Genomic DNA, 56,600 nt, shown 5'->3' with positions numbered 1-56,600 from the left:
GGCGGCGGACATCTTCCAGGCGGCGCCACATGTCCATATCCTCGCGACCAGCCGCGAGGCCCTGCGCGTCGAGGGCGAGCAGGTCTATCGATTGGCGCCGCTTGCCGTTCCGCCCGACGGCTCCGGACTGACGGTCGCCGCAGCGCAGACCTATCCGGCGCTGCAACTGTTCCTCGAACGTGCCACGGCCAGCGGCGCGCAGATCAGTCTCGACGACGCCAATGCCGCGATCATCGCGAGGATCTGCCGCAAGCTCGACGGCATGGCGCTGGCGATCGAACTCGCCGCCGGCCGGGTCGAAGCCTACGGCCTGGAGCAGACGGCCGCACTGCTCGACGAGCGCCTCAATCTGCTCTGGCAGGGCCAGCGAACGGCGCCGCCCCGGCAGAAGACATTGCAGGCCACGCTCGACTGGAGCTACGGACTGCTGTCGGATCTCGAACGCCTCGTGCTGCGCAGGCTTGCGGTCTTCGCCGGGCATTTCACCATCGACGCGGCGCTCGAGGTCGTGCCGGACGAGCGCGTCGACCAGGCCCGCCTGTTCGACGCCGTCGACAGTCTCGTGGCCAAATCGATGGTCGCGCCGCGCCCCATCGGCGCCATGATGCGCTACCGCCTGCTCGACACGACGCGCGCCTATCTGCTCGAGATCGAGCCCGACGGCGCGGCTCTCGCCGCGCGCCACGCGACTTACTACCGGCGATGGCTGGAACAGGCCGGCATGACATGGGCCGCCGTGCCGAGCGCGGACGAACGAGCTGCTCACTTCTCCGCACTTCACAATGTGCGCGCCGCGCTCGACTGGTGCTTCGGGGCGGGCGGTGATCTCGGCATCGGCATTGCGCTCACCGCCGCCGCGGCGCCGATCTTCCTGGCGATGTCCCTGTTGATCGAATGCCGGCGCTGGTCGGAACGGGCGCTGCTGGCGATGGACCCCTCCTCGCGCGGCAGCGCCGAGGAAATGCACATCCAGGCCGCCCTCGGACTGACCCTGATGTTCACCCGCGGCGGCAGCGAAGCGGCGCGCAGCGCCCTGAGCCGGAGCCTTGCGATCGCGCAGGCGCGCGGCGACGACATCAACCAGCTCCAGCTGCTCGGCCGGATGCATATCTTTCACGAGCGGATGGGAGAGTTCGACGCCGCGCTCGGCTATGCGCAGCAGAGCCTCGCGGTCGCGAGGTCGCTGGGCGATCCCGCCTCGATCGCCCTCGCCCATTCCCTCCTCGGCGTCTCCTTGCATCTGGCAGGCGAGCATCGCGACGCGCGCGAGATGCTGGAGGTCGCCTGGCGGGGACCGGGCACGGAGCGAATCAGCACCGTCCACGGCTTCGATCATCGCAACCGGGCCGGCATCACGCTGGCTCGCGAGCTCTGGTTGCAGGGCCGGCCCGCGGATGCGCTGCAGCTGGCGCGGCAGACGGTCACCGAGGCCGCGCAGATGGATCACCCGATCACGCTCTGCATTGCGCTGATCTGGACGGTCGCGATTGATCTGTGGAGCGGAGACCTCGACGGTGCGGACGCGAATATCGACCGCTTCATCGCGCATGCGACGTCGCGCTCGATGGGGCCTTATCTCGCCGTCGGCCGCGGCGTCAAAGGCGAGCTGGCGATCCGGCGCGGCGATGCGGCCGATGGCGTCGAGACGATCAGGACTTGCCTGCGCGAGCTCCACGATGCCGGCTACGAGCTGCTGACCACGACGTTCAACATCGCGCTGGTTCAGGGATTGTTGGCGCTCGGCCAGATCGAGCAGAGCGCACAGCTGATCGACGACGCCATCCGCCTCGTCGCGCAGAGTGGCGATCACCTCTACATGCCCGAGCTGTTGCGCATGAAAGGCAAGGTCCTATCGTACCTGCCGGAACCGCAGGTCGAGGGCGCGGAGGCCTGCCTGGTGCAGTCGCTGGAGCTCAGCCGCGGCAAGGGCGCGAAAGCCTGGGAGCTGCGGGCCGCGATCGACCTCGCCCGGCTAATTGCCGAACGCGGCCGGCGTGACGAAGCAAAACGGTTGCTTCAATCGGTTCTGAAGGGCTTTGCTGAAGGTGCCGAAACGGAGGACATCAGGATCGGCAACGAACTGCTGCGGAGGTTATCAACCCCGCCATCCTGATGAGGTGCGAGGCATGGGACGCAACGCGCTCCATGGGGCGCCTCGGGATGACGGGTTTGATAGCTTGGCGCTCACCCCGTCGGCGTGCCCTGCTTCCACTGGCCGCCGGCGATCTTGGCGGCCGCGATCACCGCCTGGGTGCGGCTCTCGACGCCGAGCTTTTGCAGGATCGCCGAGACATGTGCCTTGATGGTGGCCTCGGAGACCCCGAGCTCATAGGCGATCTGCTTGTTGAGCAGGCCCTCCGACAGCATCATCAGGACCCGGACCTGCTGCGGCGTCAGGGTCACCAGGCGGTCGCGCAGGCGCGTCATGTCGGGATCCGCCGCAGCCGACAAATCGGTATCGGCGGGAACCCAGACGTCGCCCTCCATCACCTTGAGGATGGCGTCGCGCAGGGTCTCGACGCCGAATCGCTTGGGAATGAAGCCGGAGGCGCCGAAATCGAGCGAACGGCGGATCGTGGCGCTGTCGTCGGACGCCGAGACGATCACCACCGGGATCGCCGGATATTGCGCGCGCAGATAGATCAGGCCGGAAAAGCCTGAGATCCCGGGCATCGAGAGGTCGAGCAGGATCAGGTCGACATCCGAGGTCTGTTCCAGGAGCTTGGTCAGATCCTCGAACGATCCGGCCTCGTCGATCCTGGCCGAGGTCAGGACGCCGGCCACCGCCTGTCGCAGCGCGTCGCGGAAAAGAGGATGGTCATCGGCGATGACGAGATGGGTCGAGGGAGCGTTCATCGTTCTCTTGCTGTCGTTCGCGGGCCGGCGGACCAATCCCGGGTATGTCAATTCTTCCCCGAGCGGCCGTGGCATGCAAGTGCACATTATCCCTTTGCTGCAAAGGGGTTAATCCGGAAGCCTACGTGGCGGCGCGCCGGTGCCCGATACCGGCCGTCAGCTACGCGTCAGTGCGCAAGGCCGAAAGTCGTATTGGGGCGGGTTTCACGCCGATGTTACCTTGCGGGCAAGACCTGGGTTGATCCGGCATGTCCGGACGTCTGGGGCGCGAGGAAACGCAATTCGGGGAGCGACTCAACATGTCGACAATGGCCGTATCTCAAGCAGGCGCGGGAGGGATGACGAAGGACGAACGGTTCGTCATTCTCGCCTCCTCGCTCGGTACCGTCTTCGAGTGGTACGATTTCTACCTCTACGGTTCGCTGGCCGGCATCATCGGCGCGCAGTTCTTCTCGGCCTATCCGCCGGCAACCCGCGACATCTTCGCGCTGCTGGCGTTCGCAGCCGGCTTCCTGGTGCGTCCGTTCGGCGCGATCGTGTTCGGCCGCATCGGCGACATCGTCGGCCGCAAATACACCTTCCTCGTCACCATCCTGATCATGGGTCTGTCGACCTTCATCGTCGGCCTGCTGCCGAACGCGGCCACCATCGGCATCGCGGCTCCGATCATCCTGATCGCGCTGCGCCTCGCCCAGGGCCTGGCGCTCGGCGGTGAGTATGGCGGCGCGGCGACCTACGTCGCGGAACATGCTCCGAACGGCAAGCGCGGCTACTACACCTCCTTCATTCAAACCACCGCGACGCTCGGCCTGTTCCTGTCGCTGCTGGTGATCCTGTTCACCCGTAGCGCCCTCGGCGAGACCGACTTCGCGGCGTGGGGCTGGCGCATCCCGTTCCTGGTCTCGGTGCTGCTGCTCGGCATCTCGGTCTGGATCCGGCTTCGCCTCAATGAATCCCCGATCTTCCAGAAGATGAAGGACGAGGGCAAGAGCTCGAAGGCGCCGCTGACCGAAGCCTTCGGCAACTGGCAGAACGGCAAGCTCGTGCTGCTCGCGCTGCTCGGCGGCGTGATGGGCCAGGGCGTCGTCTGGTACACCGGCCAGTTCTACGCGCTGTTCTTCCTGCAATCGATCCTGAAGGTCGACGGTTACACCGCCAACCTGCTGATCGCCTGGTCGCTGCTGCTCGGCACCGGCTTCTTCATCGTGTTCGGCATGCTGTCCGACAAGATCGGCCGCAAGCCGATCATCCTCGGCGGCTGCCTGATCGCGGCGCTGACCTTCTTCCCGATCTTCAAGATGATCACCACCAATGCCAACCCGGCACTGGAAAAGGCGATCGAATCGGTCAAGGTCGACGTGGTGGCGGATCCCGCGGGTTGCGGCGACCTGTTCAACCCGGTCGGCACCCGTGTCTTCACCGCACCTTGCGACACCGCACGCGCTTATCTGTCGCAGTCGTCGGTCAGGTACACGACCACGCCGGGCGCAGCCGGCTCGGGCGTGAAGGTGGTGGTCAACGGCAAGGACATCGCCTACGCCAACGCCAAGGACGGCAACCCGGCGGTGCTCGCCGCGGTGCAGGCGGCCGGTTATCCGAAGGGCGGCGACGCCGGAATCGTGAAGATGGCGCATCCGTTCGACATCTTCCGTCCGCAGGTGGCGGCGATCATCGGCCTGCTGTTCGTGCTCGTGGTCTACGTCACCATGGTGTACGGCCCGATCGCGGCGATGCTGGTCGAACTGTTCCCGACCCGCATCCGCTACACCTCGATGTCGCTGCCCTACCACATCGGCAACGGCTGGTTCGGCGGCCTGCTGCCGGCGACCGCCTTTGCCATCGTGGCCTCGACGGGCGACATCTATGCCGGCCTCTGGTATCCGATCATCTTCGCCTCGATTACCGTCGTGATCGGCTTCTTCTTCCTGCCCGAGACCAAGGACGTCGACATCAAGGCGACCTGATCGAAAGCAGCGATAAGCACAACGAACCGGCCGCGGAGCGATCCGCGGCCGGTTTTGTTTTGAGCGCTAAAATTGCTTTACTGATTGCTGCCGACGAATTGCAGCACCACCTCGCGCCGGTGCGGGCGCTTGCGGTGCTCGATCAAGTAGATCGCCTGCCAGGTGCCGAGGGCAAGCCGGCCGTTCAGGACCGGAACCTGAAGCGAGGCCCCGGTCAGCATCGTCTTGATATGTGCCGGCATGTCGTCGGGTCCTTCGGTGTCGTGGGTCCACCCGGCATTCTCCGGCGCGAGCCGGGATAATGCCGTGGTGAGATCGACGAGCACGGACGGATCGGCATTCTCCTGGATCGTCAGCGAGGCCGAGGTATGGCGGATGAACAGCGTCAGCGCGCCGTCGCGCGCGTGAACCTCGGCGATGAATTTTGCAGCCTCGCTGGTCAGATCGGTGAAGCCGTGGCCCGATGTCTGCACGGTCAGCAATGACGATGCGATGGTGGTGGCTTGCACCGACGATGGCGCCGAGCGCGTGATGGATCTGGCTGATGTCATCAAATATCTCGATTGATCGAACACTGCCGTAGGGTGGGCAAAGGCGCGAAGCGACGTGCCCACGTCCTTTCTCAGCATCGTGGAAACATGATGGGCACGGCGTAAGAACGCCTTTGCCCACCTACGGCACCTCAACGCATGGATGGCGCGAAGGGGTCCTCAAATCTTCCCCGACACGTCCTTCTGGACGCGGTTGGCCATGTCGATCAGCCGCCGCCAGGCCCTTTCCAGAAACGACATCACGCGGTCGACGTCCTGATCGCTCGGCAGCGGGATCTCGATCTTGCGCTCGCCCTCGGCGCCCTTGGGCTCCGCTTTCTTCAGCGGGTCGGATTTCGGCAGCGCCTCGTCGATCTTGCCGGACACCGTCGGCCCGGCCGCGAGCTGTCCCTTCAGCCTCTCGACCTCGGCCTGGAGTCGGCCGATCTCGGCGTCGAGCGCGGTCCGTTCGTCGGGCACCGCGTAGCAGGCCCAGCCGATGCCGTTCTTGGTGCAGGTCGATACCGTGCCGGTGCGCGTGTCGAGCCGCAACACGCCCTCGGGGATCGGCGCCATGCTGTAGCGGCCGTTCTCGCTGTCGGGCGTGGATTGCGCGGCCTCGAGGTCGCCGCCGATCGCCATCGCGGCGGCGAACGCCGCCAGCGCAAGCCATGATGTTGTGGATGACGTCACTGGTCTCATCGCGCTCTCCGCCACGACGTGCAGGTGGCCCTCTCGCAAATTCTACACCCCGGTGAGGCGATCCGCCGCCCAAAACACGCACCCGCATCAACGATCGCGGCGGCGTCTTCGATCCCGGCAGCGTGGCGTAAGGGCGGCCGCATCCGCCGATCCTGAGGCCTGCTGCTGCGGTGCGGCGTCACGCTGTGTGCAGCGCTGCCGTGCGCGCCAATATCATCAAACAAATCAGCTACATAACCGAAAGCGACGCAATCGTGACTTGGCTTGACTTGATTATGGGCCATCAGTATGGTCCGCGCGGCTTTTGAGGGTGGCGGGCGCAATTTCCATTCAGCCGCGGCGTTTCGGGTCTTCGTTGCATGACACAGGGCACGGGACACGGCGAGAATGGGGATCGCGATAGATCGTCCGAGGAAGCTGCGCTTTCCGAACGGCTCGGAAAACTTGATCAGCGGTTGTCCGAACTCCGGGACCAACGAATCAAGACCGAGCAACCCGCAGGTGACGGTGAAGACAGAGCGGCCAGAGCTTCGGCGATGGCGCTTGGTTTCCGGTTATCCTCCGAGTTGGTCGCCGGGGTCGTCGTCGGAGCGGGGATTGGCTGGGGTTTCGACCGCTTGCTGTCGACGTCGCCTTTCGGATTTATCGTGTTCCTGTTGCTGGGCTTCGTCGCCGGCGTGGTGAATGTGGTGAGAACGGCGGGTGCGGGTCAAGACAGGCGCGGTGGGTCTTAGCCGATCCGCACCAGAGGAATGATCGTGCCGGCCTTGCCGGTACGGGCCGGCCCGGCCGGCAGACCGAGACCCGCCGGCATTGCCCGGCAGACCAAGAGATGCCGCGCTGATGAAAATCGACCCGATCCACCAGTTCAACATCGAGCCTCTCTTCACCCTGGGCCATATCGGCAATCACACGATCGCCTTCACCAATTCGTCGCTCTACATGCTGGTGGCGGTGGCGGTGATCTCGATCCTGATGCTCGCCAGCGGCACGCAGCTGGTTCCCGGGCGCCTGCAGTCGGTTGCCGAAATCTCCTACGAATTCGTCGCCTCGACCATCCGTTCGACGGCCGGCGCGGAAGGCATGAAGTTCTTCCCGCTGATCTTCTCGCTGTTCATGTTCATCTGCGTCTCGAACCTGGTCGGCATCATCCCCTACACCTTCACGGTGTCGAGCCATCTGATCGTCACCGCGGCGCTGGCGCTTCTGGTCTTCTTCACCGTGCTGATCTACGGCGTCGCCAAGAACGGCCTGAAATTCTTCTCTATCTTCGTGCCCCACGGCGTCCCCGGCTACATCCTGCCGCTGGTGATGTTCATCGAGGTCCTGTCGTTCTTCCTGCGGCCGGTCTCCCACAGCGTCCGTCTGTTCGCCAACATGCTGGCCGGCCACATCGCGCTGAAGGTGTTCGCGGGCTTCGTCGCCATGCTCGGCTTCTCGCTCGGGGCGCTGGGCTGGGTCGGCGGCGTGCTGCCGCTGGCTCTCACGGTCGCGCTCTACGCGCTCGAGATTCTGGTCGCGTTCCTGCAAGCCTATGTGTTTGCGATCCTGACCTGCATCTACCTCAACGACGCCATTCATCCGGGACACTGAGCGGTCCGGGGAATTTCCACCCACAACCCAATCTTTCTTCCAAGGAGTCTAAAATGGATCCGGCAGCAGCAAAACTTATCGGCGCGGGCATCGCATGCATCGGCATGGGCGGCGCAGGCGTCGGCGTCGGCGTGATCTTCGGCAACTACCTCGCCGCAGCCGTTCGCAACCCGTCGGCCGCTCAGGGCCAGTTCGGCAACCTGATCTTCGGCTTCGCCGTGACCGAAGCGCTCGGCATTTTCTCGCTGCTGATCGCGCTGCTGCTGCTGTTCGTTCCGCTCTGAGGACGACGTTTTTCGCGCCGTTCCATCCCATTGGGACGGCGCGTGTGACAGCAACAGGAGAACTCCGTGGCTGAAAGTCATGGCGGCGCAAAAGGTCCGGCGGCGGGCGCTCACACCGGGGCTGACGGTGGTCACCACGGTGGCGGTTTTCCGCCGTTCGAGAGCAGCAACTACGCTTCACAGCTGGTGTCGCTCGCGATCTTCTTCGTCCTGCTTTACGTGATCGTGTCCAAGCTTGCTCTGCCGCGTGTCGGCGGTGCGATCGAGGCCCGTCAGAACAAGATCGAGGGCGACCTCGCCGAAGCGCAGAAGCTGAAGGACCAGTCCGACGCGGCGCTGAAGGCCTATGAGAACGAGCTTGCTTCGGCACGCTCGCGCGCGCAGGCGATCGGCAACGAATCCCGCGACAAGGCGAATGCGCAGGCGGACGCCGAGCGCAAGACGCTGGAAGAGCAATTGGCGGCCAAGCTCGCCGGGGCGGAGAAGACCATCGCCTCGACCCGCGCAACCGCCATGAGCAACGTTCGCGGCATCGCCGCCGATGCGGCAGGCCAGATCGTGCAGCAGCTCACCGGCGTGGTTCCGGACGCGGCGTCGGTCAATGCCGCCGTTGATGCGTCCTTGAAGGGTTAGTCGATATGTTCTTCGATCCTGAAACGTGGGTCGCCATCGCTTTCGTGATCCTGATGGTCCTGTTCGGCTATCTCGGGGTCTTCAAGAAAGCGATGGTTGCGCTCGACCATCGCGCCGACCGCATCAAGGCCGAGCTCGACGACGCGACGCGTCTCAAGCAGGAAGCCGCCAAGGTGCTCGCCGACTACAAGGCGCGCACCGCCTCGGCCGAACGCGAGGCCGCCGACATCATCGCCAACGCCAGGAGCGAAGCCGAGCGCATCGCGACTGAGGCCAAGGCGAAGATGGAAGACTTCGTCGCCCGCCGGACCAAGACCGCGGAGAGCAAGATCGCGCTCGCCGAAGCCCAGGCGCTCGCCGATGTCCGTGCCGCAGCGGCGGAAGCCGCCGTCCAGGCCGCCTCGACGATCCTGTCGCAGTCGGTCAAGGGCTCGGTTGCCGACGATCTGATCGCCAAGGGCATCACCGAGGTCCGGCAAAAGCTGAACTGAGGGTTCTGCCTTCACCAATCAAAAAGCCGGCGCAATGAGCGCCGGCTTTTTTTGTCGAAAGACTCTCGTGTCCCGGACGCGGCGCGGCATGAAATGACGCGACGCAGAGCCGGGACCCAGTGTGCCGGCGGCATGGGCCCCGGCTCTGCAGCGCACCGCTGAAGAAGCGCTGCGCTGCGTCCGGGGCACGAGCCCCCTACTTCTTCTTCCGTCCCTTCGGCTCGGGGGACAGCGCCTGCGGGTCGAAGCCGACATAGAAGACATAGGAATCGGCGGTCGAGGCGGAGGGCGTCGGATAAGCCAGATCCTCGACGATGAAGGTGAAGGGCACGCTGCCCCCTTCCGACATCTCGACCGTGGTCCGGTAAGCCTTCGAGGCGATCACTTTCTCGCCGACGCCGCCCTGCACCACCGCGACACGCAAGGGGACCTCGACGGTGGCGGGCGCACCGGCGGGACCGGCGATCACGCGGCCCTGGATTCCGATCCGGGCCGTGATGCCGGCACTGCTGCGGGCACATTCGCGCGCCATCTTGGTGATCGAGGCCTGGAAGCGGATCTCGTTGCCGACGGCCGGCTTTCCGGCCGCCCCCACCGCGTAGGTCGATGCACCCGCACGCACCGTCACCTGCGGGCAATCGAGGTCGTCTTCCGCCGGCTGGCCAGGCGCAGGCGCGGGCTTGGGCGGGGCCGGCTCATCCGACTTGCCGCCGAACAGGCTCTTGAAGCGGTCGGTCAAGGACTGGGCGGCCACCGGCGAAACCGTCGCGAACGACATCGACAATGCCAGCGCGATCGCCGGCATCCGCCGCAGCACATTCCGCGATGACCGAAGCTGCTTCACCATCAAAGCCCGTACTCCAATGACAATTATCCGGCCGATCGCCGGCCGGGGCATGCGGGTTATATCGCCAAAATCGGCGAACCCAAGGCAGCAAAAAGGGGGACTGGGCCAGGGACTTGGCAGGGGACTTGACCAGGGGACTTGGCCAGAGGACTTGGCCAGGGGACTTGGCCCAATGAAGCGAGCCGCTCAGCCGCGGAAATCCTCATGCAGCAGGCCGAACAGCAAATGGTCCTGCCAGACCCCGTTGATGCAGAGATAGCGGCGCGCCAGGCCTTCACGGGAGAAACCGCACTTCTCCAGCACCCGGATCGACGGCGCATTGGTGGGGATGCAGGCGGCCTCGACCCGGTGCAGATTGAGCTCGCCGAACAGCGTCGGCAGCAGCACCCGCAGTGCAGCCGTCATGTAGCCGCGATGGGCATGGGGTTGGCCGACCCAATAGCCGATGGTGCCGGCCTGCACGATGCCGCGCCGGACATTGGCCAGCGTGATGCCGCCGACCATGGCGCCGTCGAGCTCCCGGAAGATCAGAAAGGGATAGGAACGGTCCGCGGCAATGTCCTCGGAATAGCGGCGCAGGCGGCGGCGGAAGCCGGAGCGGGTGAGATCGTCAGACGGCCAGATCGGCTCCCAGGGCGTCAGGTAATCGCGGCTGGTCTCGCGCAAATGCGCCCATTGCAGGAAGTCCGACATCTGCGGCGCGCGCAGCAACAGCCCGTTACCGCGCGGCGCGAGGGCGGCGGGTCCACTGGACGGCAGGCGAAAGAGGGCCATGGTGATGCTTCCCGGGGCAGCTCAGCCCGCGCGCGGCTCCTAATGCAGCCGCGCCTTGGCACGTGCCCGCGTCAATCCTTCCGCAAAAGACACCGCCGTGTCCAGACCCCTGCCACTGCCTAATGCGACAACGGCAGGCCGGCTCCGCGACAGCAGCGCACGCGCGGCATCCCGGGTCGATTCGACGCTGACGGCGTCGATCCGGCCCACCAGCTCCTCGACCGTCTGCGGCCGGCCATAGGCCAGCACGTGGCGCGCCAGCTGCTCGGCGCGGGAAGAGCAGCTCTCCAGCGCCATCAGGAGGCCCGCCTTCATCTGCGCCTTGGCCCGTGCGATCTCGGCCTCGGTCAGGGTCTCGACCGAATCGTTCATGATGTCGACCACGACCTCCATCATCTCCGGCGCGTCGGCCGGATCGGTGCCGGTGTAGAGGCCGAAGAAGCCGGTGTCGGTATAGGGCGCGTGGAACGAGTAGATCGAGTAGCAGAGGCCGCGCTTCTCGCGCACCTCCTGGAACAGGCGCGACGACATTCCGCCGCCGAGGATGTTGGTGAAGACCTGGAGCGAGAACAGCGACAGATCGCTCTGCGGCACGCCTTCCAGCGCCAGCGTCAGATGCGCCTGCTCCAGCTCGCGATGCACCACCTTGGCGCCGCCCTTGCCGAACATGGCCGCCTGCGGTTTGGGACCCGGCGTCGCCTCAAAACTTGCGAAGCGCTTCTCGACCTCAGCGACCACTTGCTTGTGATCGACCGCACCGGCCGCGGCCACCACCATGTCGGGCCCGCGATAATGCGTCGAGAGATAGTCGCGCAGCGAATCGCGATTGAAGGCGCGCAGCGTCTTGGCCGTGCCGAGCAGCGAGCGGCCCATCGGCTGGTCGGGGTAGCAGAGCTCGTTGAGATGCTCGAACACGACGTCATCGGGCGTATCCTGCGCGGCACCGATCTCCTGCACGATGACGTTCTTCTCGCGCTCCAGCTCGTCCGGCTCGAAGGCGGGATTGGCGAGGATGTCGGCGAGCACGTCGAGCGCGAGCGGCACGTCGGCCTTGAGCACCCGCGCATAATAGGACGTGGTCTCGGTCGAGGTGCCGGCATTGAGGTCGCCGCCGACCGCCTCGATCTCCTCGACGATCTCGCGCGAGGAGCGTTTCGTCGTGCCCTTGAACGCCATGTGCTCGAGCAGATGCGAGATGCCGTGCTCGTTCGGCTTCTCGTCGCGTCCGCCGACGCCGGCCCACACGCCGAGCGCCGCGGTCTCGAGATGGGGCATCTTGTCGGTAACGACGGTCAGGCCGGAGGCAAGCTTGGAAATCTCGACGCTCATCCGGCAACTCCCTGCTTTGCGGCGCGGCTGACCGACAGCACGAACCGCTCGACCTCGGCCTGATCGTTCTTCATCACCTTCATGTGTTCGGATTTGGTCATCAATCCGTCGAGCCAGGCCGGCAGTTGCGGCCGCTGGCCGCAGGCCGCTTCGACAGCGTCGGGGAATTTGGCCGGATGCGCGGTGGAGAGCACGATGCTCGGCACCCCAGTGTCGGTGGTATCGCGGTCGGCGACGGCGAGCGCCACCGCCGTATGGGGATCGACCAGCTCGCCGGCCTCGCGCCAGCCGGCGCGAATCGCAGCCGCGGTCTCGGTCTCGTCGGCGCGCCCTGCGTCGAACTCCTCGCGGATCGCGGCCAGCGTCGCATCTGGCAGCACGAAACGTCCTGACTGCTTCAGCGAATCCATCAGACGGCGCACGCCGGCGGCATCGCGCCGGCCGGCTTCGAACAGCAGCCGTTCGAAATTGGACGAGATCTGGATGTCCATCGACGGCGACGCCGTCGCGTGCACCTCGCGCACCTCGTAGATCCCGGTCTTCAGCGTGCGCGCCAGGATGTCGTTGACGTTGGCGGCGATGCGCAGGGTCCGCACCGGCAGGCCCATCCGCTTGGCGACGTAGCCGGCGAAGATGTCGCCGAAATTGCCGGTCGGCACGACGAAATCCACCGCGCGCGCCGGCGCGCCGACTGCAACGGCGGAGGTGAAATAGTAGACGACCTGGGCGACGATGCGCGCCCAGTTGATGGAATTGACGCCGGAGAGCGAGGTCGCATCGCGGAAGCGATGGTTGTTGAACATCCCCTTCACCAGCGCCTGGCAGTCGTCGAAATTGCCCTCGATGGCGAGGGCATGGACATTGGCCGCGCCCGTCGACGTCATCATCCGCCGCTGCACCTCGGAGATGCGGCCGTGCGGGAACAGCACGATGAGATCCACGTTCTCGAGGCCGGCGAAGGCTTCGACCGCAGCGCCGCCGGTGTCGCCTGAGGTGGCGACCACGATGGTCGTGCGCTGGCCGCGTTTGGCGAGCACGTGGTCCATCAGCCGCGAGATCAGCTGCATCGCCACGTCCTTGAAGGCGAGCGTCGGACCGTGGAACAGCTCCAGCACGAACTGGTGCGGCGACATCTGGCGCAGCGGCACCACCGCCGGATGGCGGAAGGTCGCGTAGGCCTCGTTCGCCATGCGGCCAAGCTCGGCGTCCGAAATCTCGCCGCCGGCGAAGGGACGGATCACGTCGACCGCGACCTCCCAATAGGGGCGGCCGAAGAAGCCGGCGATGGTCTCGGCAGAGAGCTGCGGCCAGATCGTCGGCACATACAGGCCGCCGTCGCGCGCAAGCCCGGTCAGCATCACGTCGCAGAAGCCGAGTTCGGGGGCCTCGCCCCGGGTCGAGATATAACGAGTCAAACTGCCCTCCAAAGGCCGACCGGGCCTGCGCCCGCTCGTTAAGCCTTTGATTTTACGAAATTACTTGTTAACAGCCAGAGGCTTTGGGCCACCATAAAGTGTTTTGCGGCATCAGGAAACCGCTTCCCGCCTTCACCCCTGCCCAGCAAAAAGGGCTGCGGCGGTGCCGCAGCCCTCTCTTGGAAGGTCTGTCGTTGATATGTGCAGACCGGTTTGTCTCTGGGGTCGCCGCCCCCGCGGAAACTTGTCCGGCAACCTTTCGCCGTCAGTCACGAAATCGTCAAGGGCGAAAACGACGAGCGCGGGAAGATGTTCCTATTTTTCCCGACATTGGCCAAGCTTTGGCGAGCGCGTTCCAGCGAACCGGCGCCAAGGATTGCCGTTTTATCCCGACAATTGCGGGGGTCCGGAACGAATGCCACCTCGACCCATTGTGTCCGCGGATGGGTGTCGGCGGTGTCCATGCATTGCCCGGCTGCACGCCGACACCAATCCGTCTCGCCGAACCGGCTGCATCCTGGAGCAGCCGGTTCGGTGCCGTCGGTGCCGGGCCGCCAGTGCCCGGGCCGCCAGTGCCCGGGCCGTCAGTGCCCGGGCCGTCAGTGCCCCGGGCCGTCAATTCAGCCCGATTTCAACCGCGATCCTGATCAGGTCGGAATGGTTCTTGGCTCCCAGCTTCTGCTTGAGCAGGGACGTGGTGTTGGCGACGGTCTTGTAGGAGATGCCGAGCGCCTCGGCGACTTCCACGATCTTGTCGCCGCGTCCGAGCAGGCGGAGAATTTCGAGCTCCCGCGGCGTCATCTGCGAGGCCGGGTTGGCCTTGATCGCCGCGCCGGAAAACGTCACGGCTTCCGCGAGTTGCGGTGAGATGTAATTGTCGCCCGCGACCACCTTGCGCACCGCTTTCAGCAGGATCCTGGGATCATCGCCCTTGGAGACATAGCCCTGCGCCCCAAGTTCGACCGCCCGCACCACGAAGGCCGGATCGTCGTTCATGCTGAACATGATGATCTTGGCGTCGGGGTCGTCCTTGCGGATGCGTCGCATCAGCTCGAAGCCGGAGACATCGGGCAGGCTGATGTCGATCACGGTCACGTCGGGCCGCTTGCTGACATAGGCGCGATGGCCGGATTTGGCGTCGGTCGCCTCGTCGATACGGATCGAATGGTCCGAAGCGAACAGGGTGCGGCAACCGGACAGCACCACGGGGTGGTCATCGACAATCAGGACCCTGGTCGCCGGCTTGGCGGTATCTTGCATCGCGCACTCTCTTGTTGTTCGACTCATAGACCGGCGGGAACAAATGGAAAGAGTAAATCCCGCCGATGCGCGTTAGAATTGACCTAATGTGGCAACGGCTCTCGTTCAGAACGCAACTGTTTCTTCCACTTGGCGCGAGCTTTCTCGCAACGCTGATCCTGGGCGGCGTTCTGCTCCAGATCTTCGCGGCCGGCCAGCTCGCCGACGAGAACGAGCCCGCTCGACGTTCGACCCGGACGATCGCGACCGCACTCAACAACACTCTGCGCGCGTCGGACGACCCGCGGAAGACGCTCGACGCCTTTGTCCAATCCTTGACTACCTCCTCGGACATCCAGTTCCGTTCCGCGGAAGGCCCTGCCGCGGAGCCGAGAAAGGACGGCCGGCACAACCTGCAAGGGGTTCCGCAGTGGTTTGTCAACCTGCTCATGGTACCGGACATGGACGCTGCGACCCCGGTGCTGATCGATGGCAAGCGTGTCGGCGATATCGTGTTCCTGCCGGACCTGTCGGCCGACCTGTTCGAGAAGTGGATCGGCTTCCTGGCGCTGACCGGCCTCGTCGCCATGCTGACCGTGCTCACCGGAATCATCGCTTACGTCTTCGCGGGATCGGCACTGCGTCCCCTGCAGCATCTCGGTGAAGGCCTCACACGGATGCGGCGCGGCGACTACGCAAAGCCGATCCCGATCGGAGGGCCGCCGGAGATCCGGCAGAGCTGTGCGGAAGCAAACGCGCTGGCCGCGACGCTGGCGCAATTGAGCCAGGACAATCGCGATCTGATGCACCGCCTGGTGTCGCTCCAGGACGACGAGCGGCGCGATCTCGCCCGCGAATTGCACGACGAGCTCGGACCGCTGCTGTTCAGCATCCGCGCCGGCACGATCGCGCTGGTCGACGCCTCGCCGCAGGCGGGAAATCTCGGCAAGTCGGCCCAGGATGTGCTGCAATCGGTCGAGGCGCTCCAGCAGACCAACCGCCGTATCCTCGATCGGTTGCGGCCGCTCTACATTCAGGAGCTTGGCCTTTCGACCAGCGTGCAGACGCTGCTCCAGAACTTTCGCAAGCAGGCGCCGCACATCGTCCTGACGGACACGATCGATCCGGGTCTCGACGGCATCGCCGGGCCGCTGGCCCAGACCGTCTATCGCGTGATCCAGGAGGCGCTGACCAACGTGCTGCGCCACGCCAAGGCCAGCAACGCCCATGTCCAGGCAACCGTCACCGATAAGGCGCTCGTCGTCGAGATCTCCGACGACGGCGGCGGCTTTCCCGACGGCAACGTTTTCGGCCGCGGCCTGACCGGCATGCATGAGCGCGTGCGCGCGCTCAGCGGATCGCTGTCACTGTTGCGCGTGGATGGGCGAACCCATGTACGCTGCCGCCTTCCGGCCGAGCCGGCACGCGAGGCGCCGGTCCAGCCAATTGGTTGAGCTGACCTTGTCGGAAAACCGCCGCACACTTTACGCCCACGCGGCCCTTCGGGATCATGCCCTAACAGGCGCAGCCATGATGCGCGTTCTGTTGCGCCGGCTCGCACAGCGTGCTGCGGATCTTGCCTTCGGGGCTGAAGCGAAACGAGGCGTGAATCCGTAGCGCGCCGGCGACGGAATATTCGAGATCGACGCCATGGGGCGCGGGATGGATCTCCTCCAGCCCGAAGCCGGCCAAGGAGAAGGCACTGAGTCGCGGCTGCCAATAGGCCTCGAGCTCGCTGCGGCCGCGATAGCGCTGCGCACCGTTGCACGTGCATTCGACCTGGGCGTCGTCCGCATAGAGGTCGAGCAACGACGTGAGGTCGCCCTTCCGGCAGGCGTCCACCCAATCGACGACAATTCCCATCTGGTCGAAATCGCTCACGCCGCAATCCTGTCTGCCGCGGAAACTCACCGGCGGCTTAGAACCACACTCGTGAATGTGCGCTGAATAATAAACCCCGGGCGATACCGGGTTCCCACGGGGTATCTACGGTCGAGCCCAGCTCTGCCGCCGGCCTCTTGCCCACACGGCGAAGGCGATCAGCACGGCGCCTGCCAGCATGAACCAGGTGACGGCGTATTGCAGGTGGTCGTCCTTCAAATGCACGTCGAGCGGCCCCGGGCGCGGGATGCCGTTCTCGGGCACCGGTTGCTCGAGGTCGACATAGAACGGCGCAACCGCGCCCCAGCCGAGCGCGCTTGCGATGGCCGGATGATCGCGCACGAACCAGAGCCGCTTGTCGCGGTTCTCCGCTGGCGTCAGCCAGCCGGACGGCTCGGGAAAGCGCAGATAACCGGTGAGCGCGACCGGCTGCCCGGTAACGAGCTTCTTCACCGCGCGATCCTCGACGCTGCGATCCTGCATGGTGTTCTCGACGAAGCCCGCATCGATCACGACCGTCTCGCCGCTGGGAAGTCGCGCCGGCAGGAACGCCCAGGTGCCGGGGCCGGAGGCGTCCTTGCGCACCGCCGAGCCCGAGGAATAGACCATCGCATCCGGCAGGGCTGCGTAGGTCGCGGTGAAGCTGACGCGGCGGAATTCGTCGCGCGCGGGATTGAGTGCAGCCCATTGCGAAGATGGCGGCAGCGCGATGGGCGCCTCTGCAAGGCGCTCGGTGAGCGCCGCGACCAGCGCGTGCTTGGCGGTCCGGCGCTGCAATTGCCAGACACCGAGCGCGACGAAGACGGCCGTCAGGAACAGCGTGAACAGCGCGAAGCCGGCCACGCGGGGCTTGCGCGCAGGCTGGTTCATTTCGCGCGGTCGACCAACCGGCCCGGCGCCGCCTTGTGGTGGAATTGCAGCGCGATCAGCAGCGACTTCATCGCGCGCAGCGGCAGCAGCGTGGTGGCCAGGATCAGCGGCAACCACAGCGCCGCATGGAGCCAGTAAGGCGGCTGGTACTTGACCTCGACGATGAGCGCAGCCGCTACCACGATCCCACCGGCCAGCATGATGATGAAGATCGCCGGCCCGTCGCCGGTATCGATGAAGGCATAGTCGAGACCGCAGCGGTCGCAGGCGGGTGCGAGGTTGAGGAAGCCCGCATAGAGCTTGCCCTGGCCGCAGCGCGGGCATCGGCAGGCAAGCCCGCGCAGCGCGCTTTGCAGGACGGTGGTTTCAGGCTCGGGCTTGCCGGCGGTGTCGTTCATGATGGCAGACTCTATCACAGTTTTCGCGGGAGCTTCCGGCGGCCCAAAAGCGAAAGGGCGGCCCAGCGGCCGCCCTTTCTGATCTCGTTGTCGCGGCTCAGTGCGCGCCGTGGGCCATGGTCTCGGCGCCGTGTCCCCAGACGTAGATGCAGAGGAACAGGAACAGCCAGACCACGTCGACGAAGTGCCAGTACCAGGCGGCGAACTCGAAGCCGAGATGCTGCTTCGGCGTGAAGTGGCCGGCATAGGCGCGGAACAGGCACACCAGCAGGAAGATGGTGCCGACCAGCACGTGGAAGCCGTGGAAGCCGGTCGCCATGAAGAAGGTCGCGCCATAGACGTTGCCGCCGAACGAGAACGCCGCATGGCTGTACTCGTAGGCCTGCACGCAGGTGAAGAGCGCACCGAGCACGACGGTCAGGATCAGGCCGTATTTCAGGCCCTGGCGGTCGTTCTCCAGCAGCGCATGGTGCGCCCAGGTCACGGTGGTGCCCGACGTGAGCAGGATCAGCGTGTTGAGGAGCGGCAGATGCCAGGGATCGAAGGTCTCGATGCCCTTCGGCGGCCAGGTGCCGGGGACGGCGCAGGCGCCGGCCTGGGTGCCGAGGCCGCAGCCGAATACGGCATCGCGGGTGGCGTGAACGGCGTCGGCCGGAAACAGCGCGGCGTTGAAATAGGCCCAGAACCAGGCGACGAAGAACATCACCTCGGAGGCGATGAACAGGATCATGCCATAGCGGTGATGCAGCTGCACGACGCGGGTGTGGTCGCCCTTGTACTGGGCTTCCTTGATCACGTCGCCCCACCAGCTCGCCATGGTGTAGAGCACGCCCACGGTGCCGACGCCGAACACGATCGGCGCGGCCGAGAACATGTGATGCATCCAGGTGATCGCGCCGACCGCCATGATGAAGGCCGAGAGCGAACCGACGGCCGGCCAGGGCGAGGGGTCGACCAGGTGATAGTCGTGATGCTTGGTGTGCGCCGTAGCCATTTCGGTCTCTCTCCTCAATCCCGTGCCTGTCAGGCACTTATCCCCTTGTTTCCGACCTTCCGAGCGCGAGCCCCGGCGGTCAGAGATTTCCCTTGCGCTTGTCGCCTTCGCCCGATGCCAGCGGCTTCACCACCGGATCCTTCACCGGATAGAAGGTGTAGGACAGCGTGATCGTGTTCAGCCCGTCGTTCTCGTGATCGTCGGCGATCGACGGATCGACGTAGAACACGACCGGCATCTCGCGCTTCTCGCCGGGCGCCATGGTCTGCTCGGTGAAGCAGAAGCAGTTGATCTTCTGGAAATAGGAGCCGACCGTCAGCGGCGCGACATTGTAGGCGGCCTGCGCGGCAGTGGTGCGCGCGGCCTGGTTTGTCACGGTGTAGAAGACGGTCACGACCTGGCCGATATTGACCTCGATCTCGCTCTGCTCCGGCTCGAACTTCCAGGGCAGGCCGGGCGCGACGTTGGAATCGAAGCGCACCGAGATTTTCCGCGCGATCGGGCCGGTGGCCGGCGCGGAGGTCGCAACCTGGGTCGTGCCGTTGAAGCCGGTGGCGCGGCAGAACCAGTTGTAGAACGGCACCGCCGCGTAGGAGGCACCCACCATCAGCGCGACCACGCCGCCGCAGATGGAAGCAACCACCACATCGCGGCCCAGCCCGCGGCCCTTGGTCGGCTCACGCTTGGCCGGCTTGGCGCTGACATCCTGCGATATGGTCGGCTCGTGATCCATGTTTCCTACATCGGCCGCACGAGGACTGCCGGCCCCTTGACCATGGTGACGGCGAAGAACAGCACCACGAGCACGCCGAGCGCGAGCGCGATCGCAATCGAACGCTGACGACGGCTCTTCTTCTGCGCCTCGGTGAGGACGATTCCATCTGGCTCGGGTTTGTCGACCATCCCTGCGATCATGCGCCCCCTACCAGCGGAGCAAGTGCCCGGAACACGACCTCGGCCAGCAGGGTCGCGAACAGCACGAACAGATAGAGGATCGAAAAGGCGAATAGCTTGCGGGTCGCACGCAGCGACGCAGCTCGCTCGCGGCGCAGATAGACGTTGATCGCGAGCACCAGCATGCCGGCGCCGAGGATCAGCGAGACGATGCCGTAAACGGCGTCGAAATAGCCGAGCGCCCAGGGCGCCGCGGCGACCGCGATCAGCACGATGGTGTAGAGCAGGATCTGGAGCCGCGTCGCGTCGGGACCGGCGACGTTGGGCAGCATCGGAATGCCGGCGCGCGCGTAATCGTCGGAGCGGAACAGCGCCAGCGCCCAGAAGTGCGGCGGGGTCCAGAAGAAGATGATGGCGAACAGCAGCAGCGGCTCGACGTCGACAGTGCCTGTGACCGCGGCCCAGGCCACCACCGGCGGCAGCGCACCGGCGGCACCGCCGATCACAATGTTCTGCGCGGTCCAGCGCTTCAGCCACATGGTGTAGATCACGACGTAGAAGAAGATGGTGAAGGCGAGCAGCGCGCCCGCGATCCAGTTGACGAGGATACCGAGCGTCATCACCGAGAAGAAGGACAGCGTCAGGCCGAACGCCATGGCTTCAGGGCGTGTGATGCGGCCGCGCGGAATCGGCCGGTTCGCCGTGCGCGACATCTTGGAGTCGATATCGCCTTCCAGCGCCATGTTGAGCGCGCCCGAGGCGCCCGCGCCGACGGCGATGCAGAGCAGCGAGGTGATCGCCAGCACCCAGTGGAAATGCCCGGGCGCCATCGCCATCCCGACCAGCGCGGTGAAGATCACCAGCGACATCACCCGCGGCTTCAAGAGCGCGATGTAGTCGCCGACCTCCGCTTCGGAGATGCGGGGATTGATGTCGATGGCGTTGTGGTCGAGGACGGACACTTAATTCAACTCGCTTCGTTATAGAGCCGCGGCGCCCGTCACGGGCGCCGCGGGAGATCGATCACTGCACGCGGGGCAGCACTTCGAACTGATGGAAGGGCGGCGGCGAGGGCAAGGTCCACTCCAGCGTGGTCGCACCTGCACCCCACGGATTGTCGCCGGCCGGCACCTTCTTCATGAAGGCGTCGAGCACGCAGTAGAGGAAGATCAGCACGCCGAAGCCGGAGATGTAGGAGCCGACCGACGAGACCAGGTTCCAGCCCGCGAACGCGTCGGGATAGTCGACGTAACGGCGCGGCATGCCCGACAGGCCGAGGAAGTGCTGCGGGAAGAACACCAGATTGACGCCGATGAAGGTGACCCAGAAGTGCGCCTTCGCGAGCGTCTCGTTGTACATGTAGCCCGACATCTTCGGGAACCAGTAGTACCAGCCGGCGAAGATCGCGAACACCGCACCGAGCGACAGCACGTAGTGGAAGTGTGCGACGACGTAGTAGGTCTCCTGCAGCACGCGGTCGACGCCGGCGTTCGCCAGCACGACGCCGGTGACGCCGCCGACCGTGAACAGGAAGATGAAGCCCACGGCCCAGATCATCGGGGCCCGGAATTCGATCGAGCCGCCCCACATCGTGGCGATCCACGAGAAGATCTTCACGCCGGTCGGAACCGCGATCACCATCGTCGCAGCGACGAAATAGGCCTGCGTCGCCGACGACATGCCGACCGTGTACATGTGGTGCGCCCACACCACGAAGCCGATGCCGCCGATCGCGACCATGGCGTAGGCCATGCCGAGATAGCCGAACACGGGCTTGCGCGAGAAGGTGGAGATGATCTGGCTGACCATGCCGAAGCCGGGCAGGATCAGGATGTACACCTCGGGGTGACCAAAGAACCAGAACAGATGCTGGAACAGCACGGGGTCGCCGCCGCCGTCAGGCGCGAAGAACGTCGTGTGGAAGTTGCGGTCGGTGAGCAGCATCGTGATCGCACCGGCGAGCACCGGCAGCGACAGCAGCAGCAGGAACACCGTCACCAGGATCGACCACACGAACAGCGGCATCTTGTGCAGGGTCATGCCCGGCGCGCGCATGTTGAAGATCGTGGTGATGAAGTTGATGGCGCCGAGGATCGACGAGGCGCCCGCCAGATGCAGCGACAGGATCGCGAAGTCGACGGCCGGGCCCGGATGGCCCGAGCTCGACAGCGGCACGTACATGGTCCAGCCGGCGCCGACGCCGTTGGCACCCGGCTCGCCCTCGACGAAGGTCGACATCAGCAGCAGGGCGAAGGAGGCCGGCAGCAGCCAGAACGAGATGTTGTTCATGCGCGGGAACGCCATGTCGGGCGCGCCGATCATCAGCGGCACGAACCAGTTGCCGAAGCCGCCGATCATCGCGGGCATGACCATGAAGAAGATCATGATCAGGCCGTGAGAGGTCACGAACACGTTATAGGTGTGCGTCTCGTGGAAGATCTGCACGCCCGGATACATCAGCTCGGCACGGATCGCGATCGACATCGCGGCGCCGATGACGCCGGCGATGACCGCGAAGATCAGGTACATCGTGCCGATGTCCTTGTGGTTGGTCGAATAGACGTAGCGGCGCCATCCGGTCGGATGGGCATGCTCGTCATGTCCGTGGGCGTGATCGCCGTGTGCCGCTGCGCTCGTTGCCATTTTCAAATCCTGCCTTGCGTCCCAATCGGACCTCTGGAGGTCCCGCCCTTATGTCGCTTTCAGTCCCTCAAGCCGTCACCCGACGCCTACTGCGTCGGGCCGGCCGCGGAGGCGTAGGTGCTGGTGCCGCCGCTCGCAAATTTCTTCTTTGCCGTCTCGACCCAGGAGGCGAACTCCTGGTCATTCACGACGCGAATCGCGATCGGCATGAAGGCGTGGTCCTTGCCGCAGAGCTCCGAGCACTGGCCGTAGAACATGCCGGTCTTGGTCGCCTTGAACCAGGTCTCGTTCAGCCGGCCCGGAATGGCGTCGATCTTGACGCCGAAAGCCGGCAGCGCGAAGGCGTGGATGACGTCGGCGCCGGTGACCTGGACACGAATCACCTTGTTGACGGGCACCACCATCTCGTTGTCGACGCCGAGCAGGCGGGGCTGCTTGTCCTGCGCCATCAGCGAATCGAACTCGAACTTGCCGTTATCGGGATAGGCATAGGACCAGTACCACTGCTTGCCGGTCGCCTTGATGGTGATATCCGCCTTCGGCACGTCGAGTTCAAGGAACAGAAGCCGGAACGACGGCACCGAGATGCCGACCAGGATCAGCACCGGAACCAGCGTCCAAGCCACCTCGATCAGCGTGTTGTGGGTGGTCCGCGACGGCACCGGATTGGCCCGTGCGTTGAACTTGATGACCACGACCACGAGCAGCGCCAGGACGAACAGCGTGATCAGCGTGATCAGCACGAACAGGAAGTTGTGGAACCAGATGATGTTGTCCATCACCGGGGAGCCGGACTCCTGAAGCGTCCATTCCCAGGGCTTCGGCTGCCCGAGCTCGGCAAATGCCGCACCGCCCGTCGCCAGCGTCAGACCCGCCACGGCCAATCCCAGCAAGTGCCGGCCCACCGGGCCCATCGACATCCTCATGCCGTTCGCGCTCCCCTTACGAAATCACCCCAAGTGCGCTCCCCCTGTTTGCGGGAAACGCTTATTCGATCCGCCCGCCTGACAAACCGCCGCGCAAGAATACCTCTAAGAGGAATTGGGGCCAGATCGCTAGAACGCCGAAATCAAGCCTCTCAAACCATAATTTTTGATCTATCGCAATGCAGTCTTGAGCCCCGTCTGCCAGCGATCACCCGCAAGATATTTCCTAGTAAGATCAGACAAAAATACCGTTTGCCGGGATGCTGCCGCTTGACAGCGGAATTGCCCGCGGTAGGCACTGACAGATGGCCGCGCAGGAACCTGATTCGTGCGGGCGGCGGCGGCGCGAGGCGGCGTGAAATTTGCTTGGGAATCGCCTTCAAGACGCCGTCATTCCCGTATCAGTCCGCCAGATTAGTCCGCCAAGCGCGAGCGACCCAGGCGAGCAGAGGGACCGACCCGATGGGGCTTTCGAAATCGATGGCAAGGCTGGCGAGAAGGCAGATGACCCGCCTCCCGGCGCTGGCCAGCCTGCTGGCTGCGCTCGTCGTTCTGGCACTCCCCGGCCTCGCCCATGCGCAGGGCGCAGTCCGCTCCGTGCATGGCGACTGGCAGATTCGCTGCGACACGCCGCCTGGCGCCCAAACCGAGCAATGCGCCCTGATCCAGAGCGTGGTCGCCGAAGACCGCTCCAATGCCGGCCTGACCGTCATCGTGCTGAAGACCGCCGACCAGAAGAGCCGCCTGATGCGCGTGGTCGCGCCGCTCGGGGTCCTGCTGCCCTCCGGTCTCGGGTTGAAGCTCGACAACCAGGACGTCGGCCGCGCCGGCTTCGTCCGCTGCCTGCCCAATGGCTGCGTCGCCGAGGTCGTCATGGACGACAAGCTGCTCGGCCAGCTCCGCACCGCCAAGACCGCCACCTTCATCATCTTCGAGACCCCGGAAGAAGGCATCGGCTTCCCGCTCAGCCTGAACGGGCTCGGCGAAGGCTATGACAAGCTGCCTTAGGGGCGGCAATCCGATCGCACGTTCTTAATCCCGTTCATCCTTCGAGGGCCGCTGAAGAAGCGACCGCCTCCAGCGACAACGGCTTCGCCGTTGCGCGGGGGTGACGGTGATGGATTGATGCTCGCGGCCAACATTTTCGACAACACCGTCGGCAATCCTATCGTTTCCGTAATGTGACGCCCCGCCCCCTCGCGGAACCGGTCCGAAACCATTATCTTGCCCCACATCTTCCGATAATGGACGGACGCATGACAAACCCTGCCACGACCTCCCTGCTCGACCGCGCCAATCTCGATCGCGACCAGGTTCGCCACGAGGTCGCACGCGGGCTTTCCGGCGCCGACGACGGTGAGCTGTTCCTGGAGTACAGCCAGACCGAAGCGCTGATGTTCGACAATGGGCGGCTGAAGCAGGCGACCTACGACACCTCGCAAGGTTTTGGCTTACGCGCGGTCAAGGATGATGCCGTGGGCTACGCCCACTCCTCCGACGTCTCGCTGCCGGCGCTGATTCGCGCCGCCGATGCAGTCGCAGCCGTACGCGGCGGCTATTCCGGCAGCTTCGCCGCGCCGCCCGCGCACACCAATGTGCGCCTTTACGGCGATGACAACCCGCTGGATGCCCCGGGCTTCGAGACAAAAGTAAAACTGCTCGCCGAGATCGACGCTTACCTGCGCGACAAGGATCCGCGGGTGCGACAGGTCAGCGTCAGCCTGGGTGCGACCTGGCAGGTCGTCGAGATCCTGCGGCCCGACGGCGAGAGCTATCGCGACATCCGTCCGCTGGTGCGCGTGAACATTTCCGTGGTTGCCGGCCAGGGCGACCGCCAGGAGAGCGGCAGCAAGGGTTATGGCGGCCGCGCCGGCTATGCCGAATTCATCGAGAGCAAGAACTGGCGCGATGCCGCCGACGGCGCATTGCGCGAGGCCCTGGTCAATCTGGAATCGATCCCCGCCCCCGCCGGCGAAATGGACGTCGTGTTAGGGGCCGGTTGGCCCGGCGTGATGCTGCATGAAGCGGTCGGCCACGGCCTCGAAGGCGACTTCAACCGCAAGAAGACGTCGGCATTTGCCGGCCTGATGGGCCAGCAGGTCGCGGCCAAGGGCGTCACCGTGGTGGACGACGGCACCATGGCCTCGCGCCGCGGCTCGCTGTCGATCGACGACGAGGGCACGCCGACCAATCGCACCGTGCTGATCGAGGACGGCGTCCTGGTCGGCTACATGCAGGACCGCCAGAACGCGCGGCTGATGAACATGAAGCCGACCGGCAACGGCCGCCGCCAGGGCTATGCCCATGTGCCGATGCCGCGCATGACCAACACCTACATGCTCGCGGGCGACCGCGATCCGGCCGAGATCCTCGCTTCGGTGAAGAACGGCGTCTTCGCTGCGAATTTCGGCGGCGGCCAGGTGGACATCACCTCAGGCAAGTACGTGTTCCAGTGCACCGAGGCCTACAAGATCGAGAACGGCAAGCTGGGCGCGCCGCTGAAGGGCGCCATGCTGATCGGCAACGGGCCGACCGACCTGCATCGCATCCGCATGATCGGCAACGACCTTGCGCTCGATACCGGCATCGGCACCTGCGGCAAGAATGGACAGGGCGTGCCTGTCGGCGTCGGCCAGCCGTCGCTGCTGATGGAGCGCATCACCGTGGGTGGAACGGGCGCATGAGCGTGGAAGAAAAGGTCACCGTCACCCCCAAGCGGAAGAGCAGCGGCTGGGGCGGGCAGATCGTTCAACTCGCCGGCATCGTCGCCGCCGTCTTCATCGCCAAGGGCGCGCTTGCCGAGCCGTTCTACGTGCCGTCGGGCTCGATGGAACCGACGCTGCTGATCGGCGATGCGCTGCTCGCCTCGAAATTCCCCTACGGCTACGGCACCTCGTCGCTGCCGATCCAGATCAGCCTGCCCGAGAGCGGCCGCGTCTTCGCGGAGACGCCGAAGCAGGGTGACGTCGTCGTGTTCCGCTGGCCCGGCGATCGCTCGCAGGCCTGGGTCAAGCGCGTCGTGGGATTGCCGGGCGATCGCATCCAGATGCGGCAAGGCCAGCTCTTCATCAACGACCGCCCCGCCGAGCTCAAGCCCGACGGCGTTGGCGCCGCCGAGGACGACAATGGCGGCAGCGAGCCCGCCTATCGCTATGTCGAGACGCTGCCGAACGGCGTCTCGCATTTGATCTTCAAGATGCGCGACAACGGTCCGCTCGACAACTCGCCGGAAGTGACGGTGCCGGCCGGCCACCTCTTCGTGCTCGGCGACAACCGCGACAATTCCGCCGACAGCCGCGTGCCGCTGCGGTCCGGCGGCGTCGGCCTGTTGCCGATCGACAATCTGATCGGCCGTGCCGATGCGGTGCTCGGCTCCTGGGATCTCGGCATACGCGGCCAGCCGGTTTACACCTGGCTCTCCGGCTTCCGGCTCGGCCGGTTCTTCACCGCCGTGCATTGAGCCGCCTCATCGCACGATGAACCGTGACGAATTCCTCGCGCTCGCGCTGAGAAATCCCGTCAACGTCACGATCATCGACGTGCTGGCGCAGCTCGATCTGCCGGATGCATGGCTGGTCTCGGGATGCCTGGTGCAGACCGTATGGAACGTGCTCACCGGCCGCCCCGTCGATCACGGCATCGCCGACTACGATGCGTTCTATTTCGATCCCGATACATCGTGGGAGGCGGAGGATTCGGTGATCCGCGCCCTGCATGAGCGGCTCGCGCATCTCGGCGCCAAGGTCGAGATCCGCAACCAGGCGCGTGTGCATCTGTGGTACCCGGCCAAGCACGGCCTGCCCTATCCGCCGCTGAGAAGCTCGAGGGAAGGCATCGACCGCTTCCTCACGCAGAACACGCAGGTCGGGGTCAGGCGCACAGGCGGTGGCTACGAGGTCTACGCGCCGCACGGGTTTGACGATGTCGCAGGGCTGATCGCGCGGCCGAATCCGGGCCCGAATTTTTCCGCGACGAATTACGAAGCGAAGGCCGCACGCTGGAAGGCGCTATGGCCCGAGCTCACGGTGATCGCGGCGGAGTGAGGTCTCGTAGGCTGGGCAAAGCGGAGCGTGCCCACGCGTCTGTCGCCGCATCTCAGAGATCGTGGGCACGGCGCAAGGGCGCCTTTGCTCACCCTACGGCACCTGCGTCCGGGGCACGAGCACCAACGCTACCGCACCACGCCCGACGTGAAGCCCGCCTTCCTTCGCGGCGGCTTGATTTCCTTTTTCAGGAAGCAACGCGCTTCGCGCCCGGTGTAGCCGGGGCGGGCATAGGTGAAGGCGCGGCATTTGTTGTCGGCGGTGCAGGCGGCCTTGCAGGCCTCTTCGCCCTCGCCGTCCTTGAGCTCGAAATTGCGCAGATCGCCGCCGGGGCGGTCGATCGACGTCTCCACGCCCTCGACCCGCGGTTCGATCACGCCGGCGCCGCGCACACCCGAGATGCAGCAACTTCCCGGCACCCGCGCCGGCACCGTGTTCTTCAGCCAGCACACCGCCGCGCCGCCTTCGACGTCGGGATAGCTGAAGCTCCACGAGCGGCAACGGCGGTCGCGCTCGCACAGCAGCGCGCAATCCTCAGGATCGCCTGAAGCGACCGGCGTGCTGAAATAGTCGCCGCCGGGCCGGTCGAACGCAGTCTGGGCGCGCGCCGGCACACTCGCGCATGCGAGCGAAAGCAGCGCGGCGCATGCCACGACTTTTGCCAAGACCTTTGCCATGACGGCGCCGGACAGGCGGCCCTTCCCCATCGGAACAGCTTTCGAGTTATTGACGACGCTCGGGTTTTTTCAGCCGGTCATTTGATCGCCGCAAACCTGTATGGGCGATGAACGGCTGAATCCCCGACCGGGGGCCGACCGGCTTAAAGCGCGATGCGATGAGGATGAATCGTCATCGCGCTTTAGGTTGTTGTTTAAGCATGATCTTTTCGGAAAACCGCTGCGCGCTTTTCCGGATCAGGCTTTAGAACGCGTATTCCGCGTAGGCCGGTTCCACCGAGCCCTTCCAGGGACCGTTGAACTTGTCCAACATTTCCTCGGCCGGCGTCCGGCCGGAATCGATGATGCGGTCGAGCGGCTCCAGATGCCGCGTTTCGTCGCGGCCGAGCTGGTCGATGCGGCCGCGCCGGCGCAGGCCGGCATGGGCCAGAACGAGGCATTCCTTCGCGATCTCGAACAGATAACGGTTCTTGATCCGCGCCTTGAAGCCGAAGCGCGTCACGTCGTCGCGCAGGGCCTGACGCTCGGGCGCGCTCCAGTGCTTGACGATCTCCCAGGCCGCATCGAGCGCGACGTCGTCATAGAGCAGCCCGACCCAGAACGCCGGCAGCGCCGGCAACCGGCCCCACGGGCCGCCGTCGGAGCCGCGCATCTCGAGATAGCGCTTGAGCCGCACCTCCGGGAAGATCGTCGAGAGATGGTTGGCCCAGTCCGACAGCGTCGGACGCTCGCCGGGAAGGTTGTTGTTGCGACCGTCGAAGAACGCGCGGAACGAGGAGCCCGACACGTCGATGTATTCCTCGCCGCGCTTGACGAAATACATGGGCACGTCGAGCGCGTAGTCGACATAGCGCTCGAACCCCATGCCGTCCTCGAATGCCCACGGCATCATGCCCGACCGCGCATTGTCGGTGTCGCGCCAGATCTCGGAGCGGAAGGACAGGAAGCCGTTCGGCTTGCCTTCGGTGAACGGCGAATTGGCGAACAAGGCGGTTGCGACCGGCTGCAGCGCGAGCGAAACGCGCAGCTTCTTGACCATGTCGGCTTCGGAGGAGAAGTCGAGATTGGTCTGCACCGTGCAGGTCCGGTACATCATGTCGAGGCCGTATTGGCCGACCTTCGGCATGTAGTTGGTCATGATCTTGTAGCGGCCCTTGGGCATCACCGGGATATCGGCGCGCGACCAGGACGGCGTCATGCCGAGACCGAGGAAGCCGATGCCGAGCGGCGTTGCGATCTCGCGCACCTGTGCAAGATGCGCCATCAGCTCGCTCTGGGTCTGGTGCACGTTCTCGACCGGCGCGCCGGAGAGCTCGAACTGTCCACCGGGCTCGAGCGAGATCGCTCCGCCCCCGGTGACGTCGTAGAGGCCGATGATGTTGCCCTTCTCCATGATCGGCTCCCAGCCGAGCAGGAGCTTCATGCCTTCGAGCAACGCACCGATGCCGCGCGCACCCTCGTAAGGTACCGGACGGTGGCCCTCGAGCGTGAACGGCGTCTTCTCGTGCTCGGTGCCCATGCGGAATTCGGACGGGTCCTTGCAGCCTTCCTCGAACCACGAAACGAGCTCGTCGCGCGATTGCAGCGGCGTCATATCGATCTGGTCTCGCGCCATATCAAACTCTAATCAAAAGGGCGCTTCGATCGAACGCGCGCGGGTGGCGGGGATGGTCCGCGAACCCACCGGGCGCACGGACGAGATGGTGTGCCGCGCGATCATCGCGACGGCGAGGTTTCGTTGACGTTGGCGACGGGCGGCAGTTTCATCTCGCCGCACGAGCAGCCCAGGCGGTCGAGCAGGCCGCTGAGCTTGACGGCATCGGCATCGGACAGTTTCGAACCGACATATTTCTCGATCGCAGCCGAATAGGCGCTCCACATCCGCTTCTGCAGCTCGCGGCCGGCTTCCGTGATCTCGACGAACTGGCCGCGCTTGTCGATCTTGCATTCGCGCCGCGAGGCGAGGCCCTCGTCGACCAGGCGGTCGATCAGGCGCGAGGTGGAATATTGCGGGATCAGCATCTGCCGTTCGAGTTCCACCGGCCTTAGCTCGCCCGAGGGAGCCCGCGACAATTCGAGCAGCGCGTCATACCATGCCAGCGGCGGGAAGCCTGCCTTCTTGAGATCCTGCTCGACGCAATCGAGCACGCGGCTCTGTACCCGCATCAGGCGGATCCAGGCGGAAGTCGCCTCGGTCGATGGTTTGCGTTTCATGGTCCCGCTCAAGCTCGTCGTCCGTCTCTTACCCCATTTGATGCAGCTGCATCAATCTTGACTATTTCAAGCAGTTGCATGTAGTCGTTCTTTCGGCCGAACCAAGCGTCAAGAGGAGGAAATTCCATGAAACTGTACTATTCGCCCGGTGCCTGCTCGCTGTCCCCCCACATCGCGCTCCTCGAAGCCGGCCTGCCCTATGAGCTGGTCAAGGTCGATATCCGGGCCAAGAAGCTCGAAAATGGTGAGGACTATCTGAAGCTGAACCCAAAGGGCCAGGTCCCTGCGCTGGGCCTCGACAGCGGTGAGATCGTGACCGAAGGCCCGGTGATTGTCCAGATGATCGCCGATCAGGCATCAAGCAAGGCACTGGCGCCCGCCCATGGCAGTTCCGAGCGCTACAAGCTGCTGGAGTGGCTGAATTTCCTCACCTCGGAGGTGCACAAGAGCTTCGGTCCGATGTTCGCGCCGGCCCTGAACGACGAAGCCAAGGCTTTCTTCAGGGACCGCGTCATGGGCAAGCTGAAATATATCGACAGCCAGCTCGCCGGCCGCGACTACCTCATGGGCAAGCAGTTCACGGTCGCCGACGGCTATCTGTTCACGATGCTGACCTGGGGCGAGCGGATGAAGTTCGACCTCTCAGGCATGCCGAACCTTGCCGCCTACAAGGCCCGCGTCGAGGCGCGGCCGCAAGTGCAGGAAGCGCTGAAGAAGGAAGGCCTCGCGCAGGCGAAGTAAGACCAGCGCACGACGTTCGAGACGACGAAGAGCCGGATCGGCGATCCGGCTCTTTTGCTTGAACCAGTTGCGGAAGCCCGGACGTTCGCGAGGTCCTGGGCATCAATTTTACGAGCATTGTCGGAGTTAACCAATAACTCCGCCTTGTGTGTGCGGCAGAGATCACCATCGTTGTGAGAGCAATCCAGTTGGCTCAACTTCAGCCATGTACCGCGATGCGGCCTGAACTGGGAAGCTCTCGTGACAACCGTACTCCTCCTCTTGCTCGCGAGCACGATCACCGGCGTGGCGGCGGGACTCTTCTTCCGAGTCTGGAGTCTGTTGCTGGTCTCGCCGGCGACCGCGATCCTCGTCGCAACGGTCCTTCAGACCTCGGGATTCGGATTTTGGACGGGCATTCCCATCGTTGTCGGCTGCCTGATTGCCGGCCAGGTCGCCTATTTGGCGGCGACGCGCTTTGTGCACAGAGGCGAGCTCTCAATGCAGGACGACGTCGACGGCGACCCAGGCAAGCACGGCCATCGCCATGTCGATGAAGAGAACGAGTAGCGCCAGGCCGACCCAGGAGGGGATTTTTCTGCGCCGCCGGAGGAGCCTGCGGCGCGGCCACGGCTGCCCCAGCCGCAAGAAGGGGGCGTATCTCGCGGCAACGCCGGCTGCGCTGTCTTGAAACACCGTGGGGATCATTGCGGGACACCTTCAATGCTAACGAGCCATCCGATGCATCGTCAGCAAGAGCGGTGCCAGGGCGGAGCGAGCGCGGCCGGGCGGGATTTGGAGCGGCGTTTTCTCGCCATTCGGCGACAGCAAACAGAAAGGCCGGATCGATGATCCGGCCTTTTGTTTCTGCGTGGCCCGGCCCCCGTCAGGCCGCCGCCTTCTTCGGCGCGAAGCGGCCGTAGAAGGTCTCGCCCTTCGCCGCCATCTCCTCCAGCAGCTTCGGCGGCGTGAAGCGCGAGCCGTACTTCGCTTCCAGCTTGTGGCAGAGCTCGACGAACTTCTTGGTGCCCATGAAGTCGATATAGGACAGCGTGCCGCCGGTGAACGGCGCGAAGCCGAAGCCGAGGATGGAGCCGACATCGGCCTCGCGCGGATCGGTGATGACGTGGTCCTCGACCGTGCGCGCGGCTTCCACCGCCTGCACCACCAGGAAGCGCTGCTTCAGCTCCTCGATATCGAGCGTATCAGGGTCGAGCTGCTTCGGCTGCAAGGCCGAGAGGCCCGGCCACAGGCTCTTCTGGCCCTTGCCCTTCTCGGGATAGTCGTAAAAGCCCTTGCTGTTCTTGCGGCCCAGGCGGCCCTGCTTCTCGACCATCTCCACCATCAGCTTCTTCTGATCTGGATTGATGGCGTTGGGGCCGAGATCGGCTTCCGTTGCCTTCATGATCTTGAGGCCGAGATCGAGCGCGACTTCGTCGGAGAGCGAGAGCGGGCCGACCGGCATGCCGGCCATCTTGGCGCAGTTCTCGATCATCGCGGGCGGCACGCCCTCGAGGAACATCTCGTTGCCTTCGGCGACGTAGCGGCCGACGCAGCGATTGGCGAAGAACCCTCTGGAGTCGTTGACGACGATCGGCGTCTTGCCGATCTGCCGGACGTAGTCGAGCGCGGTCGCTAGCGCGAGGTCGCCGGTGTTCTTGCCCTTGATGATCTCGACCAGCATCATCTTCTCGACCGGCGAGAAGAAGTGGATGCCGACGAACTTGCCTTGGTCCTTGAAGCTCTCGGCCAGGGAGGTGATCGGCAGCGTCGAGGTGTTCGACGCGAAGATCACGTCCGGCTTCATGTGCTCCTGCGCCTTGGCGAAGGTATCAGCCTTGACCTTGCGGTCCTCGAACACGGCCTCGATGACGAGGTCGACGTCCTTCAGCGCCGCATAGTCCGCGGTGGGCGTGATGCGCGCGAGCAGCGCTTCGGCATCCGCGGGCTTGGCCCGGCCCTTCTTGATCTGATCCTCGATCACCTTCTGCGCATGGGCCTTGCCCTTGTCGGCGCTCTCCTGGTCGCGGTCGATCAGGACGACGTCGAGGCCGGCGCGGGCCGAGACGTAGCCGACGCTCGCGCCCATGAAGCCGGCGCCGATCACGGCGACCTTCTTCACCTTGGTCGCAGGCACGTCCTTCGGGCGGCGCGCGCCCTTGTTGAGCTCCTGCATCGACAGGAACAGGCTGCGGATCATCGCGGCCGCTTCCTTCGAGCGCAGCACCGAGGTGAAGTAGCGCGACTCCACCCGCAGCGCGGCGTCGATCGGCAACTGCAGGCCCTCATAGACGCAGCTCATGATGGCGCGCGCGGCCGGATAATTGTCGTAGGTCTCGCGGCGATAGATCGCGTTGCCGGCCGGGAACATCATCATGCCGGCCTTGGAGAACACCGGGCCGCCGGGCAGCTTGAAGCCCTTCTCGTCCCAGGGCGCGACCGCCTTGCCGCCGCCCTTGATCCAGTCCTTCGCGGCCTTGACGAGGTCGGCGGCGGGAACGATGGCGTGGATCAGGTTCAGCGCCTTCGCCTTCTCGATCGTGACCGGATCGCCCTTGAGCAGGATCGTCATCGCGTCCTGTGGCGGCACCAGGCGCGGCACGCGCTGCGTACCGCCGGCACCGGGGAACAGGCCGACCTTGACCTCGGGCAGGCCGAGGCGGGTCTTGGGATTCTCCGCGGCGACGCGATAGTGGCAGCACAGCGTGATTTCGAAGCCACCGCCGAGCGCGAGCCCGTTGATCGCGGCCGCCCACGGCTTGCCTGACGTCTCGATCGAGCGCAGCACCAGCGAGAAGCGGCGGCTCTGGTCGAACAGCATCTGGTTCGCGGCGGTCTCGCCCTGCTCCTTGAAGGCCTTGGCGTAAGCCTGGTTCATGCCTTCGAGCATCGACAGGTCGGCGCCGGCGCAGAATGCCTCCTTGGCGGAGGTAATGACGACGCCCTTCACCGCGGCATCCGCGGTGGTCGCCTTGACGATCGCGTCGAGCTCGTTGGTCGAGGTCTCGTCGAGCACGTTCATCGAACGGCCCGGGATGTCCCAGGTAACGAGCGCGATGCCGTCGGAATCGGTCTCAACCTTGAAATTCTTGTAAGCCATGTTGGTTGCTCCCTACCCTTACACCCGCTCGATGATGGTCGCGGTGCCCATGCCGCCGCCGATGCACAGCGTGACGAGGGCGGTGGACTTGTTGGTGCGCTCGAGCTCGTCGAGCACGGTGCCGAGGATCATCGCACCGGTCGCGCCGAGCGGATGGCCGAGCGCGATGGCGCCGCCATTGACGTTGATCTTGGCGTTGTCGATGTCGAAGGCCTGGATGTAGCGCAGCACGACCGAGGCGAAGGCCTCGTTGAGCTCGAACAGATCGATGTCCGACTTCTTCATGCCGGAGCGCGCGAACAGCTTTTCGGTGACGTCGACCGGGCCGGTCAGCATCATCGCGGGCTCGGAGCCAATGTTGGCGAACGCACGGATTTTTGCACGCGGCTTCAGGCCGTATTTCGCTCCCGCCTCCTTGCTGCCGAGCAGCACGGCGCCGGCGCCGTCGACGATGCCCGACGAGTTGCCGGCGTGGTGCACGTAATTGACGCGCTCGATCTCGGGGTGCGACTGCAGCGCGACACCGTCGAAGCCGCCCATCTGCGCCATCATCGTGAACGACGGCTGCAGCTGCGCCAGCGACTGCATCGTCGTCGAGGGACGCATATGCTCGTCCTTGGCCAGGATGGTGAGGCCGTTGATGTCCTTCACCGGAACGATCGATTTGTCGAAGCGGCCTTCCTCCCAGGACTTCGCGGCACGCTGCTGGCTCTGCACTGCATAGGCATCGACGTCGTCGCGCGAGAAGCCGTACTTGGTCGCGATCAGATCGGCCGAGACGCCCTGCGGCATGAAATAGGCCGGCACTGCCATCGAGGGATCCATCGGCCACGCACCGCCGGAGGCGCCGATGCCGACGCGGCTCATCGATTCCGCGCCGCCGCCGATCACCAGCTCATGCTGGCCACTCATCACCTGGGCTGCGGCAAAGTTCACGGCGTCGAGACCGGAAGCGCAGAAGCGGCTGATCTGCACGCCGGGCACGGCTTCGCCGAGACCTGCCTTCAGCGCGGCAAAGCGCGCGATGTCGGAGCCGGCTTCGCCGACCGGATCGACCACGCCGAGGATGACGTCGTCGACGGAATCCTCAGGCAGATTGTTGCGGTCCTTCAGCGCCTTCAGCGGCACGGTGGCGAGCGCGAGCGCGGTCACTTCGTGCAACGAACCGTCAGCCTTGCCGCGGCCGCGGGGGGTGCGGACGTGATCGTAGATATAGGCATCTGCCATGGGAGCCTCCTGATTGCAGTTATGTTGGTGGCGACCGCGGCGCGGTCGCAATCATTGGTGAAGCGGGAAGCCTCAGAACGCTTCCGCCGGCAATTCCATGATGGTGGCGCAGCCGGCCTGGATGCGCGCGAGATTGGCGGCGGTCTCCGGCAGCATCCGCTCCATGAAGAAACGACCGGTGACGAGCTTGGTGGAGAGATAGGGCGTGGCCCCGCTCTCGGCAATCTTGGCATTCGTCACCTTGGCCATCTTCGCCCACATGTAGCCGAGCGCGACGAACCCGAACAGATGCAGGTAATCGGTTGCGGCGGCGCCGGCATTATCCGGCTTCGCCATCGCGTTCTGCATCAGCCAGGTCGTCGCCTGCTGGAGATGGCCGAGCGAGGCCGAGAGCGGCGCGATGAAGGGCTTGAGCGCCTCGTCGCCGCCGTTCTCCTTGGCGAAGGCCATGACCTCGCCGAAGAAGGCCATGATGGCGCGGCCACCGTCGCGCGGCAGCTTGCGGCCGACGAGGTCGAGCGCCTGGATACCGTTGGCACCTTCATAGATCATGGCGATGCGGGCATCGCGCACGAACTGCTCCATGCCCTGCTCGGCGATGTAGCCGTGGCCGCCATACATCTGCTGCGCCTGCACCGCGTTGGCAAAACCGTAATCGGTGAGGAAGCCCTTCAGCACCGGCGTCATCAGGCCCATGTGGTCGTCGGCGGCCTGGCGGTCCTTCGGGTCTTCGGAGCGATGGGCGACGTCACTCTTCAGCGCGGTCCACATCACGAAGGCCCGCGCGGCTTCATTGAAGGCGCGGATCGAGAGCAGCGTGCGTCGCACGTCGGGATGCACGATGATCGGGTCGGCTTGCTTGTCCGGCGCCTTCACGCCGGTGAGCGAGCGACCCTGGATGCGCTCGCGGGCATAGGCGACCGCGTTCTGATAGGCGACCTCGGACTGCGCGAGGCCCTGCACGGCGACGCCGAGCCTCGCCTCGTTCATCATCACGAACATGCCCTGCATGCCCTTGTTCTCTTCGCCGATCAGCCAGCCGGTGGCGCTGTCGTAGTTCATCACGCAGGTCGAATTGCCGTGGATGCCCATCTTGTGCTCGATCGAGCCGCAGACGACGCCGTTGCGGGCACCGACTGAGCCATCCGGATTCACAAGGAACTTGGGCACCACGAACAGCGACACGCCCTTGATGCCGGCGGGTGCGCCCTCGATGCGGGCGAGCACGAGGTGGATGATGTTGGAGGCAAGATCATGCTCACCGGCCGAGATGAAGATCTTGGTGCCGGTGATCTTGAAGCTGCCGTCGGCCTGGCGCACCGCCTTGGTGCGGAGCATGCCGAGATCGGTGCCGCAATGCGGCTCGGTCAGGTTCATGGTGCCGGTCCATTCGCCGGCGACCATCTTCGGCACGTAGGTCTTCTTCTGCTCGGGCGAACCATGAACGATCAGTGCCGCGGTCGCGCCCATGGTGAGGCCGCCATACATCGAGAACGCCATGTTGGCAGAGATCTGGAATTCGTTGACGGCCTGGCTCAGCGTCACCGGCAGGCCCTGCCCGCCGAACTCGGTCGGCGCCGACAGACCGAGCCAGCCGCCTTCGGCGACCTGCCTGAACGCATCCTTGAAGCCCTTCGGCGTGGTGACGTTGCCGTCATCAGTGCGCTTGCAGCCTTCGAGATCGCCGACGCGATTGAGCGGCTGCAGCACCTCTTCGGCGAGCTTGGCGGCTTCACCCAAAATGGCTTCGCGCACATCGCTCGACGCATCGGAGAAGCCGGCGAGATTGTCGTAGCGGTCGATCTGGAAGACGTCGTTGAGCAGGAAGTTCACGTCTTCGACGGGGGCTTTGTAGATCGGCATTGCGGTCTCCCGGCATGGGCTTGAAGTGGTGGAATTCTCTGAACGGTCCTGCGGCGCAGCTTTGCCCGCGAGCTTAGCGGGTTCTGCAACCTCAGGGCAGGGTCATGATTGGGCGGCCAACTGCTCCGCCATCAGACGGTGCAGCATGTTGATCGCCTTGAGCGGACGCACCATCACCTTGAAATGCGTGATGCGTCCCTCGGCATCGAAGCTGATGATGTCGACGCCGTTGATCTCGATGCCGTCGATCATGGTCTTGAATTCGAGCACGGCGCCGCGCTCGCGCGTCCACTCACCGACATAGGTGAAGCCGGGGCCGCCGAGCACCTTCTCGGCGCTGGAAAGGTATTTGAATGTGATGTCGCGCCCGCGCTGCGGCGAATGCACGACGGGACTTTCGAAGACGGCGTCGGGATGAAGCAAGTCCCAAAGCGCGGTGCGGTCGTGGGACTTCATGTAGCCGTACCAGGAGTCGAGGCCGGTCATTCTCGGGTGCCTCCCTAAAGGCCTTGGCAAAAATCGCGAAAACAACCCCATGCACAGTAGCGTGCTGATTGATTCCGCTGGGTTTTTCGGGTCGGATCTACAGCCCGTCCCTGATCGCCTCATATGCACATTGACGCATATGCGCCAATGCGCATAAAGTCAAGCCGATTGGTTCGGGTCGAAGAGAAGAAGGAGGCCGGTCATGGCACTGGGCGACGCAATCCTCGCATGCCTGACGGAACGCCCCATGACGGGCTACGAGCTCGCCAAGACATTCGACTCCTCGATCGGCTTCTTCTGGAAAGCCGACCACCAGCAGATCTACCGCGAGCTCTCCAAGCTGCGCGACCGCGGCCACATCCAGGGCCGCGAGGTCGTGCAATCGGGCAAGCCCAACAAGCTGGTTTATACGCTCACTCCGGAGGGGCGAACAGCGCTGCGGCACTGGGCCGCGCGGCCGAGCACGCCAGCCTCGACCAAGGACGATCTCCTGGTCCGCCTCCATGCGCTCGACAGCATCGACATCGAGCCGCTGCGCACCGACCTGATGGCCCGCCTGGAGCACCACCGCGACCGCCACGCCAATTACGAACGCATCCTGAAGAAGCGCTTTCCGGAGGGAACGGCGGAAGGCCGGCTCGATCTTGGCAACCTGCTCCTGCTCCGGCTCGGCGCCCGTCACGAACAGATGGTCGCCGACTTCTGCGAAGAGGCGCTCGATGCGCTGTCGGCGATGACCGGCAAGGCCACGGTGGTGCCGCTGGACGAGGGCAAGCGCGAGAAGGGCGGAGGCTAGTAGCCGCCTCCTCACCGTCATGGCCGGGCTTGTCCCGGCCATCCACGACCTATCGCGCGACACCGAAGAACGTGGATGCCCGGGACAAGCCCGGGCATGACGAGCATCGTTGGTTCCCCCCGCCCAACTTTAAGACACCGGCGACGCGTTCCTTAACCCGTTATTTACCGTAACAGGAAAAAGTCGGTTTTCGAGGCAGACGACCCGCGCCAAATCCGATTGTCTTTGCAACCGGCACGCGAGGGAAGGCTGGAGGCGCCGGGTGGGGCGCCGGAGTCGGAACCGGACAGAGTCATGAATTCGCGCGTATCGTGGAGTGTTGACGGCATCGATCCATCCGTCAGGGAGCGGGCCGAAGCTGCTGCGCGTCGCGCCGGCATGTCACTCAACGATTGGCTGAACTCCACCCTCGGCGAGACTGCTCCCCCGAACTTTCGCGAATCCTACGACCAGCGTCCGCAAGCCCCGCACGTTCAAACCCGGGGACCGAGCCAGGAAAGCCGCGAAGTCGCCGACATCCACCAGCGGCTCGACGCGATCACCCAGCAGATTGAACGGATCTCCAAGCCCGCGCAGCGCCAAGACTCTTCACGACAGGATTCGTCCCGACAGGATTCGTCGCGACAGGACCCTTCGCGGCCAGACGCCTCGCGCGAGCAAGGCGTCGCGCGCCAGCTCAACGATGCGATCTCGCGGCTCGATGCGCGGCTGTCGCAAATCTCCCGGCCGCAGCAGCCTCAACCGCAGCAGCCCCCGGCTCAGCGCCCGGCGCCGGCCGACACGCGCCAGCGCCAGGCCGATGCGGTCGAGCGCGCGGCGGCGCAGGTCTATCGCAACTCCCCGCCCCTGAGCCCCGCTTCATTCGACGTCGCCGTCGCCGAGATCACCGCGCGGCAGAGCGAGCTCGACGGCTTCACGCCGCGGCAAATGCCGCCGCGCGCCGCGCCCTCGATCGCGCCCAATGCTGCGCCCTGGGCCGCTCCTGTCGCACCTCCGATGGCGCCACCCGCGCCTGCCTATGCTCCGCCGCCACCGCAGCCGGGGCCGGATTTTTCCGCGCTCGAGCGCCATCTGCTCAAGATCACGAGCCAGATCGAGTCGCTGCAGCGCCCCGACAATACCGAGCAGGCGATCAACGCCTTCCGCAGCGAGCTTGCCGAGATCCGCGCCGCCATCACCGAGGCGATGCCGCGGCGCGCGATCGAATCGATCGAGAACGAGATCCGCTCGCTGCACCGCCGGATCGACGAGACGCGTTCCAACGGCACCGACGGCCAGGTCCTGTCGGGCATCGAGCACGCGCTGTCCGACATCAAGCAGGTGCTGCGCACGCTGACGCCGGCCGAGCAGCTCACCGGCTATGACGAGGCGATCCGCAATCTCGGCGCCAAGCTCGACCTGATCCTGCGCGCCAATGACGATCCCTCGACGGTGCGCCAGCTCGAAGGCGCGATCACCGCGCTGCGCGGCATCGTCTCCAACGTCGCCTCCAACGAAGCGCTGGCACGCCTGTCCGAAGACGTGCAGCTGCTGTCGTCCAAGGTCGACCAGGTCACCCGCGCCTCCGCCCAGGGCGACAGCTTCGCGGTGCTGGAGCAGCGCATTGCGGCGCTCACCGCGGCACTGGAAACGCGCGAGCGGCCGCAAGCCACCGAGAGCACCGAGCACCTGGAATCCGCGATCCGCGCGCTGTCGGACCGCTTCGACCGCATGCAGGTCGGCAACGATTCGGCCTCGACCTTTGCGCATCTCGAACAGCGCGTCTCGTATCTGCTGGAGCGGATCGAAGCCGCCGCCGATCCGCGCAATGGCAATTTGAGCCGCGTCGAGGACGGGCTGCACGACATCCTGCGCCACCTCGAGCGGCAGCAGGCGACCTATTCCGCGCTGGCCGAGAGCCGCAGCTCCGTTGCCCCGGCCGATTCCGGAATGGTCGATCTGGTCAAGCGCGAACTGTCCGACATCCGCTTCAGCCAGGCCGAGACCAACCGCAGCACGCAGGACTCGCTCGACGCCGTCCATAGCGCGCTCGGCCATGTCGTCGACCGCCTCTCCATGATCGAGGGCGATCTGCGCGCGGTGCGCACCGCGCCGCCGGCCCCTGCCCCCCCGCAGCCGATGCCCATGCCGATGGCCGCTCCCATGGAGCCCGCGCCGCCGATGGCGCGTGAGCCGCGGCCGCAAGCCCAGCAGCAGCCGAAATACGATCCGAAGCCGGAGCTGCCGAACCCCGCCGCGCAGCAGCAGGCCCACGCGCCGCAACAGGCCCAACGCGCCTTCGCCCAAGCCGCTTTCTCCGCCGCGCCGCGTGAATTCCATGCCGCTGCCCCTGCCGCGCCGCCGCCGGTGCCATCGGCACCACCGGTGCCGCCGCGCGCGATCAGCGAGATCCTGGAGCCGCACACGGCGCCCGCGCGCTCCGCGCTCGCGCCGGAATTGCCGCCGGATCATCCGCTCGAGCCGGGCACACGGCCGGGTGGACGCCTCGCCACGCCGTCGGAGCGCATCGCCGCCTCCGAGAGCGCGATCAGCGACATTCCCGCTGCTGCGAAAGAGCCGGTGTCGTCGTCGAGCTTCATCGCGGCCGCGCGCCGCGCCGCGCAGGCCGCCGCCGCGCAGCCGGAAAAGCCGGCCCGCGGTGCCAAGGGTAGTGCGAAGGCCGGCGCCGATCGCGGCAAGGACAAGGGCAAGGACGGCAGCTCGACCATCACCTCGAAGATCCGCTCGCTGCTGGTCGGCGCGAGCGTGGTCGTGATCGTGCTCGGCACCTTCAAGATGGCGATGAACCTGCTCGAGGGCAGCCCGCCGCCGGCGCCGCAGGCCATGGACAATACGTTGAGCCAGCCCGCGCCGCAGGCCCCGCCCCCGCCGGTGATCGAGAACAAGCCCGCCACGCCCGAGCAGGTCACGCCATCGATGACCTCGCCGACGCCGATCGGACGGCAATCCCAGAACAACCCCGCGCCGGCTGCGCCCGGCCCGGCCAGCTCGGCCTCGGTTGAGATTCCGCCGGCGCCCGCCGCATCCGTGCCGCCGCCTGCCGCGAGCAGCGACGTCACCGGCGCGCTGTCGGGCACGAGCCGCGCCAAGTTCGGCATGATCCAGGTGCCGCCGAGCGAAAAGCTGCCTGACGGCATCGGCGGCCCGGTGCTGCGCACCGCCGCGATGAAGGGCGATGCGACCGCGGCCTACGAGATCGGCTTGCGCTTTGCCGAAGGCAAGGGAGTTGCCACGAATTACGACGAAGCGGCCAAATGGTACGACCGCGCGGCGCAGGCCGGCGTGGTGCCCGCGACCTTCCGCCTCGGCACACTCTACGAAAAGGGCCTCGGCGTGAAGAAGGACGCCGACATCGCCCGCCGCTACTACACCCAGGCCGCCGAGCGCGGCAACGCCAAGGCGATGCACAATCTCGCGGTGCTCGACGCCGACGGCGGCGGACGCGGCGCCAACTACAAGAGCGCGGCGCAATGGTTCCGCAAGGCCGCCGATCGCGGCGTTGCCGACAGCCAGTTCAACCTCGGCATCCTCTATGCCCGCGGCATCGGCGTCGAACAGAACCTCGCCGAATCCTACAAATGGTTCAGCCTCGCAGCTGCCCAGGGTGATGCGGACGCCTCCGGCAAGCGCGACGACGTCGCCAAGCGTCTCGACCCGCAATCGCTCGCCGCCGCCAAGCTCGCGATCCAGACCTTCAGCGCCGAGCCGCAGCCCGACGACGCCGTCAACGTTCCGGCCCCGAATGGCGGCTGGGACAGCGCGCCGCAGGCGAATGCAAAGCCGGCGCCGAAGCAAGTCGCGACCAAGCGCTCGGCCTCGGCAGCACATTAAGGGCGGTTTAGTACGCTTTCTCTGTCGTCGCTCGGCTTGACCGGGCGACCCGGTATTCCAGAGACGTCGGTTGGATACGGAGAAGCTGCGGCGTACTGGTGCCCCGGTCAAGCCGGGGCATGACAGCGGCGAATGTGGCGGAATCCTCGCCTCACAGCGAAGCAGTGATCTGATCCCTCTTAGCCCATTCACCAAGCCCGAAATTCCCGGTCCCTCCCAACCGCAAATTCCGCTATTGAGGGGCGCGGCAACCGTTCCGACCTTCCCGCGAGCATTCCGCGACAATCGATCCGTCTCGCCGGCGTATGGTTCTTCGATGCAGCTCTATCTTCCGATCGCCGATCTTCCCGTCAACGTCTTCCTGGTGCTCGCCATGGGCGCCGCGGTCGGCTTCGTCTCGGGGATGTTCGGAATCGGCGGCGGCTTCCTGATGACGCCGCTGCTGATCTTCATCGGCATCACGCCGGCGGTTGCGGTCGCCTCGGTCACGAGCCACATTGCAGCCTCCTCCTTTTCCGGCGCGCTGTCTTACTGGCGACGGCGCGCGATCGATCCGGCGCTGGCGAGCGTCCTGCTCTGCGGCGGCGTGACCGGCACGGCGCTCGGTGTGTGGACCTTCACGCAGCTTCGCGCGCTCGGCCAGCTCGATCTGATGATCGCGCTCTCCTACGTGGTGCTGCTCAGCACCGTCGGCAGCCTGATGTTCTCGGAAGGGCTGCGCGCGCTGATGCGAACCCGGCGCGGCGCGCTGCCGCCACGCCGCACCCACAACTGGATCCACGGCCTGCCGCTGAAGATGCGCTTCAAGCGCTCAAAGATCTATCTCTCCGTCATCCCCGTGGTGATCGTCGGCATCATGATCGGCTTCATCGGCGCCATCATGGGCATCGGCGGCGGCTTCATCCTGGTGCCGATCATGATCTATCTGCTGAGGGTGCCGACGTCGACGGTGATCGGGACCTCGATGGTCCTGACGCTCGTCACGATGCTGTTCGCGACCATGCTGCATGCGGTGACCAATCACCTCGTCGACGCCGTGCTGGCGCTGATCCTGATGGTCGGCGGCGTCACCGGCGCGCAATTCGGCGTCCGCGCCGGGCAGAAGATCCGCGGCGAGCAGCTGCGGCTGCTGCTCGGCCTCTTGATCCTCTCGGTCGGAATCCGCTTCGCGATCGAGTTGGTGATCCGGCCGGAGGATCTCTTCACCATCCGCGAGCTGGGGGTGAGCGGATGATGCGCGCAGCTCTCGCATTCCTGCTCGTCCTGCTGCTCGGATCAGCCGCGCGCGCCGAGCGGCTGATCGTGTCGGTGTCCAACCACCGCGTCACGGTGACACCGAACTATTCCGGCGAGGAGCTGGTGCTGTTCGGCTCGGTCGAGAAGGACGCGACGACGCCCGCCGATCGCACCGCCTATGATCTCGTCGTCACCGTGATGGGCCCGCGCGCCGACATGATGACGCGGCGCAAGGAGCGCACCTTCGGCATCTGGATCAACACCGACTACCGGCAGTTCCTGCAGGTGCCGAGCTATCTGGCGCTGTTCGCCAACCGTCCCTTTGAGGCGATCACCTCGCCCGAGATCGCGCGGCGGCAGCAGATCGGGCTGAACAATGTGCTGCTGACGCAGCGGGTCGGCGGCGATTATGCCGACGTGGTGCCGAACGACGCATTCCGCTCGGCCTTCATCCGCCTGCGCACCCAGCGCGGGCTCTATCGCGAGGATCCGAGCGCGGTGACGTTCCTGACGCCGACCCTGTTTCGCACCGGCATTCCGCTGCCGGCGGAGGTGCCGATCGGCACCTACGAGGTCGAGATCAGACTGTTTGCGAACGGCGCGTTCATCGGCAAGACCGAGACCGCGTTCGAGATCGTCAAGGTCGGCTTCGAGCAGTTCGTCGCTACCACCGCCAGGCAGAATGGGCTGATCTATGGCCTCGTCACCGCCGCGATGGCGCTGATGACGGGATGGATGGCGTCGATCGTGTTTCGGAAGGATTAGCCGCTGTCATTCCGGGGCGCGCGCAGCGCGAGCTCCGGTGCGCAATTGCGCACCTGAGAATCCATTCATCCGCGGAGTTGGTGCCCGATGGATTCCGGGCTCGAGGCTTCGCCTCGCCCCGGAATGACAGCTTCTAGGCGGCCGCCTTCGCCGGCCGCGTCACCAGATAGATGCCGAGCGCGACTGGAATGATCCCGAGCAGATCGCGCGCCTCGACGTGCTCGCCGAGCACGAGATACGCGAACAGCATGCCGAGCGGCGGCATCAGGAAATGATAGGCGCTGGCGGCGGTGGCGCCGCACACTTTCAGGAGATGAAACCAGAGCCAATAGGCGAGGATGGAGCCCCCCAGCACGAGGAAGGCGAAGGCGCCGAGCAGGCTCGGCGTGACATCGATCGCATGCACGTCGGCGAAGGTGAACGCGACCGGCGTCAGCACGATGCCGGCGGCAAGGTTCTGCACGCCGTTGCCGATCCACAAGGATCCCTTCGGCGCGAGCAGCTTGAACAGGATGGTGCCGGCAACGAGCGAGGCGAGCGAAGCCAGCGTGAAGACGATGCCATGCAGGGAATCCGTGCCGACCGACAGGCGATGCCAGACGATCAGGGTCACGCCGGTGATGCCGAGCAGCAGGCCGCCGGCCTTGCGCCAGGTCATGCCTTCCCCGAGCAGCAGGGCAGCGAGCGCCGCGGTGAAGACCGGATTGGCCGAGACGATCAGGCCGCCGAGGCCGGCGGAGACCAATTGCAGGCCGGTGTAGCCGAGCCCGAGATAGAGCGCGTTGTTGGCAATCCCAAGTACGGCGAAGATCGCCGCATCGCGCCAGGTTAACGACCAGCTGTCGCCGCGGATCAGCGTGGCGCCCAGGATCAAAATGCCGGCGAGCGAGAAGCGCGCGGCGAGCAGGATCAGCGGCGGGCAATGGGTGACGCCGATCTTGCCGGCGACGAAGGCGTAGCTCCAGAGCAGGCAGAACAGGCCGATGGCCAGCGGCAGCGTGTTGAAGCGGCTGCGCGGAACGGGAATCGAGGGGGCGAGCGACATGGGGGCATTCTCCTGAGCCTCGATCTAGGGAGCCCGCTTGTCATTTGGAAATTAAATGATTAACTCGCTATCAGTGGATTTTCGAATGGAGGCGGCCATGCTCGATCTCGAGCTGCTGCGCAGCTTCGTCTCGGTGGTCGAGGCCGGCGGCTTCACCCGCGCCGGCGAGCGCGTCCATCGCACGCAGTCGACCGTCAGCCAGCAGATCAAGCGGCTGGAGGACGATATCGGCCAGGTGCTCCTGCACCGCGACGGCAAGAATGTGCGCCCGACCGAGGCCGGCGAGCGGCTGCTCTCTTACGCGCGGCGTTTGCTCTCGCTCGCCGAGGAGGCGCGCGACGTGCTGCGCCAGCCGGACGGCGAAGGCGCGATCCGGCTCGGCATCCCCGAAGATTTCGCGGCGTACCGGCTGACCAAATTACTGGGCGCGTTCTCGCGCTCGCATCCGGGCCTGCGGCTCGACGTGCGCGCCGACCAGAGCAAGCATCTGGCGCGCGATCTCGAACGCGGCGAGCTAGACGTGGCGCTATTCAAGCGTGCGGCCGGCGAGAAAGGCGCCATCGCGGTTTGGCCGGAGCGCGTGCACTGGGTCACCAGCAAGGGCCATCCGGTCGATGTCCATGCCGCATCCGTGCCGCTGATCGGTTTTCCGACCGGCTGCCTCTATCGTGCCGGCGCCATCCACGCGCTGGAAAGCGTCGGCCGCGCCTGGCACATGGCCTATTCCTCATCGAGCCTCTCCGGCATCCAGGCCGCGGTCGCCGCCGGCATGGGCCTCAGCATCTTGTCGGAAATGTCGATCCAGTCCGACCACCGCGTGCTGACGGCGAAGGACGGTTTTGCGCCGATCAACAAGACCGAGGTCGCGCTGATGGCCTCGCCCGATGCGAGCCCGGCAACGCTGCGGCTTGCGGATCGTCTCGCCGAGTTTTGCGATGCGGTGCAGGCCAAAGCGGCTTGAAGGCGGCCCAGATTCGCGAGCGTTGCGGCCCGCCTCTCAATTCACCGCGGACATCAGCCTGTCGCCGCACGCATTCGCGTAAAACTTGCCGCCGCATTGGCGCTTGATGGCGGCGCAGCGGGCCGCGGGCGAGGCATTCTGCGGGACCGTGAAACCGCAGGTCAGGCCGTCGGCGCTGCGACCGGGCTTGCCGGCGGCAAACGCGGCACTGAGGGTGCTGATGCAGACGACGAGCAGGGCCGCCGCGGCGATTTCGATCAGCAGTCGCGTCAGCAGTCTCATGGGAATGTTCTCCACACTGATGGCTGAATTGATCCGCAATCTAGCACTGAATCCCGGTTTCTCCGTGCTCGCCCGGGTTCCCAAATCGGCCCGTTCCTTGCATAAATTTACGCCAGCGCAGTGCAAGGCCGCATCGGCGACAGTTCCGGTGCAGGGGCAAGACGCGTAGGGTTAGTAGTGTGTTCGACCAGGAAGTGACGGCTTTGCAAGATCAATCGTTCCAGCCCAGTTTTCCCGCCCCCGGCCAGCCGATCGACGAGCTCGCGCTGGCTGAGATCAAGGGCGCGATCCTGGCGAAGCTGCGCCTTGCCATCGGCAAGGATGCGGGCATGGCGACCAGGCACGACTGGTACCAGGCCGCGGCGCTGGCGCTGCGCGACCGCGTCGTGCATCGCTGGCTCACGGCCGAGAAGCACAGCTACGATGCGGGCCGCAAGCGCGTCTATTATCTCTCGCTCGAATTCCTGATCGGCCGTCTCTTCACCGATGCGCTCAACAACATGGGCCTGCTCAAGATCTTCGAGGTCGCGCTCGGCGATCTCGGTGTCTCCCTGCCTGAGCTGCGCAAATGCGAGCCGGACGCCGCGCTCGGCAATGGCGGCCTCGGGCGCCTCGCCGCCTGCTTCATGGAGAGCATGGCGACGCTGTCGATCCCCGCGATCGGCTACGGCATCCGCTATGATTACGGCCTGTTCCGCCAGATCATCAACCAGGGCTGGCAGCAGGAATATCCCGACGAATGGCTGAGCTTCGGCAATCCCTGGGAATTGCAGCGGCCCGAAGTGATCTACGACATCAATTTCGGCGGCGGCGTCGAGCATGTCGACGACAAGGGCCGCGACCGCGCGATCTGGCATCCGGGCGAGACCGTGCAGGCGATCGCCTATGACACGCCGATCGTCGGCTGGCGGGGCCAGCACGTCAACGCGCTCCGCCTGTGGTCGGCCCGTTCGCCCGATCCGTTGAAGCTCGATGCCTTCAACAAGGGCGACTATGTCAGCGCCACCGCCGAGCAGTCGCGCGCGGAAGCGATCTGCAAATTCCTCTATCCGAACGACGAGAGCCCGGCAGGCCGCGAGCTGCGCCTGCGCCAGGAATATTTCTTCGTCTCGGCCTCGCTTCAGGATCTCGTCAAGCGACACCTTGCGTCCGACGGCCAGCTGCGCAGCCTGTCGTCCAAGGTCGCGGTGCAGCTCAACGACACCCATCCGAGCCTCGCCGTCACCGAGCTGATGCGGATCCTCGTCGATCTGCACAATTTCCGCTGGGACGAGGCCTGGAAGATCACGGTCGCCACCCTCTCCTACACCAACCACACGCTGCTGCCCGAGGCGCTGGAGACCTGGCCGGTCGAGCTGTTCGAGCGGCTGCTGCCGCGGCATCTCGAGATCATCTACCGCATCAACGTGCAGCATCTGGCGCTGGCCGAAGCGCGCTGCCCCGGCGACATCGACTTCCGCGCCTCGGTCTCGCTGATCGACGAGAAGAGCGGGCGCCGCGTGCGCATGGGCCAGCTCGCCTTCGTCGGCTCGCACCGCATCAACGGCGTCTCGGGCATGCATTCGGACCTGATGCGTGAGACCGTGTTCCACGACCTCAACCATCTCTATCCCGGCCGCATCACCAACAAGACCAACGGCATCACCTTCCGCCGCTGGCTGATGCTGGCGAACCCGAAGCTGACCGATCTGTTGCGCGAGACCTGCGGCGAGGCGGTGCTCGACGATCCGACCCAGCTCTCGCTGATCGAAGCGCGCGCCAGCGACGTCGAATTCCAGAAGAAGTTCCGCAGCGTCAAGCTTCACAACAAGACCGCGCTGGCGCGCCTGATCGGCGAACGGCTCGGCATCAAGGTCGACCCGACCGCGCTGTTCGACGTGCAGATCAAGCGCATCCACGAATACAAGCGCCAGCTCCTCAATGTCATCGAGACCGTCGCGCTGTACCAGGCGATCAAGGACGATCCAACCGGCAATTGGGTGCCGCGGGTGAAGATCTTCGCCGGCAAGGCTGCCGCGAGCTACCGCTACGCAAAACTGATCATCAAGCTGATCAACGACGTCGCGGAGGTCGTGAACAACGACCCCACGATCGGCGGCAAGCTCAAGGTGGTGTTCCTGCCCGATTACAATGTCAGCCTCGCCGAAGTGATCATTCCCGCGGCCGACCTGTCCGAGCAGATCTCGACCGCGGGCATGGAAGCGTCCGGCACCGGCAACATGAAGCTGGCGCTGAACGGCGCCATCACCATCGGCACGCTCGACGGCGCCAATATCGAGATCCGCGACCATGTCGGCGCCGAGAACATCGCGATCTTCGGCATGGAGGCCGGCGACGTGATGATCCGGCGCAAGCAGGGGCTGGACGCCTCCGACCTGATCCTCAATTCGCCGAAACTGCAGCGCGCCATCAATGCGATCGGCACCGGCGAGTTCTCGCCCGGCGACCCCGGACGTTTCGAGTCGATCGCGCACGCGCTGCGCTATCTCGACCATTACATGGTCAGCGCCGATTTCGATTCCTATTACGAGGCGCAGCGCAGCGTCGATGCGCGCTGGCTGGTCTCGCCGGCCTGGACCCGCGCCTCCATCCTCAACGTCGCGCGCATGGCCTGGTTCTCCTCGGATCGCACCATCCGCGAATACGCCGAGGAGATCTGGAACGTGCCGGTCAATCCGACCACGCCGCTGCTGCCGAACCTGCGCGACGCCGCGGGCTGATTTTTCCGCGGCGTGGAAGCGCGGTTACTCGATACGTAATTGCGCATCCGGGCAATGGCTGTGATATGACGACCGTCATTCCGGGGCGGCTCGCAGAGCCGAACCCGGAATCTCGAGCTTCCGGGTTCGATGCTCTGGGCCGCGCTACGCGGTCCCGTCGCATCGCCCCGGAATGACAGACGGAAACACACATGCACGCCAAGCTCCCGCACCCCTTCGACGACGCCACCCGCGTCACCGCCGGCGACTCCAGCTGGCAGGGGCACACCAGCGACGATTATTGGGCCTTCGTCGGCCCGTTCGGCGGCGCCACCGCCGCGACCATTCTGCGCGCGCTGATCGACCATCCGGAACGCACCGGCGATCCGCTCGCCCTCACGGTCAATTATTGCGCGCCGATCGCCAAGGGGCCGTTCGATCTCGACGTGCGGCTGGTGAAGGCCAACCGCTCCAGCCAGCACTGGAGCGTCGAACTGTCGCAAGGTGGCGGCGAGGTCGCGACACTCGCCACCGCGGTGTTCGCCGAGCGCCGGCCGTCCTGGGAGCACCGGGTGGCGCAATATCCCGATGCAAAGCCGTTCGAAGCGACGCTGCCGTTCCCGAAGATCGCGGCGTCCTGGGCCAACCAGTACGAGTTTCGCTTCGTCGAAGGCGAGATGCGGATCGGCCCGCAGCAGGCCGAGCCCGCCAGCACCTATTCGAAGATCTGGATCAGCGACCGCACGCCGCGCAAGCTCGACATGCTGTCGCTGATGTCGATGTCGGACGCCTTCTTCGGCCGCATCTTCCACGCTCGGCGCGAGCTGGTGCCGTTCGGCACGGTGTCGCTGACGACCTATTTCCACACCGACAGCGACGAGCTCGCGGCTGAGGACATCACGCGCGTGCTGGCCACCGCCGATTCGAAGATCATGCACAAGAGCTACGCCGACCAGAACGCCGAGCTGTGGTCGCCGAACGGAAGGCTGCTCGCGACCTCGACACAAATCGCGTATTTCAAGGCGTGAGCTTTCGCCACCCGTCGTCCCGTTCTTGCCGGGGTTCCTAACCCGCCATTCGCTGCCTCAGGCTCTGATAAAACGCCGTCTCGAAATTCATGTAACCGATGAACGACGTTGGATCGCCGAACGGAAGAATCTGCGTGGCCCAGAACCCGCCGAACCCGTTCTGCCGGTCGATCCAATAGAACAGATTGGCAAGGCCCGCCCAGCCGAGGGCGCCGGCGGGACGCCCGGTGGGTGCTTCCTGGTCGTTGATCATGAATGAGAGCGCCCAGGACTTTGACTGGCCCGGGAAGAACTCGGCATCATTGCACAGCGCCGGGATGACGCCGGTGATCGGTGTCACCTTCTTGTCTCCGAGATGATTCTTCTCCGCCATGCGCACGGTCTCCGCCTTCAGCACGCGGCCATGCTCGCCGGCACCGTCATTCAACCACATCCGGATGAAACGCATGTAGTCGCCGACCGTGCCGTAAAGGCCGTGGCCACCCATATGCACTTCAGGCTTGGCGGGGAGCTCGAAATCCATCGGCGTCAACGAGCCGTCGGCGCCGCGCGCGTGGATCCCCACCAGTTTGCTGCGCATGGCGTCGGTCAGCTCGAAGGTCATGCTCTTGATTCCGAGCGGCTCGAAGATGCGCGTATTGAAAACCTCTCCAAGCCGGCGCCCGGCGATGGCCTCGACGATTTGGCCGCACCAGTCGAGATTGGTGCCGTAGTCCCAACGCTCGCCCGGATCGAACAGCAGCGGCGTCATCAGGCAGGCTTTGGAAGCGGTGATGACGCTGGGCTGGCCCTTCTCCTCGGCCAGGCGGTTGTAGGTGTGGTTGATGAAGTCGTAGCTGAGACCGGCGGTATGCGTCATCAGCATCCGCGTGGTGATGTCCCGCTTGGGCGCCCGCAGCATCGGCCCACCCGCGGCATCGAAGCCCTCGATGACCTGGAGCTTGCCGATGTCCGGAGCGTAGCGCTTGGCCGGTGCGTCGAGATCGAGCTTGCCCTCTTCGACGAGTTGCAGCACGGCCGTGCCGGTGACCGCCTTGGTCGTGGAGAAGATGGCGAAGATGCTGTCGGTCGTCATCTCGGCCGGCTGGTCGACACGCCGTTTCCCCGCTGCGCCTTCGTAGATGTTGCGATCGCGGTTCGTCACCATCGCGACGACGCCGGGCACACGCGGCGTGGATGTGACGACGCCGCCGAGAACGGCGTCTGCGGCGGCACCGAAATTCGTGCTCATTTTTGTCCTCCCGTTTGTATTGGATGAATTCCGTCGATGCCGCGCCTCGCGAGCACTCAATTCATGGTAAAACCCTGGTAGCCGCTGGCAGCGACCTCGTTGCATTTCTGCCGATAGGCGCCGACGCCCCCGCAATAGGACAGAACGCGGCGCGGTTTGCCTTCGACGTTCGAGCCCAGGTACCAGGAATTGGTCTTCGCGATCAGCGTCGCATTGGCGATCTCATCGTGATGCGCCACCCATCCGTCTTCGGCATCCTTGGTCGGCTCAACCACCTTCAGGTTCTTCGTACGCACGAACCTGATGCAATCGTCGATCCACTCGACCTGCTGCTGGAGACAGGTGGTCATGTTACAGAGCGCAGCCGACGGAGCCAGCGGCACCGCAGTCGTGAACAGGTTCGGATAGCCGTGAACCTGCAGGCCCATCGTGGTGCGGATATCCTTGCTCCAATCCTCCTTCAGCGACCGCCCACCGCGGCCCCTGATATCGATGCGCGTCAACGCGCCGGTTCCGGCGTCGAATCCAGTCGCCAGAACGATGACGTCGAGCTCGTGGATCGTCCCGTCCGCGGTCTGAATACCCGTGGGTGTCACGCGTTCGATCGGATTGGCCTTGACGCTGACGATCTCGACATTGGGGCGATGGAAGGCTTCGAGGAAGTTCTGCTCCAGTGGCACCCGATGCGTCCCGAAACCGTAGTCGGCCGGAATCAAGGCATCGCACAGCTTTGGATCCTTCAGTCGCTCGCGCATCTTCTCGCGCACGAAGCCCGAGATTTCGGCGTTGACCTCGGCGTCGAAGAACAACTCGGCGAAGGACGATATCCATAGCTTCAGGGAGCCGTCGTTCCAGCAATCCTCGATCACCTCCCGGCGCCGCTCCGGCGTCAGGCCGGCCCAGGCGTGCTCGAAATCATATTCGAATCCGGTGAAGGTATGCGGCAGGCGCTCCGTGAGATGCTGGAATTTCGACTTGTAGGCCTCCGCATCTTCCTCGCTGTACTTGGGATTCTTCATCGGAATCATGTATTGCGGCGTGCGAACAAAGACTTTCAGATGACCGACCTCGCCGGCGATCGTCTGGATGACCTGGATGCCGGTTGCGCCGTTGCCGATAACGCCGACGCGCTTGCCGCCGAATTCGACCGGCTCCTTGGGCCAGCGCGCCGTGTGGAACAGCTGCCCCTTGAACGTCTCCTGTCCCGGAAACGATACGTGCGGGGCGGAGAGCATGCCGCAACAGGTGATCAGAAACTGGGTGTCGATCACGTCACCCCTGTCGGTCGTGACCAGCCAGCGCTGTGTGGCTTCGTTGAAATGGGCGCTTTTGACGATCGTCCCGAACTGGATGTCCTTGCGCAGATCGAGGCGGTCGGCGATGTAGTTGAGCCAGCGCTCGATTTCCGGCTGGCCGGGGAATTTCTCGCTCCAGCTCCATCCCTTGTAGAGCTCCTCGGAGAACAGGTACTGGTAGATGTGGCTCTCTGAATCGAAGCGGGCGCCGGGATAGCGATTCCAATACCAGGTGCCGCCCACGCCTGCGCCCGCGTCAATGGCCCTGACGTTCAATCCCTGTTCGCGCAAACGGTAGAGCTGATAGAGCCCGGCGACGCCGGCTCCAACAACCACCGCGTCGAATTTCGCCGTTACATGCGCGCCATTGCTTCCATTGGGTTTGGTCGCCGTTTCTGCCATTTTTCCCTCCTAGCTCTTCCCAGAGCGCGCGGCCTTCCTCACCCGCCGTGTGATGGGATGGTCGTGCATCGCGTCATTTGTCGGTCCCGCGAGCGCTTGCGGCTTTTCACCGTTCTTCCGCACTTGCCCGGAACGCGAGGGAGGCTATGAGGCGGGCTGCGTTCCCGGCTTGAACAAAACCGACAATCCTTTGAATGAAGCCGGAGGCCGGCGCCGACCTCGCCCGAGCTCGCTTGGCAAATGGCAAATCCGGCCTATGCTGCTGCCTTGCCGATCGGCCAATGAGAACAACAAGCAGTCGACCCGCCAAAACTCCAGGGAGGAGGCTCGCGCGATGGGGCAGTTCATCACGGTCGAGGAGCTGCCACGCTATGCTCCCGGCGAAATGATGCTGGACAGTTCGGCGGTGGGAAAAGCCGATTTTCGGCTGCGCGTGTTCCGCTATGCGCCATCCGATATCTGGGTGCCGCCGTCCGATAACTTTCTGATCGTAATTTATCGCGAAGGCACCACGGCGATGAAACGCCGCGTGACCGGATCCTGGAAGCAGGATCATGTCGGCCGCGGCGTCACGACGCTGCTGACGCGCGCGGAAGCTTCGAACTGGCGATGGTGCCATGACCTCGAAGTCAGTCATTTCTACATCTCGCCTAGTCTCATGGCGAAGACCGCAAGCGAGGCTTTTGACCGGGATACCGAAAGCGTCGAGCTTCATGATCTGCTCAGGATCGAGGATCCGGTCCTGGCCTGGATTGCTGACCAGATGGTGCAGGAGGTTTCCGCAGGAGGTCCGGGCGGCCGGCTCTGCTACGACGCCATGGCACTTCAGGCGAGCGTCCACATCCTGCGAAAATATGCCTCAGTGCAGTTCAAGCTGCCCTGTGCGCAAGGGCGCTTCAGGCCGGCGCATGCGCGGATGATCGAGGACTATATCGAGCAGAACATCTTCCGGAATATCACGCTCGACGAACTGGCCAACATCTGCAACTGCACGCCAGTGCAGTTCACCCGCAAGTTTCAGGTGCATTATGGCATGCGCCCGCACGCCTACGTCCTCACCCGCAAGGTGAAGCGCGCCTGCGAACATCTGCGCAAGGACCGGCTTGCACTGAAGGAGATCGCCCTGTTGAGCGGATTCTCCGACCAGAGCCATCTCAACCGGATCTTTCGCAGGCATATGAGTGCGACTCCCGCAGAATATCGCAAGCAATGCACAGGCTAGGCAGCCTGACGATGCTCAGGCCGCAAAAGAAAGGGCGGCTGATCAAGCCGCCCTTTCTCGTCAATCACATCTTGCGAGAACTTACTCCGCCGCGAGCTTCACGTCCGGCGCGGCGGCGCGCACCTCGGCATCCACCTGGGCTTCGAACTTGGCAAAGTTCTTCTGGAACATGCCGACCAGCGCGCGGGCGGTCTTGTCGAACTCGTCCTTGTCCTTCCAGGTGTTGACCGGGTTGAGGATCTCGGCCGGCACGCCGGGCAGCGCGGTCGGGACCGCGAAGCCGAAATACTTGTCGGTGCGGAATTCGACGTTGCGAAGCGAGCCGTCGAGCGCGGCGGTGAGCAGCGCACGCGTCACCTTGATCGGCATGCGCGAGCCGACACCATACTTGCCGCCGGTCCAGCCCGTATTGACCAGCCAGCAATCGACATTGTGCTGGGCGATGAGGTCGCGCAGCATGTTGCCGTAGACGCTGGGGTCGAGCGGCAGGAAGGGCGAGCCGAAGCAGGTCGAGAATTCCGGCTGCGGCTCGTTGCCGAGACCGCGCTCGGTGCCCGCGACCTTGGCGGTGTAGCCGGACAGGAAGTGATACATCGCCTGCGCCGGCGAGAGCTTGGCGATCGGCGGCAGCACGCCGAAGGCGTCGGCGGCGAGCATCACCACGTTCTTCGGCTGCGGCGCGCGGCCGGTGCGCGAGGCGTTCGGGATGAAGTCGAGCGGATAGGCCGAGCGCGTGTTCTCGGTCTTGGAGCCGTCGTCGAAATCCACCACGCGGGTGTCTTCGTCGAGCACGCAGTTCTCGAGCACCGCGCCGAAGCGGGTCGAGGCCGCGAAGATCTCGGGCTCGGCTTCCTGCGACAGCTTGATGCACTTGGCGTAGCAGCCGCCTTCGAAGTTGAAGACGCCGTTCGGGCCCCAGCCGTGCTCGTCGTCACCGATCAGCGTGCGGTTGGGATCCGCCGACAGCGTGGTCTTGCCGGTGCCGGACAGGCCGAAGAAGATCGCCGCGTCGCCCTTGGCGCCGACATTGGCCGAGCAATGCATCGGCATCACGCCGCGCTCGGGCAGATAATAGTTCAGCGTGGTGAAGACCGACTTCTTCATCTCGCCGGCATAATAAGACCCGCCGATCAGGACAATCTTGCGGGTGAAATCGATCGCGACGACGTTCTCCGACTTGCAGCCGTGACGTTTGGGATCGGCGCGGAAGCTCGGCATGTCGATGATGGTGAGCTCCGGCACGAAGGTCGGCAGCTCGATCGCCTCGGGGCGAATCAGCAGCGTGCGGATGAACAGCGAGTGCCAGGCGAGCTCGGTGAAGACACGGGTCTTGATCCGGTAGGCCGGGTCGGCACCACCATAGAGATCCTGCGCGAACAGCTTCTTGCCTTCGGCGTGCTTGAGGAAGTCCTGATAGAGCGTCTCGAACTGCTCTGCGGTGATCGACTGGTTGCCGGCCCACCACATCTTCTTGTCGGTGGTGGCGTCACGCACCGTGAACTTGTCCTTCGGGCTGCGCCCGGTGAACTCGCCGGTGTCGGCGCAGAGTGCGCCGTCAGCGGACAGCACCGCCTCGCCCGCAGTGAGCGAGTATTGATAGAGTTGCGGCGCACCGAGGTTCCAGTGAACCTGCTTGAGATTCTTTAAACCGAACTTGTCGGCGCCGAAGGCACCGTTGCGCACGCCCGTCTCTTGCACGAAAAATCCTCCTAGAACCCGCGACATTCAGCGCGACCAGAACTTCAGCACCATCGCGGTCACCGTGATTTATAGGCCAACCGGCCTCGGCTGGGCGACCTAATAATGATGAACGCTGGCGTTGCCAAGCTGATCCCGCAGGATTTGGTTTATTCAAGGACCGCGCCAAACGTCGCGCATGTCAGCTCTGAGCAGCTGCATCAAAAAATCACGAATGATCGCGCAACCAAATGCGGAATTCGGCGTTGATGATGGTTTTTGCGACGCACAATTCCGGCTGCCGGCTTATCGTACCTCGCCTTCGCCAATGAGCGCGAATGGTCCCCACATCGCCGGGTAGGCGTTGCGCGGTGACGAGGTGTCGTCGACAAACGTTAACATCGCGCGGCGCAAGGCTTCGGCGCGACCGATTTTCGGTTCGTTCTTGAGCAACTCGAACGTCGATGTGGTGAGGCGGGTGGCGGCTTCCGAATCCACGGCCCAATGCGAGACCAGAAGCGCACGGGCACCGGCATA

The 56,600-nt window shown here is 65.0% G+C and carries 52 protein-coding genes (2 of these 52 only partly in view); 22 read left to right on the top strand and 30 right to left on the bottom strand.

Translation table 11 applies throughout. The annotated features are described in order from the left end of the window. Positions 1-2,113 carry the 3' portion of an ATP-binding protein gene (locus XI04_RS25605; RefSeq protein WP_271623796.1) on the top strand. 764 nt of this gene lie to the left of the window's left edge, so the window shows 2,113 of its 2,877 coding nt (coding positions 765-2,877); its start codon lies off the left edge, out of view; it ends in the stop codon at positions 2,111-2,113. A gap of 71 nt (positions 2,114-2,184) precedes the next feature. On the opposite strand, the gene XI04_RS25600 is transcribed toward XI04_RS25605, so the two are convergent. Beyond that, entirely contained in the window at positions 2,185-2,856 is a 672-nt protein-coding gene (locus tag XI04_RS25600) for a response regulator (protein WP_018316334.1), read from the bottom strand. Between the two features lie 338 nt (positions 2,857-3,194). On the opposite strand from XI04_RS25600, the gene XI04_RS25595 reads away from it, so the two are divergent. After that, positions 3,195-4,820: an MFS transporter gene (locus tag XI04_RS25595; protein WP_173015728.1), complete on the top strand. Its 1,626-nt coding sequence runs from the start codon at positions 3,195-3,197 to the stop codon at positions 4,818-4,820. A 77-nt stretch (positions 4,821-4,897) separates the two neighbouring features. Here the strand turns inward: XI04_RS25595 and XI04_RS25590 are convergent, their stop codons facing one another. Together XI04_RS25590 and XI04_RS25585 are read right to left on the bottom strand one after the other, a co-directional pair. Further along, complete coding sequence (locus tag XI04_RS25590) at positions 4,898-5,371, bottom strand: secondary thiamine-phosphate synthase enzyme YjbQ (protein ID WP_271609206.1); 474 nt, start codon at positions 5,369-5,371, stop codon at positions 4,898-4,900. 159 nt (positions 5,372-5,530) lie between these two features. Beyond that, positions 5,531-6,052: a hypothetical protein gene (locus tag XI04_RS25585; protein ID WP_028139852.1), complete on the bottom strand. Its 522-nt coding sequence runs from the start codon at positions 6,050-6,052 to the stop codon at positions 5,531-5,533. Between the two features lie 359 nt (positions 6,053-6,411). Here XI04_RS25585 and XI04_RS25580 point away from each other — a divergent pair, with 359 nt between their 5' ends. The 5 genes from XI04_RS25580 (at position 6,412) to XI04_RS25560 (ending at position 9,053) form a co-directional block, all read left to right on the top strand. Then, positions 6,412-6,786, top strand: coding sequence for an AtpZ/AtpI family protein (locus XI04_RS25580; RefSeq protein ID WP_028139851.1), 375 nt, complete (start codon positions 6,412-6,414; stop codon positions 6,784-6,786). Between the two features lie 109 nt (positions 6,787-6,895). After that, positions 6,896-7,645, top strand: coding sequence for a F0F1 ATP synthase subunit A (locus tag XI04_RS25575; protein ID WP_028139850.1), 750 nt, complete (start codon positions 6,896-6,898; stop codon positions 7,643-7,645). 53 nt (positions 7,646-7,698) lie between these two features. Further along, the gene (locus XI04_RS25570; protein WP_007599451.1) at positions 7,699-7,929 is read left to right on the top strand and encodes a F0F1 ATP synthase subunit C; all 231 of its coding nucleotides are present in this window, start codon (positions 7,699-7,701) and stop codon (positions 7,927-7,929) included. A gap of 66 nt (positions 7,930-7,995) precedes the next feature. Then, positions 7,996-8,562: a F0F1 ATP synthase subunit B gene (locus tag XI04_RS25565; RefSeq protein WP_028139849.1), complete on the top strand. Its 567-nt coding sequence runs from the start codon at positions 7,996-7,998 to the stop codon at positions 8,560-8,562. 5 nt (positions 8,563-8,567) lie between these two features. Continuing rightward, on the top strand, positions 8,568-9,053 hold the full coding sequence (locus XI04_RS25560; RefSeq protein ID WP_028139848.1) for a F0F1 ATP synthase subunit B family protein: 486 nt from the start codon (positions 8,568-8,570) through the stop codon (positions 9,051-9,053). Between the two features lie 196 nt (positions 9,054-9,249). Here the strand turns inward: XI04_RS25560 and XI04_RS25555 are convergent, their stop codons facing one another. From XI04_RS25555 to XI04_RS25535, 5 genes are all read right to left on the bottom strand, one after another. Then, positions 9,250-9,900, bottom strand: a complete 651-nt coding sequence (locus tag XI04_RS25555) for a hypothetical protein (RefSeq protein ID WP_038948595.1) — start codon at positions 9,898-9,900, stop codon at positions 9,250-9,252. 186 nt (positions 9,901-10,086) lie between these two features. Continuing rightward, complete coding sequence (locus tag XI04_RS25550; RefSeq protein WP_018316343.1) at positions 10,087-10,674, bottom strand: GNAT family N-acetyltransferase; 588 nt, start codon at positions 10,672-10,674, stop codon at positions 10,087-10,089. Between the two features lie 39 nt (positions 10,675-10,713). Further along, positions 10,714-12,003: a M16 family metallopeptidase gene (locus XI04_RS25545; RefSeq protein ID WP_028139846.1), complete on the bottom strand. Its 1,290-nt coding sequence runs from the start codon at positions 12,001-12,003 to the stop codon at positions 10,714-10,716. Continuing rightward, positions 12,000-13,418: a threonine synthase gene (gene thrC, locus XI04_RS25540; protein ID WP_028139845.1), complete on the bottom strand. Its 1,419-nt coding sequence runs from the start codon at positions 13,416-13,418 to the stop codon at positions 12,000-12,002. The genes XI04_RS25545 and thrC overlap by 4 nt, the downstream gene beginning before the upstream one ends. Before the next feature lie 615 nt (positions 13,419-14,033). Then, positions 14,034-14,678, bottom strand: coding sequence for a response regulator transcription factor (locus XI04_RS25535; RefSeq protein ID WP_028139844.1), 645 nt, complete (start codon positions 14,676-14,678; stop codon positions 14,034-14,036). 86 nt (positions 14,679-14,764) lie between these two features. On the opposite strand from XI04_RS25535, the gene XI04_RS25530 reads away from it, so the two are divergent. Continuing rightward, on the top strand, positions 14,765-16,111 hold the full coding sequence (locus XI04_RS25530; RefSeq protein WP_028139843.1) for a histidine kinase: 1,347 nt from the start codon (positions 14,765-14,767) through the stop codon (positions 16,109-16,111). Positions 16,112-16,172: 61 nt separating this feature from the next. Here XI04_RS25530 and XI04_RS25525 read toward each other — a convergent pair whose 3' ends face one another. The 9 genes from XI04_RS25525 to coxB form a co-directional block, all read right to left on the bottom strand. Further along, positions 16,173-16,538, bottom strand: coding sequence for a nuclear transport factor 2 family protein (locus XI04_RS25525; protein ID WP_028139842.1), 366 nt, complete (start codon positions 16,536-16,538; stop codon positions 16,173-16,175). Between the two features lie 105 nt (positions 16,539-16,643). Next, complete coding sequence (locus tag XI04_RS25520; protein WP_038971879.1) at positions 16,644-17,408, bottom strand: SURF1 family protein; 765 nt, start codon at positions 17,406-17,408, stop codon at positions 16,644-16,646. After that, a complete protein-coding gene (locus XI04_RS25515) occupies positions 17,405-17,806 on the bottom strand; it encodes a DUF983 domain-containing protein (protein ID WP_038948599.1) in 402 nt (133 codons plus the stop codon). The genes XI04_RS25520 and XI04_RS25515 overlap by 4 nt, the downstream gene beginning before the upstream one ends. Positions 17,807-17,903: 97 nt before the next feature. Beyond that, on the bottom strand, positions 17,904-18,800 hold the full coding sequence (locus tag XI04_RS25510; RefSeq protein WP_028139839.1) for a cytochrome c oxidase subunit 3: 897 nt from the start codon (positions 18,798-18,800) through the stop codon (positions 17,904-17,906). A 79-nt stretch (positions 18,801-18,879) separates the two neighbouring features. After that, positions 18,880-19,533, bottom strand: coding sequence for a cytochrome c oxidase assembly protein (locus XI04_RS25505; RefSeq protein WP_028139838.1), 654 nt, complete (start codon positions 19,531-19,533; stop codon positions 18,880-18,882). 5 nt (positions 19,534-19,538) lie between these two features. Further along, positions 19,539-19,715 (bottom strand): hypothetical protein, encoded by a 177-nt coding sequence (locus XI04_RS25500; protein WP_018316353.1) that lies wholly within the window; start codon positions 19,713-19,715, stop codon positions 19,539-19,541. After that, entirely contained in the window at positions 19,712-20,656 is a 945-nt protein-coding gene (locus XI04_RS25495; RefSeq protein ID WP_038948601.1) for a heme o synthase, read from the bottom strand. Before XI04_RS25495 ends, XI04_RS25500 begins: the two co-directional genes overlap by 4 nt. Positions 20,657-20,717: 61 nt before the next feature. Beyond that, positions 20,718-22,337 carry a cytochrome c oxidase subunit I gene (gene ctaD, locus XI04_RS25490; RefSeq protein ID WP_028139836.1) on the bottom strand — a complete coding sequence of 540 codons (1,620 nt, stop codon included), beginning with the start codon at positions 22,335-22,337 and terminating at the stop codon, positions 20,718-20,720. An 86-nt stretch (positions 22,338-22,423) separates the two neighbouring features. Next, entirely contained in the window at positions 22,424-23,263 is an 840-nt protein-coding gene (coxB, locus tag XI04_RS25485) for a cytochrome c oxidase subunit II (protein ID WP_028139835.1), read from the bottom strand. Between the two features lie 462 nt (positions 23,264-23,725). Here coxB and XI04_RS25480 point away from each other — a divergent pair, with 462 nt between their 5' ends. The 4 genes from XI04_RS25480 to XI04_RS25465 all read left to right on the top strand — a co-directional run bounded on the left by XI04_RS25480 (position 23,726) and on the right by XI04_RS25465 (position 27,306). After that, positions 23,726-24,271, top strand: coding sequence for an invasion associated locus B family protein (locus XI04_RS25480; protein ID WP_028139834.1), 546 nt, complete (start codon positions 23,726-23,728; stop codon positions 24,269-24,271). A 248-nt stretch (positions 24,272-24,519) separates the two neighbouring features. After that, entirely contained in the window at positions 24,520-25,947 is a 1,428-nt protein-coding gene (gene tldD, locus XI04_RS25475) for a metalloprotease TldD (RefSeq protein ID WP_026201654.1), read from the top strand. Beyond that, complete coding sequence (gene lepB / locus XI04_RS25470) at positions 25,944-26,723, top strand: signal peptidase I (protein ID WP_018316360.1); 780 nt, start codon at positions 25,944-25,946, stop codon at positions 26,721-26,723. The genes tldD and lepB overlap by 4 nt, the downstream gene beginning before the upstream one ends. 16 nt (positions 26,724-26,739) lie before the next feature. After that, a complete protein-coding gene (locus tag XI04_RS25465; RefSeq protein ID WP_271609205.1) occupies positions 26,740-27,306 on the top strand; it encodes a nucleotidyltransferase family protein in 567 nt (188 codons plus the stop codon). Positions 27,307-27,434: 128 nt separating this feature from the next. Here XI04_RS25465 and XI04_RS25460 read toward each other — a convergent pair whose 3' ends face one another. The 3 genes from XI04_RS25460 to XI04_RS25450 all read right to left on the bottom strand — a co-directional run bounded on the left by XI04_RS25460 (position 27,435) and on the right by XI04_RS25450 (position 30,197). Beyond that, the gene (locus tag XI04_RS25460) at positions 27,435-28,013 is read right to left on the bottom strand and encodes a PAN domain-containing protein (RefSeq protein ID WP_038971874.1); all 579 of its coding nucleotides are present in this window, start codon (positions 28,011-28,013) and stop codon (positions 27,435-27,437) included. Positions 28,014-28,227: 214 nt separating this feature from the next. Beyond that, positions 28,228-29,598: a glutamate--cysteine ligase gene (locus tag XI04_RS25455; RefSeq protein ID WP_028139831.1), complete on the bottom strand. Its 1,371-nt coding sequence runs from the start codon at positions 29,596-29,598 to the stop codon at positions 28,228-28,230. Positions 29,599-29,699: 101 nt separating this feature from the next. Then, positions 29,700-30,197 (bottom strand): MarR family winged helix-turn-helix transcriptional regulator, encoded by a 498-nt coding sequence (locus XI04_RS25450; RefSeq protein ID WP_018316363.1) that lies wholly within the window; start codon positions 30,195-30,197, stop codon positions 29,700-29,702. A 126-nt stretch (positions 30,198-30,323) separates the two neighbouring features. Here XI04_RS25450 and gstA point away from each other — a divergent pair, with 126 nt between their 5' ends. Then, a complete protein-coding gene (gstA, locus tag XI04_RS25445) occupies positions 30,324-30,938 on the top strand; it encodes a glutathione transferase GstA (protein WP_212429375.1) in 615 nt (204 codons plus the stop codon). Positions 30,939-31,178: 240 nt separating this feature from the next. Beyond that, on the top strand, positions 31,179-31,487 hold the full coding sequence (locus XI04_RS25440; RefSeq protein WP_131233047.1) for a hypothetical protein: 309 nt from the start codon (positions 31,179-31,181) through the stop codon (positions 31,485-31,487). A 316-nt stretch (positions 31,488-31,803) separates the two neighbouring features. Here the strand turns inward: XI04_RS25440 and XI04_RS25435 are convergent, their stop codons facing one another. The 4 genes from XI04_RS25435 to XI04_RS25420 all read right to left on the bottom strand — a co-directional run bounded on the left by XI04_RS25435 (position 31,804) and on the right by XI04_RS25420 (position 37,593). After that, positions 31,804-34,017 carry an FAD-dependent oxidoreductase gene (locus XI04_RS25435; protein WP_271609204.1) on the bottom strand — a complete coding sequence of 738 codons (2,214 nt, stop codon included), beginning with the start codon at positions 34,015-34,017 and terminating at the stop codon, positions 31,804-31,806. 18 nt (positions 34,018-34,035) lie between these two features. Next, a complete protein-coding gene (locus tag XI04_RS25430) occupies positions 34,036-35,244 on the bottom strand; it encodes an acetyl-CoA C-acetyltransferase (RefSeq protein ID WP_038971871.1) in 1,209 nt (402 codons plus the stop codon). A 72-nt stretch (positions 35,245-35,316) separates the two neighbouring features. Next, positions 35,317-37,107: an acyl-CoA dehydrogenase C-terminal domain-containing protein gene (locus tag XI04_RS25425; RefSeq protein ID WP_038950731.1), complete on the bottom strand. Its 1,791-nt coding sequence runs from the start codon at positions 37,105-37,107 to the stop codon at positions 35,317-35,319. Between the two features lie 102 nt (positions 37,108-37,209). Beyond that, positions 37,210-37,593, bottom strand: coding sequence for a nuclear transport factor 2 family protein (locus XI04_RS25420; RefSeq protein WP_028139825.1), 384 nt, complete (start codon positions 37,591-37,593; stop codon positions 37,210-37,212). Positions 37,594-37,795: 202 nt separating this feature from the next. On the opposite strand from XI04_RS25420, the gene XI04_RS25415 reads away from it, so the two are divergent. From XI04_RS25415 to XI04_RS25400, 4 genes are all read left to right on the top strand, one after another. Next, positions 37,796-38,389: a PadR family transcriptional regulator gene (locus XI04_RS25415; RefSeq protein ID WP_028139824.1), complete on the top strand. Its 594-nt coding sequence runs from the start codon at positions 37,796-37,798 to the stop codon at positions 38,387-38,389. Positions 38,390-38,683: 294 nt separating this feature from the next. Further along, entirely contained in the window at positions 38,684-42,220 is a 3,537-nt protein-coding gene (locus XI04_RS25410) for an SEL1-like repeat protein (protein ID WP_271611352.1), read from the top strand. Between the two features lie 316 nt (positions 42,221-42,536). Then, the gene (locus tag XI04_RS25405) at positions 42,537-43,454 is read left to right on the top strand and encodes a sulfite exporter TauE/SafE family protein (RefSeq protein WP_028139822.1); all 918 of its coding nucleotides are present in this window, start codon (positions 42,537-42,539) and stop codon (positions 43,452-43,454) included. Beyond that, complete coding sequence (locus XI04_RS25400; protein WP_095425107.1) at positions 43,451-44,221, top strand: TIGR02186 family protein; 771 nt, start codon at positions 43,451-43,453, stop codon at positions 44,219-44,221. Before XI04_RS25405 ends, XI04_RS25400 begins: the two co-directional genes overlap by 4 nt. Before the next feature lie 133 nt (positions 44,222-44,354). Here the strand turns inward: XI04_RS25400 and XI04_RS25395 are convergent, their stop codons facing one another. Continuing rightward, positions 44,355-45,266, bottom strand: a complete 912-nt coding sequence (locus tag XI04_RS25395) for a DMT family transporter (protein ID WP_271609201.1) — start codon at positions 45,264-45,266, stop codon at positions 44,355-44,357. 97 nt (positions 45,267-45,363) lie between these two features. On the opposite strand from XI04_RS25395, the gene XI04_RS25390 reads away from it, so the two are divergent. Further along, positions 45,364-46,227 (top strand): LysR family transcriptional regulator, encoded by an 864-nt coding sequence (locus XI04_RS25390; RefSeq protein ID WP_028139819.1) that lies wholly within the window; start codon positions 45,364-45,366, stop codon positions 46,225-46,227. 36 nt (positions 46,228-46,263) lie between these two features. On the opposite strand, the gene XI04_RS25385 is transcribed toward XI04_RS25390, so the two are convergent. Then, the gene (locus tag XI04_RS25385; RefSeq protein WP_028139818.1) at positions 46,264-46,509 is read right to left on the bottom strand and encodes a hypothetical protein; all 246 of its coding nucleotides are present in this window, start codon (positions 46,507-46,509) and stop codon (positions 46,264-46,266) included. A 203-nt stretch (positions 46,510-46,712) separates the two neighbouring features. Between XI04_RS25385 and XI04_RS25380 the strand changes: the two genes are divergently transcribed. Then, positions 46,713-49,229: a glycogen/starch/alpha-glucan phosphorylase gene (locus XI04_RS25380; RefSeq protein WP_028139817.1), complete on the top strand. Its 2,517-nt coding sequence runs from the start codon at positions 46,713-46,715 to the stop codon at positions 49,227-49,229. 191 nt (positions 49,230-49,420) lie between these two features. Beyond that, a complete protein-coding gene (locus XI04_RS25375) occupies positions 49,421-50,236 on the top strand; it encodes an acyl-CoA thioesterase (protein ID WP_271609200.1) in 816 nt (271 codons plus the stop codon). A 37-nt stretch (positions 50,237-50,273) separates the two neighbouring features. Here XI04_RS25375 and XI04_RS25370 read toward each other — a convergent pair whose 3' ends face one another. Together XI04_RS25370 and XI04_RS25365 are read right to left on the bottom strand one after the other, a co-directional pair. Continuing rightward, positions 50,274-51,467, bottom strand: coding sequence for a serine hydrolase domain-containing protein (locus XI04_RS25370; protein WP_271609199.1), 1,194 nt, complete (start codon positions 51,465-51,467; stop codon positions 50,274-50,276). 56 nt (positions 51,468-51,523) lie between these two features. Next, a complete protein-coding gene (locus tag XI04_RS25365) occupies positions 51,524-53,164 on the bottom strand; it encodes a flavin-containing monooxygenase (protein ID WP_152102025.1) in 1,641 nt (546 codons plus the stop codon). Between the two features lie 334 nt (positions 53,165-53,498). Between XI04_RS25365 and XI04_RS25360 the strand changes: the two genes are divergently transcribed. Further along, positions 53,499-54,386: a helix-turn-helix domain-containing protein gene (locus XI04_RS25360; protein WP_028139814.1), complete on the top strand. Its 888-nt coding sequence runs from the start codon at positions 53,499-53,501 to the stop codon at positions 54,384-54,386. Positions 54,387-54,467: 81 nt separating this feature from the next. Here XI04_RS25360 and XI04_RS25355 read toward each other — a convergent pair whose 3' ends face one another. Both XI04_RS25355 and XI04_RS25350 read right to left on the bottom strand, forming a co-directional pair. After that, positions 54,468-56,084: a phosphoenolpyruvate carboxykinase gene (locus tag XI04_RS25355; protein WP_212475016.1), complete on the bottom strand. Its 1,617-nt coding sequence runs from the start codon at positions 56,082-56,084 to the stop codon at positions 54,468-54,470. A 285-nt stretch (positions 56,085-56,369) separates the two neighbouring features. Further along, on the bottom strand, positions 56,370-56,600 hold the 3' end of the coding sequence (locus XI04_RS25350; RefSeq protein WP_271609198.1) for a CHAT domain-containing tetratricopeptide repeat protein. Its footprint extends 2,364 nt past the window's final position; 231 of the gene's 2,595 nt are visible here — the last part of the coding sequence; its start codon lies beyond the right edge, outside the window; the stop codon is at positions 56,370-56,372.

This window comes from Bradyrhizobium sp. CCBAU 11430, from assembly GCF_028128855.1.
Classification (GTDB): domain Bacteria; phylum Pseudomonadota; class Alphaproteobacteria; order Rhizobiales; family Xanthobacteraceae; genus Bradyrhizobium; species Bradyrhizobium ottawaense.
The sequence above is the reverse complement of the archived record's forward strand: the minus strand, read 5'-3'. Positions and strand labels throughout refer to the sequence as shown.

Bases quoted from the DNA above. Each gene is read 5' to 3' on its own strand.
- XI04_RS25600 (WP_018316334.1), bottom strand. From the start codon at position 2,856: ATGAACGCTCCCTCGACCCATCTCGTCATCGCCGATGACCATCCTCTT.
- XI04_RS25595 (WP_173015728.1), top strand. From the start codon at position 3,195: ATGACGAAGGACGAACGGTTCGTCATTCTCGCCTCCTCGCTCGGTACC.
- XI04_RS25590 (WP_271609206.1), bottom strand. From the start codon at position 5,371: ATGACATCAGCCAGATCCATCACGCGCTCGGCGCCATCGTCGGTGCAA.
- XI04_RS25585 (WP_028139852.1), bottom strand. From the start codon at position 6,052: ATGAGACCAGTGACGTCATCCACAACATCATGGCTTGCGCTGGCGGCG.
- XI04_RS25580 (WP_028139851.1), top strand. From the start codon at position 6,412: ATGACACAGGGCACGGGACACGGCGAGAATGGGGATCGCGATAGATCG.
- XI04_RS25575 (WP_028139850.1), top strand. From the start codon at position 6,896: ATGAAAATCGACCCGATCCACCAGTTCAACATCGAGCCTCTCTTCACC.
- XI04_RS25570 (WP_007599451.1), top strand. From the start codon at position 7,699: ATGGATCCGGCAGCAGCAAAACTTATCGGCGCGGGCATCGCATGCATC.
- XI04_RS25560 (WP_028139848.1), top strand. From the start codon at position 8,568: ATGTTCTTCGATCCTGAAACGTGGGTCGCCATCGCTTTCGTGATCCTG.
- XI04_RS25555 (WP_038948595.1), bottom strand. From the start codon at position 9,900: ATGGTGAAGCAGCTTCGGTCATCGCGGAATGTGCTGCGGCGGATGCCG.
- XI04_RS25550 (WP_018316343.1), bottom strand. From the start codon at position 10,674: ATGGCCCTCTTTCGCCTGCCGTCCAGTGGACCCGCCGCCCTCGCGCCG.
- XI04_RS25545 (WP_028139846.1), bottom strand. From the start codon at position 12,003: ATGAGCGTCGAGATTTCCAAGCTTGCCTCCGGCCTGACCGTCGTTACC.
- XI04_RS25535 (WP_028139844.1), bottom strand. From the start codon at position 14,678: ATGCAAGATACCGCCAAGCCGGCGACCAGGGTCCTGATTGTCGATGAC.
- XI04_RS25530 (WP_028139843.1), top strand. From the start codon at position 14,765: ATGTGGCAACGGCTCTCGTTCAGAACGCAACTGTTTCTTCCACTTGGC.
- XI04_RS25520 (WP_038971879.1), bottom strand. From the start codon at position 17,408: ATGAACCAGCCTGCGCGCAAGCCCCGCGTGGCCGGCTTCGCGCTGTTC.
- XI04_RS25515 (WP_038948599.1), bottom strand. From the start codon at position 17,806: ATGAACGACACCGCCGGCAAGCCCGAGCCTGAAACCACCGTCCTGCAA.
- XI04_RS25510 (WP_028139839.1), bottom strand. From the start codon at position 18,800: ATGGCTACGGCGCACACCAAGCATCACGACTATCACCTGGTCGACCCC.
- XI04_RS25505 (WP_028139838.1), bottom strand. From the start codon at position 19,533: ATGGATCACGAGCCGACCATATCGCAGGATGTCAGCGCCAAGCCGGCC.
- XI04_RS25500 (WP_018316353.1), bottom strand. From the start codon at position 19,715: ATGATCGCAGGGATGGTCGACAAACCCGAGCCAGATGGAATCGTCCTC.
- ctaD (WP_028139836.1), bottom strand. From the start codon at position 22,337: ATGGCAACGAGCGCAGCGGCACACGGCGATCACGCCCACGGACATGAC.
- coxB (WP_028139835.1), bottom strand. From the start codon at position 23,263: ATGAGGATGTCGATGGGCCCGGTGGGCCGGCACTTGCTGGGATTGGCC.
- XI04_RS25480 (WP_028139834.1), top strand. From the start codon at position 23,726: ATGGGGCTTTCGAAATCGATGGCAAGGCTGGCGAGAAGGCAGATGACC.
- tldD (WP_026201654.1), top strand. From the start codon at position 24,520: ATGACAAACCCTGCCACGACCTCCCTGCTCGACCGCGCCAATCTCGAT.
- lepB (WP_018316360.1), top strand. From the start codon at position 25,944: ATGAGCGTGGAAGAAAAGGTCACCGTCACCCCCAAGCGGAAGAGCAGC.
- XI04_RS25465 (WP_271609205.1), top strand. From the start codon at position 26,740: ATGAACCGTGACGAATTCCTCGCGCTCGCGCTGAGAAATCCCGTCAAC.
- XI04_RS25460 (WP_038971874.1), bottom strand. From the start codon at position 28,013: ATGGGGAAGGGCCGCCTGTCCGGCGCCGTCATGGCAAAGGTCTTGGCA.
- XI04_RS25455 (WP_028139831.1), bottom strand. From the start codon at position 29,598: ATGGCGCGAGACCAGATCGATATGACGCCGCTGCAATCGCGCGACGAG.
- XI04_RS25450 (WP_018316363.1), bottom strand. From the start codon at position 30,197: ATGAAACGCAAACCATCGACCGAGGCGACTTCCGCCTGGATCCGCCTG.
- gstA (WP_212429375.1), top strand. From the start codon at position 30,324: ATGAAACTGTACTATTCGCCCGGTGCCTGCTCGCTGTCCCCCCACATC.
- XI04_RS25435 (WP_271609204.1), bottom strand. From the start codon at position 34,017: ATGGCTTACAAGAATTTCAAGGTTGAGACCGATTCCGACGGCATCGCG.
- XI04_RS25430 (WP_038971871.1), bottom strand. From the start codon at position 35,244: ATGGCAGATGCCTATATCTACGATCACGTCCGCACCCCCCGCGGCCGC.
- XI04_RS25425 (WP_038950731.1), bottom strand. From the start codon at position 37,107: ATGCCGATCTACAAAGCCCCCGTCGAAGACGTGAACTTCCTGCTCAAC.
- XI04_RS25420 (WP_028139825.1), bottom strand. From the start codon at position 37,593: ATGACCGGCCTCGACTCCTGGTACGGCTACATGAAGTCCCACGACCGC.
- XI04_RS25415 (WP_028139824.1), top strand. From the start codon at position 37,796: ATGGCACTGGGCGACGCAATCCTCGCATGCCTGACGGAACGCCCCATG.
- XI04_RS25410 (WP_271611352.1), top strand. From the start codon at position 38,684: ATGAATTCGCGCGTATCGTGGAGTGTTGACGGCATCGATCCATCCGTC.
- XI04_RS25405 (WP_028139822.1), top strand. From the start codon at position 42,537: ATGCAGCTCTATCTTCCGATCGCCGATCTTCCCGTCAACGTCTTCCTG.
- XI04_RS25400 (WP_095425107.1), top strand. From the start codon at position 43,451: ATGATGCGCGCAGCTCTCGCATTCCTGCTCGTCCTGCTGCTCGGATCA.
- XI04_RS25395 (WP_271609201.1), bottom strand. From the start codon at position 45,266: ATGTCGCTCGCCCCCTCGATTCCCGTTCCGCGCAGCCGCTTCAACACG.
- XI04_RS25390 (WP_028139819.1), top strand. From the start codon at position 45,364: ATGCTCGATCTCGAGCTGCTGCGCAGCTTCGTCTCGGTGGTCGAGGCC.
- XI04_RS25385 (WP_028139818.1), bottom strand. From the start codon at position 46,509: ATGAGACTGCTGACGCGACTGCTGATCGAAATCGCCGCGGCGGCCCTG.
- XI04_RS25375 (WP_271609200.1), top strand. From the start codon at position 49,421: ATGCACGCCAAGCTCCCGCACCCCTTCGACGACGCCACCCGCGTCACC.
- XI04_RS25370 (WP_271609199.1), bottom strand. From the start codon at position 51,467: ATGAGCACGAATTTCGGTGCCGCCGCAGACGCCGTTCTCGGCGGCGTC.
- XI04_RS25365 (WP_152102025.1), bottom strand. From the start codon at position 53,164: ATGGCAGAAACGGCGACCAAACCCAATGGAAGCAATGGCGCGCATGTA.
- XI04_RS25360 (WP_028139814.1), top strand. From the start codon at position 53,499: ATGGGGCAGTTCATCACGGTCGAGGAGCTGCCACGCTATGCTCCCGGC.